The sequence below is a fragment of the Kitasatospora sp. NPDC101157 genome (assembly GCF_044768255.1).
Taxonomy (GTDB): Bacteria; Actinomycetota; Actinomycetes; order Streptomycetales; family Streptomycetaceae; genus Kitasatospora.
Genome location: NZ_JBIWPL010000006.1, coordinates 57001 through 112019, shown reverse-complemented (window position 1 = coordinate 112019; position 55019 = coordinate 57001). Strand labels below are relative to the sequence as shown.

Genomic DNA, 55019 nt, shown 5'->3' with positions numbered 1-55019 from the left:
CCGCTCGTCCCCGACCTCGACGTCCTCGAACAGCCACTGCTCGCCGGCCGCGTTCCCGGGCGATCCCAGGTGGCCATCGGCATAGCGGTAGTTGGTGCGCCAGCGGGTCGGCGACAGGTGGGTGATCCCCTTGCCCATCGACCCGCAGACGGCCTTGACGTAGACGGCCCGGCCGGCGTCCAGCAGGGAGAGGAGCTTGTGCGGGGTCGGGTCCTCGACCCCCGGCGGCACCGGGATCCCGGCCTCCGCCAGCACCTGCCGGGCGAGCGCCTTGTCCCGGGTACGGGCCACCGCGGCGGGGGAGTTGAGGTAGCCGAGACCGGTCGGGGCGGTCCGCTGGAGCCGCCGACCGGTGCTCAGCAGGTAGGCCGTCAGGGACTCGGCGTAGGCCTGGGTGCCGTAGGCGCCGGGTGCCTTGTCCTCGATTCTGGCGTCCCAGAACTGGTGCGGGAAGAACAGGATCGCGGTGACCGGCCCGGCCAGGTCGTGGACTCCCTTGCGGACCTGCGCGTACGTGTGCACGCGCAGCGCCGTGCCGCGGGCCGCCAGCCAGTTCTCGTGCGCGAGGAAGGGGTCGAGCTGCGAGCGCGGCCAGGCGTCGGCCACGGCGAGCAGGGTCCGCTGGGGTGTGCCGCTCATCCGGCGTCCTCCGTTCCGGTCCCGGTGGCGAGCCCCAGCAGCAGGGACTGCACGTGGTCCGCGACCTCCTCGGCGGGCAGCGAGCCGTCGACCGCGACGTGCGGGACGTCGGCGAGCGCCCGGGTGTAGGCGGCGTCGAGCCGTTCCAGGTCCGCCATGAGCCGGTCCTCGCTCCAGTGGTCCACGGTCCAGTCCCCGCGCCGGCGGATCCGCTCGAACGCCACCGGGGGCGGCGTCCGGACGTGGATCAGCAGGTCGGGCCGGGGCAGCGCCGCCTCCAGGCGCGCGTACCACTCGTCGTGGACGCTCCGGCCGGAGCAGTACACCCGGTAGGTGGTCAGCCACCGGTCGAAGAGCAGCCAGTCGTTGGCGTCGTACTCCTCGGCCAGGTAGTGGAACTGGGCGATCGCGTCCACGAGGTAGGCGCCGTGACGGAGGTCCCCGGGGACGACGTCCTGGTACCGCTCCAGCCCGCCGGAGGGCTCGTCGACGAGTTCCCTGAAGACGCCCGCCATCCTGGGGGAGAGCCGTTCGGCCCGCGCGCCCGGCCCGAGGCGCTCGACCAGGGTCGAGATCAGGGTGGACTTGCCGGAGCCGTCGATCCCCTCCACGGCCACCAGGCGGTGGCGACGATCCGCGGTCATGTGAGCACCTCCTTCGCGGCCGTGGCGCCGGCGGGCCTGAGGGACCGTTGGAAGAAGCGGCGCTCGGCGCGGACGAGCGCCGGCGTGGTCTCGTTGACGGACGGCTGTCCCGCGCACGCGCCCAGCGCGAAGACGCCGGGGGTCGACGTGGCGCCGAACTCGTCGACGGCGAGTGCCCCCTTGTCGTCCCGTACCAGCGTGGCCACCAGCTCACCGCCGGGGAACACCGGCTCGTTGCCCGTCGCCCAGACCACCGTGGTCCGGGCGAGGTCACGGGACTCCCGCCAGTCGGCCGGCCCGGAGGGCGTCCGCTCGGCGGCCTGTGCGTGCCGGCACCGGCCCGGCAGCGACCGGGAACCCAGGGGGTTCTGGTTGCGCGACTCGGAGTACGTCCACGAGACGCGGCCGCCCTCGACGTCCAGGCCGTCGTAGACCAGGTGCCGTACGCACGGGGTCCGCCACTTGCGCTCCCCGCACTCCAGTGCGGACTTGCCGACGAGTTCGTAGGTGAGCTGGGAGGGGGCCCGCCAGGCGAAGCGGTCCGGGTTCTCGGTCGGGAACATGCCCACGTAGCGGTTGCCGAGCAGCACGACCTCGGCGGCGTCGGGGGCGACCAGGGCCGCCGCCTGCATGCCGGAGTTCCCCGCGCCCACGACGATCACGCTCCTGCCGGCCCAGCGCTCGGTCCGCCGCTGCGCGATGTCCGCGTGGACGACCTCGTGCGACACCGCGCCGGCCTCGGCCCATCGGCGGGAGGGCTGACGCGGCGCGCTACCGGTGGCGAGCACCACGGACTCGGCGCAGACGTACGAGATCGTGCCGTCCCCGTTGAGCACGTGGATGAGGAAGGCGCCTTCCGTGCCCTCGATCTCCAGGACCCGGCCCTGCTTGAGCACCGCACCCGAGGACATGAGGCTGTCGCGCACATACCCGTCGAACTGGCTGGCGCTGGGCCGCAACTGGCCCGGATCGACCACGGAGCGGAGGCCGCCCGGTGAATCCGAGACCTGCAACTCCTCCACGTAGGACTGGAGGATGAAATTCCCGAGGAACTCCATTCCGGTGCCCCAGCGCGCGCCGATGACAATGGTCTCCTGAGGGGGGACATCGCCTTGTCGTACCTGAACTGCTGCAGCTGATCCGCCGCCGATGACCGCCAGTCGCCAACGTCGGATCTTTTCGTTGAATGAGGGCATCCAGATTCCCCGCCGTCGCTCGCTCTCGCTGATGACCCGGTCAGTCCCAGCCGAGGTCGTCGGCACTCGTCACAACACTGGGAGCTGCGGAAACATGGGCAGGGGCCACGGTGTTCACCGCTGCGGCCAAGAGGCAGAAAAATCCGATAATGCCCAGGAACGCCTTGCGGCCAGTGCATTTAACGGTGTGCATGTTCTCGTTCACGGATCCCCCGCTGCCGGCTTTTCTCATGTTCCGTTGAGACCGCCCGGCGGTCTCGGCTCCAAGGATGCATGACGCCCAGCTCAAGGGGGGCTACCGTCGGGTATCGTACTTGCGCCTGGCAAGGAAATGAGGGGAGAGCAAGAGTGTCGATAGCGGACATATCTCGATGTTTGTCACGAGTCGGACTCGGGCAGACCGCGATTCGGATCTACTCGTTCGCCGCGGCCCGGGCCGCCATCACCCTTGACGAACTGACCGGAAATCCCGATTTCCCCGCCCCCGAAGTGGGGCCGGCGGTGGAGCAACTGCTCTCGTTGCGCCTCATCGTCCGGAACGGTGACGCGTCCGAGGAGTACGCGGCGCTGCCGCCCGATCTCGCGGTGACGCTCCTGCTGGGCAGGCTCGACCGGCAGATCACCCAGGTGACGCTGCAGGCCAGCCAGGTGCGCCGGGACCTCATGCAGCTCACCCAGGTCTACGACGAGGCCAACCTGGCGCGTCTTCAGGGCCAGCGCATCGAGACCGTCCAGGGCCTGCAGCAGGTCAGGGACCTGATCGGGGAACTCTCCGAGGAGTGCCAGACCGAGGTGCTCACCTCACAGCCCGGTGGGGCCCGGTCGGAGGAGGTGCTGGCCGAATCCCTCGACCGGACCGAGCGCCTGCTCGCCCGCGGCATCAAGATGCGGACCCTCTACCAGCACACCGCCCAGTTCGGTCAGGCGACGATCGCCTACGTCGAACGCGTCACCGCTCTCGGCGCGGAAGTGCGCACCCTCGCGGACGGCTTCCCCCGCATGATCGTGTTCGACCGCCGGCTCGCCATCGTGGATTCCCGCCAGCATTCCCACAGCGCACTGTTGATCAGATCCCCGTGCGTCGTGGACTTCATCACCCGGACTTTCAACTGGGCATGGGTCGGCGCCACCAGCTTCCCCACCGAGTACCGGCAGGAACACATCCGAAACGTCTCGGACGAGATCCGCCAGACCATCACCGAACTACTGGTCGTCGGCGAGGACGACAGGGTCATCGCCCGCAGACTCGGCCTCTCCCTCAGGAGCGTCCAGCGCCACATAGCCGAGATCATGCAACAACTCGGTGCCGCCAATCGCCTCCACGCCGGATACCTGCTCGGCCACGCCCACCATCTTGGCCGAGCCGGATGAACGGAACATTGCCGGAAGACGAATTACCCACCGAGCGGGGACAACCGGCCGCCGCCGCGGACACCTCCTCCCGGCAGACCCCGGAGGCCCCGAGCCCCGGCCCCCCGGCCGCAACCCCGCCCTCACCGAGGCCCGGACCGCCCCACAGCGGTCCGGGCCTTCGCGAAGGCGGAGGGCACCGGACTCCTGAAGGCGGGAGGTCTCCCAGCGGGCCGCCGCGACCACCGATTCACGACCCGAGTGTGGTCAGCCGGCCTTGCCGTCGTCGTCCTGCAGGAGTTCGACGATGATCTCGATGCCGAGCGGGTAGGCCGGCGCGCCCGAGGTGATGAGCGCGGTCTCGGCGACTCCGATGAGGTCGGCGATGCCGGCGCCCGCGTGGAGTGCTCCCCGGGCGTGGATCCGGGCCGGTTCTGCCCGTCCGAGAGCCAGCAACTGCCCGAAGTGGACCAACTGTTGCACTCGACCGCCGAGCGGGCTGTCGGCCAGAACTATGTGGCGCAGGGCCGTGAACGCCTCCTCCGTGGGGAGCCGGCCGAAGGCCTCGGCCACCCGCAGACGGTCCTCCACCGCGTCCGGGACGGCTCCGAGCGTCGTGCGGTAGCGAGCAGGTTCTGGGAACGCCACGGTCTGCTGCCTGTGCCCGAACGCCAGAGCGGGCAGCGACGCTATCCGCCGCAGGCCGCAGAGCGGATCGTGCTGCTTCGCAAGTTCCAGCAAGCCGGGCTGAGTCTGGCCGAGGTCAGGGAGTTCCAGCAGGACCAGCCGCGGAGGCAGGCGATGATCCGCGCCAAGGTCGCCGAGATCGAGCAGCGCATGGTCGATCTCGACCACGCCCACCAGCTCCTGACCCATGCCCTCCAGTGCGGCAAGGCGGACATCGTCAGCTGCCCGACCTTCCGGGAACAGATGGCGACGTGGAGCCACTCCGGCTGACGGCAGAAATCCCGGTCTGCGGCCAAGTGGCCGGCTTGCCGTGTGCTGAACGGCGTCGGACGGAGGCGAACGCAACCAGAACCGCGATCACAGGGTGCTGTCAGCTCCTTCCCGACCAGGGCCTTGAACGCCGCGCTCAGGCGGAGGCGTTGCCGGCGTTGTCCCACTCGTCGAGATCGCCGGTGGTGTTCAGGCACGAGGCGACCTCCATGGACTCGGCGGCCTGAACGCCCTGCTTCTGGCCCGAATCCGGGCCGGGCATCAGGGGACCGTTCTGGCGGCGAGCACATGGCTGGCCTTCCGCGTCGATCAGCGCAGTGCGAGGACCTGGCCGGGCAGGATCAGGTCGGGGTCGTCGCCGATTGTCTGCTGGTTGAGTGCGTAGAGGGTCGGCCAGCCCCCGGGGTAGCCGAGCTCCTGTGCGATGCCCCCGAGAGTGTCGCCGGGACGTACGGTCCAGCTGCCCATGTCGGCTCCGAATGCGTCCGTGCCTCCGTCGGTGGCTGCGGGCGCGTCCGCCGGGACGGGGCGCTCGGTAGGCGGGGCGGGCGGGACGGGAGCGTGCGGCCGCGGCTGTGTGGGGCGGTGGTCACGAGCATGGGCGCTGGTATGGCTGTTCGAGCGTTCGCCGCCGTGGCCGGTACGGGCCGCGCAGGCCGGCCACGGGGCGAGGCCGCGGCTCGCGCTGAGGTGCTCGGCCACAGCGATCTGCTGTTCGCGGGTCGCCCCGTCCGGGCGGGGAGCGTAGGCGAGGCCGCCGTTGGCGCGCCAGGTCGCCGTGTTGAACTGCAATCCGCCGTAGTAGCCGTTCCCGGTGTCGGCATGCCAGCGCCCTCCGCTCTCGCAGCGGGCCAATGCCTCCCAGTCCACCCCCTCGGCGCGGACCCCGGCGGGCACCGCAACAGCGGACGACTCCTTGGCGGCGCCGAGGACGGTGGCTAGAGCGAGCAAGGGAAGCAGGAGAGCGACGACCAGGCGACGGACAACGGACAGCGACGGCATGAACACTCCGCACCTCAGGGACAGGGGCCAGGCGCTGAAGCGCCTTCTCCACTCATGCGTCACGCGAGGACGGACGGTTGCCAGGGACACCGCAATCTCGCTCTGTCGGCGGCCCGACACCACTCGAACGCTCTGGACGCCGCCATCCGTCAGGCGATCGCGGCCGGGGAATCCGCGGGAGACAAATCCGCAGCCGCGGAACGCCGAAGGCCAGTCAGAAGCCCGCAGCCTGCAACACGTACTCACAGCCGTCGCCACGAACGCCCGGAACGCCCGACCGACGGGGGTTCGGTCGAGCGTTCCGGGGGGCCGGGGGTGGCCCGGGGAGGGGAGTCGTCAGGACTCCGTGGTCTGGGCTCCGGCATCCGTGGCTCGGGTCAGCCGGTGCAGGCCCACGGCGATGCAGGCGGCGAGCGCGGCGCAGATCCCGACGGCGAGGAAGCCGTTGCCGACGCCGATGGTCATCGCGTCCGGGGCGGCCGTGCCGGACTTCAGCTCGCCGTCCACCGAGGTGGCGAGGACGGTGCCGATCACCGCGATGCCGAGGGCGGCGCCACTCTCGTTGAAGGTGTTCAGCAGGCCTGAGCCGACGCCCGACTCCTCCGGGCGGACGTGCGCGGTGCCGATCCCGTACAGCGGGACGAAGCAGGTGGGCAGACCGGCCCCGATGACGGTCAGCGCGATGATCGCGACCACGGCGCTGGACGGTCCCGTGATCAGGACGGCGGCGCCGGCGATCTGGGTGAGTGCGCCGATCAGGTACGTCCCGCCCGGGCCGACCTTGGCGATCAGGTTGGGCACGACCGTGGCGAAGACCAGCGCAGCCAGGCCCATCGGCAGCATCGACAGACCGGTGGCGAAGGCGCTCATGTCGTGCGCGCCCTGGAAGTAGTTGCTGGCCAGGTAGGAGCTCCCCATCATCACGATCGCGGCGAGCAGCAGGCCCAGGCTGCTGAGCCAGTAGGTCGGGATGCGCAGCAGGTGCAGCGGGAGCAGCGGGTCGGACTTGCCCAGCTCGGTGACGGCGACCACGGCGAGCAGGACCACGGACAGGCCCATGCTGATCCAGGCGGTCGGGGAGGTCATGCCGTCGTGCAGCCGGATGAGGCCGAAGGACAGGCAGGCCAGGCCGAGGGTGGCGAGAAAGGCGGTGGGCAGCCGCAACGGGCGGCGGACGTCGGAGCGCATCGGTGCGAGGCTGCGCACGCCGATGATCCCGGAGGCGAGGCTGATCGGGATGTTGATCAGGAAGGCCCAGCGCCAGCTGGCGGCCGACACGATCAGCCCGCCGAGGACGGCGCCGAGGATGGCGCCGATAACGCCGAGGCCGCTCCAGGTGGCGAGGGCGGCCTTGCGCTGGTCCTCGTTCTGGTAGACCGTCACCACGATCGACAGTGCGGCGGCGGACAGCACCGCCGCGCCCAGCCCCTGGAGCACGCGGCCGGCGACCAGCAGTTCCTGGTTGCCCGCGACCCCGCACAGGATGGACGCGACGGCGAACAGGCCCAGGCCGGACAGGAAGGACCGGCGGCGTCCGATGACATCGGCGACCCGGCCTCCGAACAGCAGCAGACTGCCGTACATCAGGATGTAGGCGCTGATCGTCCACTGGAGGGCGGTCTGGTCGGCCGGGAGGTCCTTCCCGATCGAGGGCAGTGCCACGTTCACGACCGTCGAGTCCAGCATCACCATCAGCTGGGCCACGCCGACCGCCGCCATCGGCAGCCAGGAGGCCTTCGGGGCCTGTGCCGGCCCCTGGTCGGCCTCTGGGTCGTTCTCCTGCTTGGCATCCACGAGTGAGATTGCCTCAGTCATCGGTCTCTCCTTTCCGGGTGACAAGATACATGCGCATGAATCGACATGCCAGTGGGTCGGATCTAGACTGCGAGGCGTGGCGAACACTCCTCTTGCCGACCGCTGGCTGTCCCTGGTGCGCGTCTGCGCGCTGATGAACCAGCGGATCGAGCGCACGCTGTCCGACGAGTTCGATCTCTGCGTGAGCGCCTACGAGATCATGGAGGTGCTCTGGGCGGAGCCGGAATGGATCCGCCCGGGCGAGGTCGCATCCCGCACCTCGCGCAGCCAGCCCCAGGTCTCGCGCCTGGTGACGCAGATGGTGCAGGCGGGGTACGTGGACCGCAAGCCCTCCCCGGGCGACGGCCGCGGCTCCCAGATCCGCCTCACCCCCGAGGGGCGGGAGGTCTTCCAGCGGGCCGCCGCGACCGTCGACGGGGATCTGAAGCAGCTCACCCACGAGCGCCCGGAGGCGCGCGCCTGGCTGAGCTGAGGCGCCGCCCGGCTGACCTGAGGCGCCGGCCGGCTGGTCGAGCCGAGCCGCGCGGCGTCAGGCGCCGGCCGCGCCCGCCAGAACGCGCTCGGTGAGCGGCCTCCCTTGTAGATCCGCGGTCCGTAGGCGTCCCGCAGGACCCGGTCCATGCCGTCGCCGCGGTGGAAGGCCTGGGCGCCGATCAGGGCCACCGCGGCGTCGGCGTTGTCGATGGCGGCGCGGTCGGCGACCAGCATGGCGACGGCCGGCTCGTAGGCCGGGGTCGGCAGGATGTTGTCGGCCTCGGCCACGGCGTCCGGGACCATGACGGACCACCGCAACCACGAGACGACGAAGGCCCGGACCGTGCGAGACGGTCCGGGCCTTCGTGAAGGCGGAGGATACGAGATTCGAACTCGTGAGGGGTTGCCCCCAACACGCTTTCCAATTCTCCCGAAGGCTGTCCGCCAAGGTTCACGCCCGTTCTGACCTGCGGTGGAGCGCACGGCTGGGCGGGAGCTGAACCTGGCCGGACGGGGGTGAATGAGACCAGAACTGAGACCAGGGCGCGCGCCTCTCTGGTGGTCTCGGGCTCTACTTGCCGTAGTGGTAACGGCATGCGATGACGCACAGGGTGTCGGCCTGCTCGTCAAGGATGTACACCAGACGGTGTTCCTGATCGATCCGGCGGGACCAGGCCCCGGCGAGCTCGTGCCGCAAGGGTTCGGGTTTGCCGATGCCCTCGTTGCCGTTCCGGCGGATGTCGTCGATCAGCAGGTTGACGCGCTTGAGGAGGCGGCGATCGTCGGCCTGCCAAGACAGGTAGTCGCTCCAGCCGCGCTCGGTGAACTGGACCTTCACGCGCTCTGCTCGGTGAGGTCTTCGGGGTCGATCAGTTCTCGGGCCACCGCACGGCCCTCCCGGTACTCCTGCAGGGAGCGGCGAAGGTGGTCGGCGTTGGCCGGGGAGCGCAGCAGGTAGTCGGTCTCGCGGAGCGATGCGTACTCGGCCAGCGAGACGACGACCAGCGGCTCGTGGCCGGCGCGTGTGATGACGAGCTCTTCGGCGTCGCTCTCGACGGCATCGAGCGCGGCGGCGAGATTGCCGCGGAACTCGGTGGCACTCATCGTCTTCATGTCGTACAGAATAATGTACGTCGACCGAGCGGGCCAGAGAGTGGACGACGAAGGCCCGGGCCGCGTGATGCGGTCCGGGCCTTCGTGAAGGCGGAGGATACGAGATTCGAACTCGTGAGGGGTTGCCCCCAACACGCTTTCCAAGCGTGCGCCCTAGGCCTCTAGGCGAATCCTCCGTGGGAGAGCTTAGTACATGTTTCGGGGTGCTCGCGACCAGCTATCCCGCAGGCAGGAGGTCGGGGTGGCCTGTGGATCGTCGGGGCCGGGATCCGGTAGTGTGGGGGTCAGCCCCTCGTGTGGCGTCATCTCTCTGAACCCCCCCAGGGCCGGAAGGCAGCAAGGGTAGGAGGGCTCTGGCGGGTGCACGGGGGGTCTTTGCGTTCCCGGGGCGTCCTGGTGGGGGCCGGGGGTGAAGGGGCGACGCGTTTGTCGGTCCGTCCCGATATCGTCGGTGGTGTGTCCCTAGCCCTGTACCGCCGCTACCGCCCCGAGACCTTCGCGGAGGTCATCGGGCAGGAGCACGTGACCGCTCCGCTCCAGCAGGCCCTGCGCAACAACAGGGTCAACCACGCGTACCTGTTCAGCGGGCCGCGCGGCTGTGGCAAGACGACGAGCGCGCGCATCCTGGCCCGTTGTCTGAACTGTGAGCAGGGGCCGACGCCGACGCCCTGCGGGGAGTGCCAGTCCTGTCGGGACCTCGCGACCGGCGGGCCCGGCTCGATCGACGTGATCGAGATCGACGCCGCCTCGCACGGTGGTGTGGACGACGCGCGCGAGCTGCGCGAGCGGGCCTTCTTCGCGCCGGTGCACAGCCGGTACAAGATCTTCATCCTGGACGAGGCGCACATGGTGACCTCGGCCGGCTTCAACGCGCTGCTCAAGGTGGTCGAGGAGCCGCCGGAGCACCTCAAGTTCATCTTCGCGACCACCGAGCCCGAGAAGGTGATCGGGACGATCCGGTCCCGTACCCACCACTACCCGTTCCGGCTGGTCCCGCCCGGCACGCTGCGCGACTACCTGGCGGAGGTCTGCGGCCGCGAGGGCATCCAGGTCGAGGACCCGGTGTTCCCGCTGGTGGTACGGGCCGGCGCGGGCTCGGTGCGTGACTCGATGTCGGTCATGGACCAGCTGCTGGCCGGTGCCGGCGAGGGCGGCGTCACCTACCAGATGGCGACCGCGCTGCTCGGGTACACCGACTCGGCGCTGCTGGACGAGGTGGTGGACGCCTTCGCCGCGCAGGACGGGGCGACGGTGTTCCAGGTGATCGACCGGGTGGTCGAGGGCGGCCACGACCCGCGCCGCTTCGTCACCGACCTGCTGGAGCGGCTGCGCGACCTGGTGATCCTCGCCACCGTGCCGGAGGCGGGGGAGAAGGGGCTGATCGACGCCCCGGCGGACCGGATCGCCGTGATGCAGGCGCAGGCGGACGCGTTCGGCGCGGCCGAGCTGAGCCGGGCGGCCGACATCGTCAACACCGGGCTGACCGAGATGCGCGGCAACGCGGCGCCGCGGCTCCAGCTGGAGCTGATCTGTGCCCGGGTGATGCTGCCGGGTGCGTACAGCGACGAGCTGTCGCTCCAGGCGCGCCTGGACAAGCTGGAGCGCCGGGCGGCCGCTGGCGGCTTCGCCGCGCCGGCCGGGATGGCGCCGATGGCCGGCGCGCCGATGTCCGCCGCGCCGATGCCCGCCGCGCCGATGCCCGCCGCATCGATGGCCGCCCCGTCGGTGGACGTGCCGACGGAGATGCCCGCCCCGGCGGCCGCCCCTGCCGTCGCGCCCGCCATGCCCGCCGCGTCGGCCATGCCCGCCGCGCCCGTCGCCCCGGCACCCGCCCCAGCGCAGGCGGCGACCCCGCCTCCGGCCCCCGCCGGGCCCGCCCCGGGTGCCTGGCCGATCCCCCGCAGCTTCCCGCCCGCAGGCGGCGCACCCGTCCAGCCGCCGCAGCAACCGCAACCGCAGACGGCCCCGCAGGCCGCCCCCACCCCGTCCCCGGCCCCGCCGACCGCCCCCCCGGCCCCCGCAGCCGCCCCCGGCGGCCAGCCGTCCGCGGCCGCCCAGCAGGGCGCGGCGCAGGTCCGGCAGCTGTGGCCGCAGATCCTGGAGGCGGTGAAGAACCGCCGCCGCTTCACCTGGATCCTGCTCAGCCAGAACGGTCAGGTGGCCGGGTTCGACGGCAGCACCCTCCAGGTCTCGTTCATCAACGCGGGCGCCCGGGACAGCTTCGTCGGCAGCAACAGCGACGACGTGCTGCGCCAGGCGCTGTCCGACGCGCTGGGCGTGGACTGGCGGATCGAGTGCATCGTCGACCCGTCCGGTGGCGGAGGTGGCGGAGGCGGCGGCACGGCCCCGACCGCTACCGCCTCGGCCGGTGGTGGCTGGGGAGCCCCGGCCCGTCCGGCGGCCGCCGCGCCGCCGATGGCCGCCCCCGCCCCGGCGCAGCCCCAGCCGCAGGTGCAGGCGCCCGCCCCGGTCCAGTCGCAGCCCAGGCCGTCGACCCCGGCCCCCGCGCCGGTGCAGGCCCCGCCGTCCGCTGCGCCGGTGCCCCCGGCCCGCCCGGTGCAGTCGGTGGCTCCGGAGGACGACATCCCGGAGGAGGACGACCCGGACCTCAACGAGGAGGCGTTCTCCGGCCAGGAGCTGATCATCCGCGAGCTGGGCGCCACGGTGCTGGAGGAGATCCACCACCGGGGCAACTGAGCGGCCCGGGCGGGCGAGCCCCTGCTCGGTCCCCACGGGCGGCCCCGGCCCCGTAGGCTCGGCGGTGACGAGCGAAGTACCGCGTGACAGCAAGGAGTGAGCCGTGTTCCCCGGTGGTGGTCAGCCCAACATGCAGCAGCTGCTCAAGCAGGCGCAGAAGATGCAGCAGGAGCTCGCGAAGGTCCAGCAGGAGCTGGCCGAGGCGAAGGTGAACGGTACGGCCGGCGGTGGCCTGGTCGAGGCGACGGTGACGGGCTCGGGCGAGCTGGTGGCGCTCACCATCGCCCCGGCCGCCGTGGACCCGGAGGACACCGAGACCCTGGCCGACCTGATCCTGGCGGCCGTCCGGGACGCGACCCAGGCGGCCCAGAAGATGCAGGCCGAGCGGATGGGCCCGCTCACCCAGGGCCTGGGCGGCGGCGGCATCCCGGGTCTGCCGTTCTAGAGTCTGTTCCAGGGCCTCCGGGTCCAAGAGGCCCTTCCGGGAGGCCCCTCCGGAGGGCTCTCCGGGACGTCCCTTCCAGGACGTTCCTCATGTGATTTCTGTGGGAGTCGGGCGTCGGCCGGTGTGTCCGGCGCCCGATTCGTTGGATGATGGCACCGGAGCACCTCCGACCAGGAGCACACCGACCATCCGAGGGAAGGCGCGACGTTGTACGAGGGCGTGGTTCAGGACCTGATCGACGAACTGGGCAGGCTGCCCGGCGTCGGGCCCAAGAGCGCCCAGCGGATCGCCTTCCACGTGCTGCAGGCCGACCCGGTCGACGTGCGCCGCCTCGCGCACGCGCTGCTGGAGGTCAAGGACAAGGTCCGCTTCTGCGTGGTCTGCGGCAACGTCGCGGAGGCCGAGCAGTGCCGGGTCTGCCTGGACCCGCGCCGTGACCTCGGTGTCATCTGCGTGGTCGAGGAGCCCAAGGACGTCGTCGCCATCGAGCGCACCCGCGAGTTCCGCGGCCGCTACCACGTGCTGGGCGGCGCGATCAGCCCCATCGAGGGCGTCGGCCCGGACGACCTGCGCATCCGCGAGCTGCTCACGCGCCTCGCGGACGGCACGGTCACCGAGCTGATCCTGGCCACCGACCCCAACCTGGAGGGGGAGGCGACCGCCACCTATCTGGCCCGGCTCTGCAAGCCGATGGGCCTGAAGGTGACCCGGCTGGCGAGCGGCCTGCCCGTCGGCGGGGACCTGGAGTACGCGGACGAGGTCACCCTCGGCCGCGCCTTCGAAGGGAGACGACTGCTCGATGTCTGACCGGACGATCAACCAGCAGCCCCACGGCCCGCAGCCCCAGCCGGGGCCGGAGGCCCGCGCCCCGCACACCCACGGCCCGCACACCCACGGCCACGGCTCCGAGCCCGACGACCTCGCCGTGCAGATCGCCGACTCGGTGGAGAGCTTCGTGCTCGCCGTCACCGAGGTCGCCAAGGGCGACGAACCGGGCAGCGCGGTCTCGCTGCTGCTCCTGGAGGTCTCGCAGCTGCTGCTGGCGGGCGGCCGGCTGGGCGCCATCGAGGACGTCGTCCCGGAGGACCGCTTCGAGCCCGACGCCGGGCCGGAGCCGGACGGTGAGCAGCTGCGCGAGCGTCTCGCCGAGCTGCTCGCGCCGATCGACGTCTACCACGAGGTCTTCGACCCGTACGGTCCGCCGGAGAAGCCGAACGCCTTCCGGATCTCGGACGACCTGGCCGGTGTGGTCAGCGAGCTCCAGCACGGTCTGACCCACTACCGCGAGGGCCGGGTCAGCGAGGCGCTGTGGTGGTGGCAGTTCTCGTACCTCTCCAACTGGGGCACGACCTGCACGGCGGTGCTGCGGGCGCTGCAGTCGCTGATCGCCCACGTCCGGCTGGACAGCCCGATCGGTGCGGCGCCGGACGGCGCGGACACCGACGACGACGGGCTCACCGACGAGCAGCTGGAGCAGCAGGCGGGCGACCTGATGGCGGCGGAACTCGGCCTCGGCCGGTAGGTCCGACGCCCGGCCGGCAGGTCCGACGCCGGCCGGTGGTCCGACGCCCGGCCGGTGGTCCCCAGCGGTCCGAGGCCGATTGTGACGAATGCCTCAGCGATCCGTCCGGAGAAGAAATCCGACCGCGGTGGTGGGCATTCGTCCGAGGATTCTGCGGAACCGCGCCGGATGCCCCGCAGACCTGCCGGTGGGACCCCTCGGGACCCTGCCCACTTGCTGAAACTGCCGTCTCATCATATGGATGGCACCGGGCGGAACACCCCTGCTCGGTAGACTGGCGCGGACCGCACCCCCCTCTCCCCAGGGGGGTACGGGGGCCTGGAGCCCCCGGAAAACGACACTAGTCGAGGAGCGCACGTGGGCCTTGTCGTGCAGAAGTACGGCGGCTCATCCGTTGCGGATGCCGAAGGCATCAAGCGCGTTGCCCGCCGAATCGTTGATGCCAAGAAGGCCGGCCATGAGGTCGTCGTCGTGGTGTCCGCGATGGGCGACACGACGGACGAGCTCATCGAACTCGCGGAGCAGGTGTCACCGCTCCCTGCCGGCCGTGAGTTCGACATGCTGCTGACCGCTGGAGAGCGCATCTCCATGGCGCTGCTGGCCATGGCGATCAAATCCCTCGGTCACGAGGCCCAGTCCTTCACGGGCAGTCAGGCCGGTGTCATCACCGACTCCGTCCACAACAAGGCGCGCATCATCGACGTGACGCCGGGCCGGATCCGCACCGCCCTGGACGAGGGCAACATCGCGATCGTGGCCGGCTTCCAGGGCGTGTCCCAGAGCAGCAAGGACATCACCACCCTGGGCCGCGGCGGCTCGGACACCACCGCCGTCGCGCTGGCCGCCGCGCTCAAGGCCGAGGTCTGCGAGATCTACACCGACGTGGACGGCGTGTTCACCGCCGACCCGCGCGTGGTGAAGAAGGCGCGCAAGATCGACTGGATCGCGTACGAGGACATGCTGGAGCTGGCCTCGTCCGGTTCCAAGGTGCTGCTCGACCGCTGTGTGGAGTACGCCCGCCGCTACAACATCCCGATTCACGTACGCTCGTCCTTCTCGGGTCTTCCCGGGACGATCGTCAGCAACGACAACCCGAACAAGCCCGAAGGGGGCGAGATGGAGCAGGCCATCATCTCCGGAGTCGCCCACGACACCTCCGAGGCCAAGGTCACGGTCGTCGGCGTCCCCGACAAGCCGGGCGAGGCGGCGCGCATCTTCCGCGCCATCGCCGACGCCGAGGTCAACATCGACATGGTGGTGCAGAACGTCTCCGCCGCGTCGACCGGCCTGACCGACATCTCCTTCACCCTGCCGAAGACCGAGGGCCAGAAGGCCATCGACGCGCTCGGCCGGGTCAAGGAGGGCATCGGCTACGAGTCGCTGCGCTACGACGACGCGATCGGCAAGATCTCGCTGGTCGGCGCCGGCATGCGCTCCAACCCGGGCGTCACCGCCACCTTCTTCGAGGCGCTGTCCGCCGCGGGCGTCAACATCGAGCTGATCTCCACCTCGGAGATCCGCATCTCGGTGGTCACCCGGGCCGACGACGTGCCGGAGGCGGTCCGCGCCGTGCACAGCGCCTTCGGCCTGGACAGCGAGAGCGACGAGGCCGTCGTCTACGGCGGCACCGGGCGATGACCCGGCAGCCGGGCAGGGGCCCCCGGAAGTGACCCGGCGGCCCAACCTCGCCGTCGTCGGCGCCACCGGCGCTGTCGGCGAGGTGCTGCTCGGCCTGCTCTCGCTCCGCCAGGACATGTGGGGCGAGGTCCGACCCGTCGCCTCCCCGCGCTCGGCCGGCCGTACGCCGCTGGTGCGCGGGGAGCCGGTCGAGGTCGTCCCGCTGGCCGAGGAGGCCTTCGCGGGGATCGACGTCGCCGTGTTCGCCGTCCCCGACGCGGTCTCCGCCCAGTGGGCGCCGATCGCGGCGGCCAAGGGCGTCGTGGTGGTCGACGACTCGGCCGCCTTCCGCACCGCGGGGGACGTGCCGCTGGTCGTCCCGGAGGTCAACGCGGCCGCGCTGCGGATCCGTCCGCGCGGCATCGTGGCCAGCCCGGCCGGCACCACCCTCGCGCTGGTGGCGGCGGTCGGCGCACTGCACGCCGAGTACGGGCTGGAACAGCTCGTGGTCGCCACCTACCAGGCCGCCAGCGGCGAGGGCCGGGACGGCGTGGCGGCGCTGCGCGAGCAGACCGCCCTGGTGGCCGGCACCGAGGTCGGCCGGCAGACCGGTGACCTGCGCGCGGTGATCACCGACGAGGGGCCGTTCGCCGCCCCGCTCGCCCTCAACGCCGTGCCCTGGACCGGCGGCCTGTGCGAGGGCGGCTGGTCCGCCCAGGAGCTGGGCCTGCGCGACGAGACCCGGAAGGTCCTCGGCCTGCCCGCCCTGCGGGTCTCGGCGACCTGCGTGCGCATCCCGGTCGTCCGCACCCACGCGCTGGCCGTGCACGCCCGCTTCGAGCGCGAGGTCAGCCAGGAGCACGCCCAGGACATCCTGCGCGAGACGCCCGGGGTGGTCCTCTACGACGACCCGGCGGCCGGGGAGTTCCCCACCCCGAACGACGTGGTCGGCACCGACCCGGTTTGGGCCGGGCGGGTGCGCCGGGCGCTGGACGAACCGGACGCGCTCGACCTCTTCCTCTGCGGCGACAACCTGCGCAAGGGCGCCGCGCTCAACCTGCTGCAGATCGCCGAGCTGGTGGCCGGCGAGCTGACGGTCGGCCTGGACTGACGGCCTGCCTGGACGGCGGTCGGCCTGGACTGACGGTCGGCCCGGACCGACGGCCCTCCCGACTGACGGTCGAGGAGCCCGGGGATCCGTCACCGGGCCGGTACCGAGGGCCCTTTGTGCCCGAGGATGTCCGGACCTGTGTCCGCTCCTCGACACAATCCGTCCGGAATCCCGTGGGAATCCCCTGGAGGCCGCTTCGGCCGATGCGGAAGAATGGGCCCCGGGCTGGGCAACCATGACAGGGGATCGAGTGTCCAACGGGCGTGGCGAACGTGATGGTGGGGGCAAGGACGGGCATCCCGGCGAGGGCCGTGGTGACCTTCCCGACGCGCGCCCCGTGGTCGTCGAGTAGGCCGGAAGAAGACCAGATGACGGCGGCCGCACCCGGTGCGGCGGACTCCGGTGCCGGTACCGACGCGGGTACCAGCGAGGACCTGCTCACCGCGACCTACCAGGCGCACTACCGATCCCTGCTGCGGCTCGCCGCGCTGCTCCTGGACGACCTCTCCACCTGCGAGGACGTCGTGCAGGAGGCCTTCATCCGGGTGCACGCCGCCCGGCGCCGGGTGCGCGAGCCCGAGAAGACCCTGGCCTACCTCCGGCAGACGGTGGTCAACCTGTCGCGCTCCACGCTGCGCCGCCGGATCCTCGGTCTGCGGCTGCTGCCGAAGCCCATGCCTGACATGGCCAGTGCAGAAGAAGGTGCCTACGATGCCCTGGAGCGCGACCAGCTGAAGGCTGCGCTGAAGGGTCTGCAACGCCGTCAGCGGGAGGTTCTGGTGCTGCGTTACTTCGTGGACATGACGGAGGCGCAGGTCGCCGAGACCCTGGGCATCTCACTCGGTTCGGTGAAGGCGTACGGCTCGCGCGGACTCGCCGCCCTCCGGATCCAGATGGAGGCCGGACATGGCTGACGGCGCCAGGCAGCGGCCCGAGGACGACGACGTACCCGGCCTGTCCGCCGAGGAACGGGCGTTGCGAGAGCTGATGCGGCACGCGGTGGCCGGGATCCAGCCCGGCGCCGGCGCCCTTCCCCGGATCCGGCAGGCCGTACCCCGGCGCCGGGCCGCCCGGCGCGGGGCCTGGACCGGCGCGGCCGCACTGGCCCTGGCCGTCGCGATCGCCCTGCCCCTACTCCACGAGGGCGACCACCTCGGGCTCTCCGGCGGGCCCGGATCCACGACCGCCGGCGGTGCGACCCTCGCGGCCCCCAGCGGCGCCGCGGTCGGCGGCGGAGCCACCGGCACCGGAGCGCACACCGGCACCGGCGGCGGCACCGCCTCCGTGCCGGGCGCCGGCAACGCCTCTCCCAGCCCCGGCGCGGACGCCACCCGCCCCGGCACAGCCACCCCCACCGCGGCCCCCGGCACCGGCGACAGCGGGATCCTCCCGCTCTGCACCCGGACGGACCTCGGCCAGGGCACCGTGAAGGTCGGTCCGGCGGACGCCCAGGGCCGGATCTACGGTTCCTTCACGGTGTACAACGTCTCCGGGCACAGCTGCCGCCTCGGCGGGCCCGGCGCGGTGACCGTCACCGACGTCAGCGGCACCGACCGCGGCCGGGTCCGCAACGTCGACCACGCCCAGGGCGACCCGGCGGCCGGCCTGCCGGCGATGGACGCCGAACCGCCGGTGCTCGCGCCGCAGGCGGGGTACCGGGTGCCGTTCGCATGGATCCCCGACCAGGGCTGCGGCTCCGGCGGCGCCACCACCGCGCCGAGCACCGGCACCAACCAGGCCTCCCTGACCACCCGGGCCCCCGCCGCCTCCGACGCCGCCCCGGCCTCCGGCGCCTCCGCCGCGCCGAGCGCCAACCCGCAGGCCAGCTCCTCGCCCACCTCCGGCACCACCTCCGCGCCGAGCCCGACGGCCACTCCGAGCGGCAACCCCACCCCCGCGCAGGCCACCGCCACCATCGCCCACACCCCGGCCCCCGGCAGCCCGGCGGCCGCGACGGCCTCGCTGTCGGTCGGGTGCGGCGGGACGCTCTACCGGGGCGGCGTGCAGCCGGTCGGCGGCTCCGCGGCCCAGCCGACCGGGACGCCCGCGGCGGGCTGAGCGGGCGCCCGCCCGGGCCGGCGCGGTGACCGGCGGCGGACCCTGTGGTCGGGAGCCGTGTGAGGAATGGTTACCGTGGGGGGTGTGTACCGGTTCCTCCTGACTCCGCGCTGGCTGGGCGGCACCGCCCTGGCGATGGCGGCCGTGGTGGTGTGCGTCTGGCTGGGCTCCTGGCAGCTCGGCCGGTTCGAGGACCGCGTCTCCACGCACCAGGAGACCAAGGCGTCGCTCACCGCTTCGGGTGACGCCCGGCCGATCGACGCGCTGCTCGGCCCGGCCACCCCGCAGGTGAGTACGGAGACCGTCGGCAAGCCCGTCACGGTGACCGGGACCTTCGACGCGGAACACCAACTCCTCGTCCCCAACCGGTTGCTGGACGGCAAGCAGGGCTACTACGTGCTCACTCCGCTGCGGACCGCCGACGGACACGCCGTCGCCGTGGTGCGGGGCTGGGCGCCCGGTGCCCCGTCCGGCTCCGCCCCCGCGGCCGAGGCCGCGCCCGGCGGACAGGTGACCGTCACCGGGCGGCTGCAGGCCAACGAGTCGGTCGGCAGCAACGGCGCGGTCGCGGGCGGACTGCCCGCCGGGCAGCTCGGCATGATCAACCGGGCCTCGCTGCTGAACGTGCTGGAGTACGACGGCTGGTACGACGGCTGGGTGGCCGCCGACCAGGTACCGGCCGGGCTGACCGCGGTCCCGACCGTGCAGCCCCAGGGCGGGGACGGGCTCACCCTGCGGGCGTTCCAGAACCTGGGCTACACCCTGGAGTGGTTCGTCTTCGGGGGTTTCGTCATCTTCATGTGGTTCCGCCTGATGCGCCGGGAGGCGGAGGCGGAGCAGGACCGGGCCCTGGGTCTGGACCCGGTCCTGGACTGACCGGCCCGCGACCGATCGGCCTGCGGCCGACCGGGTCGGCTGACCGCCTATCTGGACGGCTTGCCGGTCGGAGTGGGCAGCGGCTTGGCCGGGGTCGCGACCGGCGTCGGCACCACGGTCGGCGTCGGCGTCGGCGACTGCGACTGCGACTGTGAGGGGGCCGTGTCGTCGGCGCCCAGCGGGGCCGAGCCGCCACGGCAGTGGCCCTTGCCGACCACGGTGTTCGAGTCGTGGTGGTCGATGTGGTGGTGCGTGGTGCCGCCGCTCTTCGAACCGGACGAGCCCTTGGAACCGGACGAGCCCTTGGAGCCGCTCGAACCGTGCGAGCCGGACCGGCCGCGCTCGGCCGTGTCCTCCTCCCCGCCCGAGGACTCCGTCGGGTCCGCCTCGTACGACGCCCGAACGACGAGCGAACCGTCGACCGAGCGTCCGAGCGAGCCGTCGCCCAGTGCGCTCGCCTTCGTCGCCGAACCCGTCGGAGTGACGGACGGCGCGGCCGTCGCGGTGGCGGCCGCTGTCGGCGAGCCCGCCGTCGGCACGCCCGCCGCAGGGCCCGCCGGCCGCGGGGCGACCGGCGGCGGGCAGTCCGCCTCGTCGCCGTGCGAGCCCGAGCAGCCGCTGAGCACCAGCGCCCCGGCCACCGCCGCCCCCGCGAGCGCCAGCCGACGTCTCACCCGGCCCCTCCGGTGCTCCCGCCCGGAACGCCGAGGTGCCGCCGGACGAAGTCGATCTCCAGCCGCAGCTGCTTGATCCGCTCCTCCACCACCAGCGAGCCGTGCCCGGCGTCGAACCGGTACACCTCGTGCGGCTTGCCGAGCTGTTCCAGCCGCTCGACGTAGTTGTCGATCTGCCGGATCGGGCAGCGCGGGTCGTTGACCCCGGCGCTGATGTAGACCGGCACCCGCACCTGCTCGACGTAGGTCAGCGGCGAGGAGGCGGTGAAGCGCTCCGGGACCTCCTCCGGGGTCCCGCCGAAGAGCGTGCGGTCCAGCGACTTGAGCGCCTCCATCTCATCGGCGTACGCGGCGTGGTAGTCCGCGACCGGTACGGCGGCGACGCCCAGCGACCAGCTGTCGGGCTGCACGCCCAGGCCGAGCAGGGTCAGGTAGCCGCCCCAGCTGCCACCGGTGAGCACCAGCCGCCGCGGGTCGGCCAGGCCGCTGGAGAGCGCCCACTCCCGGACGGCCGCGATGTCCTCCAGCTCGATCAGGCCGACCCGCTCGTGCAGCGCGTCGGTCCAGGCCTGGCCGTAGCCGGTCGAGCCGCGGTAGTTGACCCGGACCACCGCGAAGCCGTGGTCCAGCCAGGCGGCCGGACCGGCCGCGAAGGAGTCGCTGTCGTGGTGGGTCGGGCCGCCGTGGATCTCGAACACGGTCGGGTACGGGCCCGGGCCGGCCGTGCGCGGGCGCTGCACCAGGGCGTGCACCCGCCCGCCGGGCCCGTCCACCCAGACGTCCTCGACCGGGACGGAGCCGGGCGGCACCGGCCCGGGCGCCCGCAGCACGACCGCCCCGGCGGTGGAGCGGACGGCGGACGGCTCGGCGGCGGAGGACCACAGGTACTCCACGGTGCCGTCCGGACGGGCGGTGGCGCCGCCCACGGTGCCGCGCGGGGTCTCCAGCCTGGTCAGCCGGCCGTCCGCGAGGGTGTACGTGAACAGCTCGCTGCGCGCCTCGTACTCGTGCTCGACCAGCAGCTCCGTGGCGCCCGGGCGCCACTGCGCGGAGACGTCGCCGGGCAGCTCGCGGCCCTGCTCGTCGCGCAGCGGGAGGGCGGTCTCGGCGCCGGTGGCGACGTCCCAGATCATCGGCTCCCAGCGGCCGGTGCGCTGGTGGGCGACCAGCAGCCGGGTGTCGCCCTCGACCGGGGCGAAGCCCAGGCAGGCGACGCCGCGCGGCTCGTCCCGGCCGGTGACCTCGTCCAGCTCGGCGACGGTCTCGACCCCGTCACCGGTGAGCCGGACGACCCGGATCGCGGAGTGCATGGCGTCGCCGTGCTCGGTGTGGTCGATGGCGAGCAGGGTGGCGTCGTGGCTGAGGTCGCCGACGCCGCCGTACTCCTCGTGCCGGTAGATCTCGACCGGCTCGGCCGCGCCCGGGCGGCGCAGGTGCAGGGTGGTGCCGTCCTCGTCGGTGGACCGGCCGACGACCACCGTGCCGTCGCGGCCGAGGGCCAGGCCCGCCGAGTAGGAGGGGGCGAGGCCGGGCACGGCCTCCTCGTCCGGGCCGCCCGCGAAGGGCTGACGGCGCCAGACGCCGAACTCGTCGCCGTCGTGGTCGTCGAACCACCAGACCCACTCGCCGTCCGGGGACAGCTCGGCGTCGGTGGTGCCGTTCGGGCGGTCGGTGACCCGGCGGTGGGTGCCGGTGGCCCGGTCCCAGGCGTAGACCTCGTAGGTGCCGGTCGCGTTGGACACGTACAGCGCCCGGTCGGGGGCGTCCTCGGCCCAGTCGGGCAGTGACACGCGTGCCGCCCGGAACCGCTGCTCCCACGCCGGTACGGTGCTCTTCTCCTCGCTCATCCGACCATCCAACCCGATCGGGGGGACGGAACGGAACGGGCGGGTGGGGGTTCACCCCCACCCGCCCCGGCTTCCGCCCCGTTCGCGTGCTGTGTTCACGAACGGCGCGGCAGCAGCCCGACCAGTCCCACCAGCACCAGCTCCAGCACCGCCAGCGCGCTCACGCTGCGGCCGAAGGCGGCGGCCGGGTCGCCGGCGCCGTAGTAGACCAGGCCGATCAGCGCGATCCCGACGGCCCCGCCGACCTGCTGCACGGTGGCCACCACCCCGGCCGCCGCCCCGGCCAGTCGGGGCTCGACGGCCGCCAGGGCGACGGTGGTGACCGGCGCGATCACCAGGCCCATGCCGAAGCCGTCGACGAACAGCCCGGGCGCCAGCCACCAGACGCTCGCGTCCGCCGCGTCGTGGGCGGCGAGGGCGAGCAGGCCCAGCCCCGCGGCCATCAGCAGCCCGCCGACGGTGATCGTGCGGCGCTCGCCGAGGCGGGCGGTGACCAGGTGGGTGGCGTTCGAGGTGAGCAGGTAGCCGAGGCCGATCGCGGTGAACACCACGCCGGAGCCCAGCGCGTCCAGCCCGCGGCCCAGCTGCAGGTGCAGGGCGAGGACCAGGAAGAAGGAGGCCTGGCCGAGCCAGAAGGCGAGCTGGGCGAGCAGCCCGGTGCGGAACGCGCCGCTGCGGAACAGCCGGGTGTCGACCAGGGGGCTGCCGTGGGCGGCGGTCGCGCGGTGCTGGTGGACGGCGAAGGCGGCGAGCAGGATGCCGGCGGCGGCGAGGCAGAGCACCGTCCACAGCGGCCAGTGGAGTCCGGGGCCCTGGATCAGCGGCAGCACCAGGGCGGTCAGCGCGACGGACACCAGCAGCACCCCGGCCGGGTCCAGGCCCGGCCGCTGCGGGGCGCGCGACTCCGGCAGGCAGCGGCGGACCGCGGCCAGGGCGGCCAGGCCGATCGGCAGGTTGATCAGGAAGCAGCTGCGCCAGCCGAGGCCCAGCAGGTCCGCGCGGATCAGCAGCCCGCCGATCAGCTGGCCGAACACCGCGCCGACGCCCATGGTCAGCCCGTACCGGGCGAAGGCCCTGGCCTGCGCTGCGCCGCTGAACGCCGTCCGCAGGATCGCCAGCACCTGCGGGCCCATCAGCGCGGCCGCCAGGCCCTGGGTGACCCGGCCGCCGACCAGCGCGGCGGCGGTCGGGGCGAGGCCACAGCCCGCAGAGGCGAGGGTGAACAGGGCCAGGCCGAGCGCGAACACCCGGCGGCGGCCGTAGCGGTCGCCGAGCCGTCCGGCGGTGACCAGCCCGACGGCGATCGCCAGGCCGAACCCGGCCATCACCCACTGGACGGCCGCCGGGCCGGCACCCAGGTCGGCCTGGACGGAGGGGACGGCGACGTTGACGACGAAGGTGTCGAGGGCGGTCATGAAGGTGGCGGTCAGGACGACCGGCAGCAGGCCCCTGGGGGCGGTGGGCTGCTCCGTCGGGGCGGCGGCCGGGGCTTCTTCCGGGGCCTCCGGGGCTCCCTCGGGCCACCGGGCGTCCAGGGCGGTGCTCATCTCGGGCTTTCCTCCATCGGGCTCTCGTCCAGGGGGCTCGGGGTCATCGGGCTCTCGTCCAGGGGTGGGGCGCCGCCGTGGGGGGTGCGGCGCCCCGGTCGAAGGGTTCGCGGGCCGCTCAGGCGCCCGGCACGCGGTCCAGGAAGCCGTGCACGGTGGCGATCCGCCCCTCCGGAGTGGCCGCCAGCACGTCGAAGCCGATCACCACCGGCTCGGCGCCCGCCGGGCCGAGGTTCCAGGTGAACCGGGCGATGTCGTGGTGGGCGTCCACCGGGCCGAGGGTGAACTCCAGCCCGGGGAACTGGGCCTGGGCCGCGCCGATCAGCGCGTCGATCGCGTCCCGGCCGACCACGGCGGCCAGCGGGTCGGTGTAGCGGCCGTCCTCGGCCCACACCTCGTCGACCAGCTTGCGGCGGGCCGCCGGGTCGGTCTCGTTCCACACCGCGAGGTAGCGCTCGGCGAGCTGCTGGAGGGTGGCGGCGGTGATCTCGGTCATGGTCATCTCCCGTGTCCCGGTGGGTGGTTGGCGGGTCGTTCCCGCTGCTCACAAAGGTAGGGACGGACGGCCGCGGGCGAATCGGTCACGTATCCGTACCCGCCTACGTAGGTATCGCGCCCGGGTGCCGGCGGGCGGCTCGGTAGGGTCGGGGCATGCTGCACGGGAGGGAACACGAACAGGCCGCCGTCGACGGCCTGTTGGCGCGAGCACGGGACGGACGCAGCGGGGCGCTGCTGCTCCGCGGCGAGGCGGGGATCGGCAAGACCGCCCTGCTGGACGACGCCGTCGCACGGGCCGGGCAGGGCTTTCGGGTGATCCGGGTCGCGGGCGTCGAGTACGAGGCCGAACTGCCCTTCGCCGGGCTGAGTCTGCTGCTGGCGTCCGGACTGGACCGACTGGACGTGCTGCCGGGGCCGCAACGGCGGGCCCTGGAGGCGGCGTTCGGCCTCGGCGACGGATCGGCCGGTACAGGGGCGGAACCGCCCGGCGGTCCCGCCGACCGGCTGCTGGTCGGCCTCGCCACCCTCGGCCTGCTCGCCGAACTCGCCGCCGAGCGACCACTGTTGTGCGTGGTCGACGACGTGCAGTGGCTCGACAAGGCCTCCCTGGACGCCCTGCTGCTGGCCGCCCGACGCCTCCAGGCCGAAGGCGTCGCCCTGCTGCTCGCCGCCCGCACCGAGGGCGGCGCCCCCGACGAGCGCCCACTCGGCCTGCCCGAACTGCGGGTGGCCGCCCTGGCCGAGACCGCCGCCACCCGGGTGCTGACCGAGCGGGCCGGCCCCGACCTGCCCGCCGCCGTCCGTGACCGGCTGCTCGCCGAGGCCGCCGGGAACCCGCTCGCCCTCACCGAACTCCCCGTCCCCACCGGTCCGCAGACGAACACCGCGGGCGGTCTGCCGCTCACCAGCCGGCTGCTGATCACCTTCCACGGTCAGGTCACCGGGCTGCCCCCGGCCACCCAGACCCTGCTGCTGGTCGCCGCCGCCGAGGAGAGCGGCGAACTCGACGTCGTACTGCCCGCCGCCTCCGCGCTCGGCGTCGGGGCCGAACACCTCGCCCCCGCCGAGGAATCCGGCCTGGTCACCGTCACCCCGGACCGCCGGATCGCCTTCCGGCACCCGCTGCTGCGCTCCGCCATCCTCCAGCGCGCCCCGCACCACCAGCGGCTGACGGCCCACCGCACCATCGCCGAGGCGCTCCCCGAGGGCGACCGCCGCACCTGGCACCTCGCCCTCGCCGCCACCGCCCCCGACGCCGCCCTCGCCGACGCGCTGGAGCGCACCGCCGTCCGCACCGGGCGGCGCGGCGGCCACGGCGGTGCGGCCGCCTACGAACGGGCCGCCCGGCTCACCCCCGACCGCGACGGCGCCACCCGCCGCCTCGTCCTGGCCGCCGAAGCCGCAACCGAGGAAGGCGAGTTGGCGCGCGCCGAAGCCCTCGCCGAGGAGGCCTCCGCCCGTACCGACAACCCCTTGGCCCACGCCCTGCTGGACCACGTCCGGGCCACCGCGCACTTCTGGCGCGGCTCGTACCCGACGGCCTACCGGCTGCTGCTCGACGCCGCGGTCGCCGTGGACCGCGCCGCCGCGGACGGCACCGCCGTGGACGGCTCCGCCGTCGAGCCCGCCCACGCCGCCCGGATGCTGTTCCAGGCCTTCCACGCCGCCTGGTACGCGGGGGAGGAGTCGGTGGCCGACGTGCTCGACCGGCTCGCCGCCCTCCCGCTGGCCACCGACGACCCCGTCGCGCCCCTCGCCCGCTACCTGCCCGCCGCCGTCCTCCCGGCCCTCGGCCGTCCCGCCGCCGCCCTGCCGGCCGCCCGCGAGGCCGTCGAAGCCGCCCGCCGCGCCGGCGCCGAGAGCCCCGCCGACCTGGTCCAACTCTGCGGCGCCACCCTCGTCCTCGGCCGCGACGAGGAGACCGTCGACCTCGCCGGCGAACTGATCGCCGAGGCCCGCGCCAAGGGCACCCTCGGGGTGATGCCCACCCTGCAGTTCTTCCTCGCCGAGGCCGAGCTCTTCCACGGCCGCCACGCCGACGCCGAACTCACCGCCACCGAGGCGCTCGGCCTCGCCCAGGACACCGGCCAGCACCAGTGGGTCAGCCAACTCAGCGCACTGCTCGCCTACCTGGCCGCCCTCGACGGCCGCGCCGACCGCTGCACCGAACTGGCCACCACCGCCCTCGCCACCACCGGCCCGCAGACCGCCGCCCCCGCCGCCGGCCACCCCTGGGTCCAGTGGGCACTCGCCCTGCTCGACCTCGGCCAGGGCCGCGCGGCCGGCGCCGCCGACCGCCTCCACGCCCTCACCACCGGCCCGCACCGCCACCACGTCAGCGCCACCAGGGCCGTCCCCGACCTGGTCGAGGCCGCCGTCCGCCTCGGCACCCCGGACCGCGCCGCCGAACCCTACGAACGCTTCGCCCGCTGGACCGCCGCCGCCGACCGCCCCTGGGCCGAAGCCCTACGCCTGCGCTGCCAGGCCCTGCTCGGCCCCGACGAACTCGCCGAAGGCGCCTACCTCGCCGCCCTCGACCTCCACGCCACCACTCACCGCCCCTTCGAACACGCCCGCACCTCCCTCCTCTACGGCGAATGGCTCCGCCGCACCCGCCGCCGCACCGACGCCCGCCCCCACCTCACCGCCGCCCTGGAAACCTTCGACCGCCTCGCCGCCCAGCCCTGGTCCACCCGCGCCCGCACCGAACTCTCCGCCACCGGCACCCCCGCCCCCCAGGCCCCCGTCACCCCCCTGAACTCCCTCACCCCTCAGGAACTCCAGATCGCCCGCCTCGCCGCCCAGGGCCTCACCAACCGCGACATCGCCGCCCAGCTCTTCCTCAGCCCCCGCACCGTCGCCCACCACCTCTACAAGGCCTACCCCAAGCTCGGCATCACCTCCCGCACCGCCCTGCCCACCGTGTTCTGACCGCTCAGCCGGGGAGCACCAGCCGGTAGCGGCAGACCAGGAAGCCCGACCGCCCCCTCTCGAACCAGCACTCCTCGACCCGGAACAGTCCCCCGTACCGGTACGCGGGCCTCCGCCCGCCCCCTTCGGCCCGGACGACCCGCACCGGCCTCCCGGTGGTCATGCTGGTCACCAGGGCGGCGTTGCCCCGTTCGAACCTCTGGTGCTCGACCTGCCGGTCCGTGTCGGGGCCACGGCCGCCCTGGCCGGTGAAGACGATCTCGTCGCCGTGGTCCCGGTCGTCCTCGTACCCGCCGGACACGAGGACGGACTCGGCTCCGCGCTCCCGGATGCCGCAGATGCCCGCCTGCAGCGGCCGGTGCACCCGGGCGTCGGCGAGCGCCCGCCGATTCGCGAACGCCTGCCCGACCACCACCCCCGGCACGGCCCCGAAGCCGTCGAAGCCGTTGGACGCGAGGGAAGTGAAGTCGTTCGACAAGGCCCCGGACCTCCCAGGTGGCGGGCGTCACTGCCGGGCGGGTGCTGCCCGGTTCAACGGGGATTCTTCCGGACACGACGTCAGCGGGCCCGTCGGATCTCTCCGACGGGCCCGCTGCACCGGGGGCCGAGGCGGCGGGATTCGAACCCACGGCCTCTTCGTCCCGACTGGCTCGTACCGGTTGCGGTCAGGCGACTCCGACCTGCCGAACCGGCCCGAGACCGTGATCCGGGAGCAGGCGCTCGCCGCCCGCCGGCGGATGTGTCCCCCCTCACCCGCGGCCGTCCTCGACGCCTTGCTGAAGGGGGGTCAGTGGAAGCCGCGCCGGAGCGGCCTTCCATGATCCTTCCGGCTCACTCCCCAGCGGCCCCAAGGGAGTCGAAAAACCAGTCAGGGCCGGTCTCCCTTGCGGGAGACCGGCCCTGAGCTGGTCCTACTGGGTCGGGGTGGCGGGATTTGAACCCACGGCCTCTTCGTCCCGAACGAAGCGCGCTACCAAGCTGCGCCACACCCCGGTCTTTCTGTTTGTCGCTCCGTCTCCTTCGCGACGAGTAGAACTCTACCGGACGCTCGCCGAGACACGAAATCCGGTTTCGGGCGGGCGTCCGGTCGGGTCAGCGGGGGGTGGGGGTGAGGGTGAGGAGGGTGGCCTCCGGGGGGCAGGCGAAGCGGACCGGGGTGTAGCGGTTGGTGCCGCAGCCTGCGGAGACGTGGAGGTAGGAGCGGTGGCCGCCGGCCCGGTGGGTGGAGAGGCCCTTGACCCGGCGGGTGTCGAGGTCGCAGTTGGTGACCAGGGCGCCGTAGAAGGGGATGCAGAGCTGGCCGCCGTGGGTGTGGCCGGCCAGGATCAGCGGGTAGCGGTCGGCGGTGAAGGCGTCGAGGACGCGCAGGTAGGGCGCGTGGACGACGGCGAGGGAGAGGTCGGCGTCGGCGGAGGGGCCGCCGGCGACCTCGGCGTAGCGGTCGCGGCGGATGTGGGGGTCGTCGAGGCCGGTGAACTCCATGTCGAGGCCGTTGACGGTGAGGCGGCCGCGGGTGTTGGTCAGGTCGAGCCAGCCGGCCGCGTCGAAGCCGTCGCGGAGCTTCTCCCAGGGGTTGTGGACGGCGCCGCTGATGCCGCGGTTGCCGGTGCCGTCGGGGTTGTTCATCCCGTGGACGCCGCTGCGCATGGCCTGGAGGTAGCGGGCCGGGTTCTTGCGGGCCGGGCCGTAGTAGTCGTTGGACCCGAAGACGTAGACGCCGGGGAAGTCCATGAGCGGCCCGAGCGCGTCGAGGGTGGCCGGGACGCCGAGCGGGTCGGAGAGGTTGTCGCCGGTGTTGACCACCAGGTCGGGGCGCAGGCCGGCCAGGCTCTTCAGCCAGCGCTGCTTCTTGCCCTGCCCGGTCACCATGTGGATGTCGGACACCTGGAGGATCCGGACGGGCTTGGCGCCGTGCGGCAGGACGGGGACCTCGACCCGGCGGAGCCGGAAGGCACGCACCTCGTACCCGACGGAGTAGGCGAGGCAGGCGGCGCCGGCGGCGGCGACACCGAGGGGAACGGAGTACAGCGGTCGCATCAGTCCATGCTCTCAGACGGTGGATCAGCTGGTGAACGTCCGGTGGCCCGCTGCGGGCACGGCCCCCGCGTCGGGCTCCTCGGACTCCCGCCGGGCGCGCAGGGCCCGGATCTTGTTGCGGTTGCCGCACCGCTCCATCGAGCACCAGCGCCGCCGCCCGGGCCGCGAGGTGTCGACGAAGACCAGCTGGCAGTTGTGCGCCCCGCACTCCCGGATCCGGTCCGCGTACGGGCCGGTGAGCAGGGCGATGGCGTCCCGGGCGAGGGTGGAGACCAGCTGGGCCCCGTCGGCGGGCAGCGGGGCGGCCGCGGTGCCGTCCGGGGCGATCTGCGGGACGAGCGGCGGGTGGGCGGCGGCCCGGTTGAGGGTGGCGTGGTCCGCCGCGGGGCCGGCCGTGCCGTGGGCGCGGGCGGCGGCCAGCCGCCAGAGGGCGTCGCGCAGGGTGCGGGCGTCGGCGAGCTGCTCGGCGGTGATCCGTACGGCTCCGGCGGGCAGCCCCAGCCGGGAGAGGGGGAGCCAGTCGGCGAGGTCGGACGGGTGGTGCAGGGCCTCGTAGCGGGCGAGGTCGCCGGGGCCGCCGGTGGTGAGCAGTTCGAGGCAGAGCGCGCCGGGGTCGAAGAGGAAGCTGCTGCCGCCCGGAGTGCTGAGGACCAGGCCGGGGGCGCGGTCCGGTGCTCCGTCTCGATCAGTCATGTAACCAGGTTAAGTGGTTACTGGTCGGGGCGCGGGCCCCGGCGCTTAATGGCAAGCGACCGAACGGCGCAGGTGGGAGACTCATGGCCATGACGACGCTCAAGGCGCAGCTGCAGGAGGACCTCACGGCTGCCATCAAGGACCGGGACGAGCTGCGCTCGTCCACCATCCGGCTCACGCTGTCCGCCGTCACCAGCGAGGAGGTGGCGGGTGACGAGAAGCGCGAGCTGTCCGACGACGAGGTGCAGCGGGTGATCGCCCGCGAGGCGAAGAAGCGCCGCGAGGCGGCCGAGGCCTTCGACAAGGCCGGCCGGGTCGACCAGGCCGCGCGGGAGCGCGCCGAGGGCGAGGTGCTGGCGGGGTACCTGCCCAAGCAGCTGTCGGACGAGGAGCTGGCCGCGATCGTGGCCGCCGCCGTGGCTGAGAGCGGGGCGAGCGGCCCGCAGGCGATGGGTGCCGTGATGAAGCTGGTCAAGCCGAAGGTGGACGGTCTGGCCGAGGGCGGCCGGGTGGCCGCCGCGGTGAAGGCCGCGCTGGCCTGAGCGGGAAGCGCAGCACGCCGCCGCACCGGCCCGGCGACCCGCCGCCGCACCGACCGGCCGACCCGCCGGCACGCCGAAGGGGCGCCCCCCGGAAAGATCCGGAGGGCGCCCCTTCGCCGTTCGTGCGGGTGAGGAGCGGGGCGGCCCCGGTCAGCCGTTGCCGCCGCCGTGCTTGCCGCCGTTGCCGTTCCCGTTGCCGTTCCCACCGCCGCCGATCATGCCCGGAGGGAGGGTGAACCCTCCTCCTATCACCCCACCGGGCCCGTTCCCAGGACCGGCCGGCGGCGGGTTCTGGGCTCCCGGCTGCTGCGGCGGCTGGGCGTTCGGGTCGGTCGCCGGGGGAGAGGCCGGCGGGGGCGTGGTGGCCTGGGGGTCCGGGATGTTGGTGGTCTGGATGGGCTCCAGGGGCGTGCCCTTGAGCGCCTGGTTCATCGCCATCTGCCAGATCGGACCGGGGCCGTCGGCGCCGAACACCTCGTCGAAGTGCTTGCCGCCGATGTTGATGTTCTTCATCTTGACGCCGCCGGCCGGGCCGCCGAGCCAGACCGCGGTGGCCAGCGACGGGGTGTAGCCGTCGAACCAGGCGGCCTTCTTCTCGTCGGTGGTACCGGTCTTGCCGGCGATCTTGCGGCCGTCGTCGAGGCCGAGGGCGGCCGCGGTGCCCTTCTCGGTCACGTTGAGCAGGACGGTGTTGAGCGAGTCCGCGGTCTGCTCGGAGAAGACCTGGTTGCACTGGGACTGCGGGACCTTGAGGTCCCTGCCGTCGACCGTGGTGATCTTGTTGATCGCGATCGGGGTGCAGTACTTGCCGCGCGCGGCGAAGGTCGCGTAGACGTTCGCCATGGTCAGCGGGGAGAGCTCCAGGGTGCCGAGGACCATCGAGGGCACCTCCTGGAACGGGTCGCCCTTGGCGGACTGGGTGATGCCCAGCTTGTTCGCCATCTGCTTCATCGCGCAGAGGCCGACCTGCTGCTCCATCTCGACGAAGTAGGTGTTGACCGAGAGGGCCATGGCCTGCTTGAGCTCGTACGGCCCGACCTCGCCGGCCGACTCGTTCTTCACCGTGGCCTTGGGCTTGTCGGTGTTCTTCCAGGTGCCGTTGCAGGTCGACACCTGGGGGTAGTCGATCTTGTTCTCGGACGGGAACGACTGGGTGTTCGACATGCCCGCCTCCAGCGCCGCCGCGGCGAGGATCGGCTTGAAGGTCGAACCGGTCTGGAAGCCGTTGCCGCCGCCCATCGAGGCGTCGACGTTGAGGTTGACGACGGTCTGGTTCTTGTTCGGGTCCAGGCCGTACGGGCGGGTCTGGGCCATCGCCAGGATCTTGCCGGTGCCGGGCTCCATCATGGTCGCCGCGGCCGACACCGGGTCGGTCACGTTGACCTTCTTGGTGACGGCGTTCTGGGCGGCGGCCTGCTTGTCCGGGTCCAGCGTGGTGTAGATGTTCAGACCGCCGGTGTCCCACAGCTTCTTGCGGTCGTCGGCGGTCTTGCCGAAGGCCGGGTCCTGCTTGACCACGTGGCGGACGTAGTCGCAGAAGAAGCCCATGCCGGCCTGGGCGGTGATGCAGCCGTTCTGCGGGTCCTTGTACTTCAGACCCAGCGGGGCGGCCTTCGCCTCCTTCGCCTGGTCGGCCGTGATGTGCTTGTTCTCCAGCATCTTGTCGATGACCGTGTTGCGCCGCTTGATGGTGTTGTCCGGGTAGCGCACCGGGTCGTACTGCGACGGGTTCTGGACCAGACCGGCCAGGGTGGCGGCCTCGGCGATGGTCAGGTCCTTGTTGCTCTTGCTGAAGTAGCGCTGGGAGGCGGCCTCGACCCCGTAGGCCTGGTGGCCGTAGAAGGTGATGTTGAGGTAGTTGGTGAGGATCTGGTCCTTGGTCAGGTCCTCCTCCAGCTTGATCGCGACCTTGAGCTCCTGGATCTTGCGGCCCAGGGTCTTGCGCTGGGCCTCCAGGACGGCGGCCTGGTCGTCGCCGGCCTTCTCCACGTTGACGTTCTTCACGTACTGCTGGGTCAGCGTGGAGGCGCCCTGGGAGGCGGTGCCGCTCTCGGCGTTCTTGCCGACCGCGCGCAGGATGCCCTTGAGGTCGACGGCGCCGTGCTCGTAGAACCGGGCGTCCTCGATGTCGACCTGGGCGTGCCGCATGTACGGCGACATCTGGTCGGCGGAGAGGACGGTGCGGTCGCGCTCGTAGACCTTCGCGATCAGGCCGCCCTTAGCGTCGAAGATCTGGGTGGCCTGGGTGAGCGGCGGGGTCTTGAAGTCGTCGGGGATGTTCTGGAAGCTCTCCGCCGTGTCCTTGGCGGTCAGCCCCATGGCGCCGACGGCCGGCAGGGCGAGGCCTGCCAGCAGGACTCCGGAGAGCACGCTGACGCCCAGGAACTTCACGCCGTTGCCGACGTGGTCCATCGGTGATCCGCTGCTCCTGCGGCGCGGAGCTCCGGGGTTGCCTGGGGGCTGGGGGGCCGGTGGGCGCTTCGGTGCCATGGGGAGAACCCTACGTCCCCGAATACCGCACACAGGGGCAGGTGTTCGCCTAGGCTTGTCACAAGCTTGCGACAGCTTCGGTGCGTCAACATCACTCACTCTTGTGAGTGGGGAGACTTGCCCGAATTGCCCGTTGTTGTACGGATTTTGAGGCGACCGGGGCCTGCCGTGTTCGAGTAGGCGGTTGCTCTCCGTGACGGCATCTGTGGTGAGAGTGGGGGCCTCCGGCCTGGCAAGGCCCGCGACCTGCGATCACTCCAACGAGTGAGATGACCGATACCCATAGTCCGATCGGGTCATTCGAGATTGAGCCCGAAGGGGCTGTTGCGCGCTGTCCTTCTTCCGTAACGTCCTCAACTGGCAACGGTGAATATGCCGTTGCCGCCGTGGGGGAGCCTCGAATCATCGGGAGAGGACGGCGCCGGCATGGGCTGGGTTGACGACTGGAGTGCGCAGGCCGCCTGCCGCACGAGTGATCCGGACGAACTGTTCGTCCAGGGGGCGGCACAGAACCGGGCGAAGGCGGTGTGCAGCGGCTGCCCCGTCCGTACGGAGTGCCTCGCGGACGCGCTGGACAACCGGGTGGAGTTCGGGGTGTGGGGCGGGATGACGGAACGCGAGCGCCGTGCGCTGCTGCGCCGCCGCCCGACGGTCATCTCGTGGCGCAGGCTGCTGGAGACGGCCCGTACCGAGTACGAGGAGTCCCTCGCGACCGGCGTGATACTGACGGACTACGCCCAGGCGGGCTGAGCCCGGCGGCAGCACGCCGCCGGCACCGGCCCCCCGGGGTGCTCACGCCGCGCCGCTGAGCCGCTCCCCGATGGCCCGCAGCCCGTCCAGGTCGTGCACGTCGCCCGGCAGCGCGGCGACCTCCACGATCGGCACGTCCGGGTACACCGAGACGAAGCGGTCCCGGGTGCGCCGCTCGCGCCCCATGATCTGCATCCGTTCGGCGTGCAGCCGCAGCAGTCCGGCCGCGAGCACCTCCGCCTGGGGCGAGGAGTGCTCCGAGCCGTTCTCCTCCAGTGCCTCGGCGGCCGCCAGCGCCCGCTCCGCGGTGAGCTGCGGCGCGCCCGTGCTGTGCACCCGGTTGAGCACCAGCCCGGCCAGCGGCATCCGGTCCGCTGCCAGCCGGTCCACGAAGTACGCCGCCTCGCGCAGCGCGTCCCGCTCCGGCGCCGCCACCACCAGGAACGCCGTGCCCGGCGCCTTGAGCAGCTGGTAGGTGCGGTCGGCGCGCTCGCGGAAGCCGCCGAACATCGAGTCCGTCGCGCTGACGAAGGTCTGCACGTCGGTGAGCAGCTGGGCGCCGAAGATCTTGCCCAGGGTGCCGGTGAGCAGGCCCATCCCGGCGTTGAGGAACCGCATCGCGCTGCGCCCGCCGACCTTGGCCGGCGCGGTCAGGATCCGGATCACCCGGCCGTCCAGGAAGGACCCGAGCCGGTTGGGCGCGTCCAGGAAGTCCAGCGCCGAGCGGGACGGCGGGGTGTCCACGACGATCAGGTCCCACTCCTCGGCGGCGCGCAGCTGCCCGAGCTTCTCCATCGCCATGTACTCCTGGGTGCCCGCGAAGCCGGCCGACAGGGACTGGTAGAACGGGTTCTCCATGATGGCCCTGGCCCGTTCGGGCTCGGCGTGGGCCAGCACGACCTCGTCGAAGGTCCGCTTCATGTCGAGCATCATGGCCTGGAGCTCGCCGTCGCCGGTGACGCCCTTGACCACCCGGGGGGTGTTGTCCAGCTCGGTCAGGCCCATCGACTGGGCCAGCCGCCGGGCCGGGTCGATGGTCAGCACCACGACCTTGCGGCCGCGCTCGGCGGCCCGCAGGCCGATCGCCGCGGCGGTGGTGGTCTTGCCGACGCCGCCGGATCCGCAGCAGACGATGATCCTGGTCCTCGGGTCGTCGATCAGCCCGTCCACCGCCAGCCGGCTGTCGGCCGACGCCATGCCGTTGTCCGCCGCGGTCACGCCGCCCCCTGCCGCTTCAGTTCGCCCGCCAGCCGGTACAGCCCGCCGAGGTCCACGCCCTCGCCCAGCAGCGGCAGTTCGTACGTCGGGATCCGCAGCTGCTGCAGGTCGGCGCGCTGCTCGCGCTCCAGCTCGACCCGCTCGGCGTGCTCCCTGGCCTGCTCCAGCAGCGGGTCGATCAACGGCTCCACCGCGGTCCGCACCGCCTCCGCCCTGCGCGAGCGGCCCCCCAGCCCGGCCTCGCCGAGGGCCAGCGCCACCTCCTCGCGGTGGTCCCCGTCCACCGCGGCGACCGCCGCCGCGTCCAGCACCGGCGGCCGGACCATGTTGACCATCACCCCGCCCACCGGGAGCTTCGCCTCGCGCAGCTCCGCGATGCCGTCGACCGTCTCCTGCACCGGCATCTCCTCCAGCAGGGTGACCAGGTGCACGGCGGTCTCCGGCGACCTCAGCACCCGCATCACGGCCTGCGCCTGGGTGTGTATCGGGCCGATCCGGGCCAGCCCGGCGACCTCGGAGTTGACGTTCAGGAACCGGGTGATCCGCCCGGTCGGCGGGGCGTCCATGACCACCGCGTCGTACCGGCGCCGCCCGTCCGGGCCCTTGCGGCGGGCCGCCTCGCAGGCCTTGCCGGTGAGCAGCACGTCCCGCACGCCGGGGGCGATGGTGGTGGCGAAGTCGACGAAGCCGACCTTCTGCAGCGCCTTCCCGGCCCGGCCGAGCTTGTAGAACATCTCCAGGTATTCGAGCAGCGCCTGCTCGGTGTCGATCGCCAGCGCGAGCACCTCGCCGGCGCCCGCCCCGCCGGCGCCCGCCCCGCCCGTCGTCGCCTCCCCGGCCGGCAGCCCCAGCTGGGACCGGGAGACCGAGGCGATCCGGCGCTCCTCGTACGGGAGCGCGGCGATCCCGAACAGCTCGGCGATGCCCTGCCGCCCCTCGACCTCGATCAGCAGCACCCGGCCGCCGTCGGCGGCCAGGGCCAGGGCCAGCGCGGCGGCCAGCGTGGTCTTCCCGGTGCCGCCCTTGCCGCTGACCACGTGCAGCCGGACGCCTTCCCAGTCGGGGTCGCGCCGGGCCGCCTGGCCGGGGGTGCGTGCCACGCTGCGTCTCCGTCCGTCTCCGTCCCTACGGGCTCCCCTCCCGCGCGGCGCCCCTGCCGGGGGCCCGCGCGCGGACGGGGTCCCCCTCCATGAGGGTGCCCTCTCGCGAGGGTAACCAGGCAGCGCCCCCGATGCCTGGAGCACCCGGGGTGCCAGGACTGAATCATGCCCCCTTTGTGCCCCACCTCACACGCCGGTCGGCGGCCGGCGGCGATCGCCGGGACGCCTCGTCTAGAGTCTGGCCATGACCAAGTGGGAATACATGACGGCGCCCCTGCTCGTGCACGCCACCAAGCAGATCCTGGACAACTTCGGCGAGGACGGCTGGGAGCTCGTCCAGGTCGTGCCGGGCCCGAACCCCGAGCAGCTGGTGGCCTACTTCAAGCGGGAGAAGAACGCATGAGCCAGGTCGAGTCGAAGCTCGCCGAGCTGGGTCTGACCCTGCCGCCGGTGGCCGCCCCGGTCGCCGCGTACGTGCCGGCCTTGCAGTCCGGTGAGTTCGTGTTCACCTCCGGCCAGCTGCCGGTCGTCGGCGGCAAGCTGCCGAGCACCGGCAAGGTCGGCGCCGAGGTGTCCGCGGAGGAGGCCAAGGAGCTCGCGCAGACCTGCGCGCTGAACGCCCTGGCCGCCGTGAAGTCCGTGATCGGCGACCTGGACCGGATCGAGCGGGTCGTGAAGGTCGTCGGCTTCGTCGCCTCCGCCCCCGACTTCCACGGCCAGCCCGCCGTGATCAACGGCGCCAGCGAACTGCTCGGCCAGGTGCTGGGCGAGGCCGGCGTGCACGCCCGCAGCGCGGTCGGTGTCACGGTGCTGCCGCTGGACGCCCCGGTCGAGGTCGAGATCCAGGTGCGCGTCAAGAACGCCTGAGTGTGATCGCGGAGGCGGGGTCGGGCCTGTCCAACCCCGCCTCCGTGCGCTTAGCATCCGGGCATGGACCATCGAGCAACGACGCTCCCGATGCCGCCCGGCTGGCCCGCCCGGATCCGGGCGGTCGACTCCGGCCTGCTCACCCCGGCGGTGGCCAGGCCCGCCGCGACGGTCGTGCTGCTGCGCGACTGCCCCGACGGGCCGGAGGCCTACCTGCTGCGCCGTCGCACCTCGATGGCCTTCGCGGCCGGGATGTACGCCTACCCGGGCGGCGGGGTGGACCCGCGGGATGCCGAGGTCGAGCCGGGCTGGGCCGGGCCGTCCCCCGAGGAGTGGGCGCGCCGCCTCGGGGTGGACGCCCGGACGGCGCGGGCCGTGGTGTGCGCGGCCGTGCGCGAGACCTTCGAGGAGGCCGGCGTGCTGCTGGCCGGCCCGGACGCGCACAGTGTCGCCGAGCCGCGTGACTGGACCGCGGAGCGGGCCGCGCTGGAGGCGCACGAGCTGTCCCTCGCCGAGTTCCTGCGGGACCACGGGCTGGTGCTGCGCAGCGACCTGCTGGGCGGCTGGGCCCGCTGGATCACCCCGGAGTTCGAGGAGCGGCGCTACGACACCTGGTTCTTCGTCGCGGCCCTTCCGGCCGGTCAGCGCGCGGCGCTGGAGGTCGGCGAGGCCGACCGGGTCGCCTGGCTGACGCCGACCGAGGCGGTCCGGGGCTACCACGAGGGCCGGTTCGGCATGCTGCCGCCGACCGTGACGGTGCTGCGCGAGCTCTCGTCGGTGCGGACGGCCGCCGAGGCGCTGGCCGCGGCCGCCGGGCGGCGGCTGGAGCCGGTACTGGGCCGGGCCGAGGTGCGCGGTGACCGGATGACGGTCCGCTGGCCCGGGTACGACGAACTGACCATCGACGGGGAGTTCCCCGAGGACTCCTGAGCCGAGGCCGCTGTTCCCGGGACGACTGACCACCAGTGACCCCGGGACCGCTGACCACCGCTGACCACCGCTGACCACCGCTGAAGATGCCGATCAGACGATCAGAAAGGACCGATGACCGATGAACCACAACGACGTGGCTCGCCGGACGGCCCCCGAGCTGCCCGCCCGCCGACTGATCCCCCGTTCCCCGGCCTGCACCACCCAGGTCCCGTTCGTCGAGGTCGCCCAGCGCGCCCTCGTCCGGGCCCTGCCGCTGCGGGCCCTGCATCGCGACGGCGAGGGCGGCCGGTGAGCGAGCGGAGCGAGCGAACCACCGAGGGGTGTGCATGAGCGGCCTCCTCCCGGGTGACCCCGCCGCCGTGGTCGGCGGCGAGGCCACTCCCCGGGCACTGTGCGTGCTGGCGCCGAACCCGTCACCGATGACGCTGGACGGCACCAACACCTGGCTGCTCTCCGAGCCCGGCTCGGACCTCGCGGTGGTGATCGACCCGGGCCCGCTGCACGAGGGCCACCTGCGCCGGGTGGTCGACCTCGCCGAGGAGCGCGGCAAGCGGATCGCGCTCACCCTGCTGACCCACGGCCACGCCGACCACTCCGAGGGCGCGGCCCGCTTCGCCGAGCTCACCGGCACCGAGGTGCGGGCCCTGGACCCCGCGCACCGGCTGGGCTCCGAGGGCCTGGTCGGCGGCCAGCGGCTGGACGTCGGCGGCCTCGACCTGCGGGTGGTCGCCACCCCCGGCCACACCTCGGACTCGCTGACCTTCCACCTGCCGGACGACGGCGCGGTCCTCACCGGGGACACCGTGCTCGGCCGCGGCACCACGATGGTCGCCCACCCCGACGGCCGGCTCGGGGACTACCTGGACTCGCTGCGCCACCTGCACACCATGGCCTCCGCCCACGGCGTCCGCACCGTGCTGCCCGGCCACGGGCCGGTGCTCGCGGACGCGCTCGGCGCCGTCGACTACTACCTGGCGCACCGGGCGACCCGGCTGGCCCAGGTGGAGACCGCGGTCGAGGCGGGCTGCCGGACGGCCGCCGACGTGGTCGCCCGGGTCTACGCCGACGTGGACCGGGCGCTCTGGCCGGCCGCCGAGCTGTCGGTGCGCGCCCAGCTGGAGTACCTGGAGGAACACGGGCTGATCCCGGACCAGGACTGATCCGGGGCCCGGGTGGGCCCGCGCAGGGAACGCCGAAGGGCCCGTCCGGTCGGACGGGCCCTTCACGGTGCTCGGGGTGCTCGGGGCTCGGAGCGGGTCGGATTTGTTCGGACCCGCTCGGCCCCGCTCGGGGCGTCAGCGCGAGCGGCGGGACAGTCGCTCGACGTCCAGCAGGACCACCGCGCGCGCCTCCAGCTTCAGCCAGCCACGGCCGGCGAAGTCGGCGAGTGCCTTGTTGACCGTCTCACGGGAAGCGCCGACCAGCTGGGCCAGCTCCTCCTGGGTGAGGTCGTGGGCGACGTGGATGCCCTCCTCGGACTGGACGCCGAAGCGGCGGGAGAGGTCCAGCAGGGCCTTGGCGACGCGGCCGGGCACGTCGGAGAAGACCAGGTCGGACATCACGTCGTTGGTCCGGCGCAGTCGGCGGGCGATGGCCCGCAGCAGCGCGATCGAGACCTCGGGGCGGGCGTGCAGCCAGGGCTGCAGGTCGCCGTGGCCGAGGCCGAGCAGCTTGACCTCGGTCAGCGCGCTGGCGGTGGCGGTGCGCGGGCCCGGGTCGAACAGCGACAGCTCGCCGATCATCTCGCTGGGGCCGAGCACGGCGAGCATGTTCTCGCGGCCGTCCGGCGAGGCGCGGTGCAGCTTCACCTTGCCCTCGGCGACGACGTACAGCCGGTCGCCCGGATCGCCCTCGTGGAACAGCGACTCACCACGGGCGAGGGTGACCTCGGTCATGGAAGCGCGCAGCTCGCCGGCCTGTTCGTCGTCGAGTGCCGCGAAGAGTGCGGCGCGCCGCAGAACGTCGTCCACGTGCTTCCTCCTTCTCGGCCGTCCGGCGGGTGGGCCGTCCGGCGCAAGTTCCGTTCAGTGTTCTGCATCACCAAGCATGGCGCATGTCGCTCCGATCATATGAGGAGGGGGTGTGTCCCGGGGTGCGGTGCGGGGCCATTCGCACCGGCGGGTCACGGGGCGGGGCGCCCGGCGGACGTCACCGGTCGAATGTCTGTCCGTCGTGATCGAACAGGGAGTCGCCCACCGCCGTGCGGGCGGAGAGGACGGCGTGCCCGGCCCGGTGGGCGCTGGTCAGGCCCGCCGCGCGCAGGGCGGTGAGGTGCTGGGAGACGGCGGCCGGGGACAGTCCGGTCCGGCGGGCGAGCTCGGTGGTCGAGGCCGGGGAGTCCAGCTCGGCCAGCAACTGCGCCCGGGACCGGCCGAGGACGGCGGCCAGCGCGTCGGTGCGCGCCGCCGAGCCGGGCCGCTCCTCCCACAGCGCGGCCGTGCCGCGGGCCGGGTAGACCAGCTGCGGCGGGTCCGGCGGCAGCACCCGGGTGAGCACCCGCGGCCAGGCGAAGGCCGAGGGCACCAGCAGCAGCCCGGCCCCGGCGGTCAGCCGGGTGACGGCGCAGTGCCGCCGCTCCAGCCGCAGCGCGGTGCCGTCCCAGCGGACCGTCTCGTGCAGCTCGTCCAGCATCCGCGCGGGGCCGTGCTCGGCGGCCTGCCGGGAGCGGTGGAAGACGTCCGCCGCCAGCAGCGCCCGGATCCGCGCCCAGTACGGGGCGAGCGCCAGCTCCCAGTACGCCTCGATCTCGGTCGCGAGCCGGGGCAGCTGGCCGGACGGGTCGCGGTGCAGCGGCACCAGCGCGGCGGGCAGCCGGCCGCCGGCCTCGGCGGCCAGGATGTCGAGGTCGGCCCGGACCTGCTCGGCGCGGGTCGCGGTGATCACGGCCAGCTCCTCGGCGAGCGTGGTCGAGCAACCCGCGGGGGCGGGGTTGAGGAAGTCGGGCAGGTGGCCGTCGGGCGGGACCATCGCGGCGAGCCGGCCCCGGTCCAGCCCGGCGGCGGCCAGCCGGGCGCGCACCTGCCCGGCCCAGCGGCGGTGCAGCGCAGGGACGGGGGAGTGGGCGAGCGCGCGCAGGCTGGTCACCACCTCCTGCATGGGGCTGACGGCGAACCGGGTCAGCGCCAAGTCCTGGGTGGAGAACTGGAGTTCCGTCCGCATCCGCGGGCCCCCTTCGGAAGATTCGGCCCCAGCTTAATCACTGGTGCCGGCCTGCGGCCGGGGCGCAGGATGCCTGCGTCCCCACCGATCCGTACGAAAGCCGGTGACCCGATATGTCCACCACCCCCGAGGCCCGCGAGCGGGCGCTGCGGCTGCGCGAGCTGGTCGCGGAGGGCGTCCTCGTCCTGCCCAACGCCTGGGACGCGGGCAGCGCCGCGGTGATCGCCTCGGCCGGCGCCCGGGCGATCGCCACCACCAGCGGTGGCGTCTCCTGGTCGCTCGGCCACGGCGACGGCCAGCGGATGGACCGGGCGGCGGCGGTCGAGGCGGCCCGCCGGGTCGTCGCCGCGGTGGACCTGCCGGTCACCGTCGACGCCGAGGGCGGGTACGGGCCGCTGCCCGCCGACGTGGCGGCGACCGTCACCGAACTGGTCGGCGTCGGCGCGGCGGGGGTCAACCTGGAGGACTCGACGGCCGTCGGCGGGCCGCTGTTCCCGGTGGCCGAGCAGACCGAGCGGCTGCGCGCGGCCCGCACCGCGGCAGCGGCGGCCGGACTGCCCGAACTGCTGGTCAACGCCCGGACCGACGTGTTCCTGTTCGGTCTGGGCGGGCTCGACGACGTGCTGGCCCGGGCCGAGGCCTACGCCGAGGCGGGCGCCGACGGCCTGTTCGTCCCCGGGCTGCTGGACCTCGACGCCCTCACCGAGCTGTGCCGGCGCTCCCCGCTGCCGGTGAACGCGATGGCCGGGGCGGGCGGTCCGAGCGTCGCCGAACTCGCCGCCACGGGGGTGCGGCGAGTCAGCGTCGGCACCGGCCTCGCCCAGGCCGCGTACACCACGGCCCACCGGGCCGCCGTCGAACTGCTCGGCGCCGGGACGCTGACGGAGCTCGACGGGGCGCTCGGCTTCGGGGAGCTGAACGGGCTGTACTGAAGCGTGGGTCCCGGCGGCGTCAGCCGGTGAAGCCCAGTTCGGCCAGGCTCTGCTCGATCCGGGCGTGGTGGGCGGCCTCCCAGTCGTCCAGGGTCTCGGCGGCCTCCTTGGCCAGCTTCGCCCGGGCCGCCTCCAGGGCCCCCGCCCGCTCGGCGGCGGGCACCACCACGACGCCCTCCTCGTCGGCCACCACGATGTCGCCGACGGCCACCAGCACGCCGCCGCAGCGCACCGGGGCGCCGTGGGTGCCCAGCTGCTTCTTCGCCGCGGGGATCGGGATGACGCCCCGGGCGACCACCGGGAAGCCCAACTCCCGTACCTCGCCGAGGTCGCGGATCAGGCCGTCCGCCACGAACGCGGCGACGCCCCGGCGCTGCGCGACGGCGCAGACGTTGCCGCCGGCCAGCGCGTGGTCCAGGTCGCCGGACTCCACCACGATCACCGAGCCGGGCTCGGCCCGGTAGATCGCCGCGTGCAGCATCAGGTTGTCGCCGGGCGGGCACCGCACGGTGAAGGCCGGTCCGGCGAACCGCGGCATGCCCGTCCAGAGCGGGCGCAGGCCGATGTCCATGACCTGGGCGCCGCCCAGGACATCGGCCAGGGTGGTGGTGGGAATGTCCGCGAAGTCCTTGAAGTCCCCGTTCACGCTTCCTCTTTCCTCTTTCCTCGATCTCGTCGATGGCCGGACGGGGGAAGACTAGGACGCGTCGTGGACAGGGGTGCCGGGGGGCCCGGGGCGAGTGCCCGTCAGGTGCGGAACTCCTGTCCGTCAGGCGCGGAACTCCTGCCCGTCAGGCGAAGAACTTCAGCAGCTCCGGCACCAGTACCTCGGCCGCGACCTCGTGGGTCTGGTCGGCCAGCGTCCGGTACTCGGCGCCCGGCACGGCCTCGGCCACCGCTCGGGCGGGGGCCCGCAGCAGCTCCGGGCTGGCGCCGCCGTCCAGGACCAGGGTGGGCACCGCGACGGTGGCCAGCAGCTCGACCGGCACGGCCGCACCGGTCCGGGCGCCGAGTGCCGCCGCGTCGTACGCCAGGGTCGGCGCGACCGCCTCGAAGACCGGCCACACCGGGGCGGAGCGCATCCCGTCCACCATCTCCCCGGGCATCCCCACGAAGGTCATGAAGGCCGCGACGGCATCCCCGCGCCGCCCCTCGGCGAGTGCTCCCTCCAGCTCGGTGACGTACCCGACGAAGCGCTCGGCCTGGCCCTCCTCGGTGCTGAACGGCGGCTCGTAGACGGCGAGTCGGGTCATCCCGACGCCCGCGGCGGCGGCCCGCAGCGCGAGCGCGGCGCCCGAGGAGATGGCGAAGACGGCCGCCGAGCCGCCGGCCGCCGCGACGACGGCGGCCAGGTCCTCGATCTCCCGCTCCACGGCGAACGGCGCGGTGTCCCCGCTGCCGCCGCGGCCGCGCCGGTCGTAGGCCCACACGGTGTGGTGCGCCGAGAGCTGCTCGGCGACCGCGACGCCCGGGTCGAAGGCGCGGTGGCCGATCGCCCCGTCGACCAGCACCACGGCCGGGCCGGAGCCGGTGACGGTGCAGGCGATGGTGGTTCCGTCGGCGGAGATCACGGTGCTCATGGGGTGCTCTTCCCTGTCGTCGTGCGGGTCGGTCATGGGGGTAGACCGGAGCGCACCGCAGAACTCATCGCTCCGGGAAAAATTCTTTCCCGGCCCCGACGAGCAAACATTTCACGGGTAAATTACCTGCTAATCTTCTTCCATGGCCACACCCGCCCAGTTCCGGCAGGCCCTCCGGGTCGGCCCGCCCGGGGACATCTGGCACAAGCCCGCGCTCAGCGCCGTGGTGACCCTCGGCCTCCTCAACCTCACCCTGCTCGCCCTCGGCCGACTCGACCTCGCGCTCTACACCTCGGCCGGCGGCCTCGGCGCGCTGTACGGCCACGGCCTGCCCTACCGCGCCCGGGCCCGCACCCTGGCCGGCGTGCTGCTGGGCACCGTGCTCAGCACCGCCGCCGCGCTCACCGCCTCCGCCCTGACCCGCGACGCCGTGGTGCTGGTCGCGGTGACGGCGGTGCTCGCCGCGCTGCACAAGCCGGGCTGCGACGCCGCCCGGATCGGGCCGCCCGGCAGTCTGATCATCACCTTCACCACCGCCAGCTGCGCCTTCGTCCCGCAGCACCCCGCAGACCTCCCACCGCACCTGGCGCTCACCGCGCTCGGCGCCGCACTGGCCTGGCTGGTCGGCATGACCCCCGCGCTGCTGCGCCCGTACGGGCCCGAGCGGATCGCCACCGCCCGTGCGCTGGAGGCCGCCGCCCGGCTGGTCCGCACCGCGCCCGGCACACCGGACGCGGCCGCCCGCACGGCCCTGGTCGGCGCGGTCGCCGCGGCCCGGCAGAGCCTCGCCCTCTCCTCCCCGACCCGGTGGCGCGCCCTCGGCGACGCGCCCGAGCGGCTGCTCGTCCACGCGGAGCGGGCGCTGGTCGCGCCCGCCGGGCGGGGCGACGGATCCGCTGTCGCCGCCGTCGCCGAGCGGTACCAGGCCTGGGCCCGTGACCTGCGCCGGGGCCGCCCCCTGCCGCTGCTCGACCTCACCGAGGCCGAGGCCGCCGAACTGCGCGCCCACCACTCCGGCCAACGCCCGCCACTGCACCGGGCGCTGCGTCGGGCGCTGCGTCGGGCTCTGGGGCCGGGCTCGGCGCTGCTGCCGATCGGTCTGCGGGTCGCGGTCGGCTGCGCCGCCGCCGGGTGGATCTCGCTGGCGCTCGGCGTCGGCCGCCCGTACTGGGCGGTGGTCACCGCGGCCTCGGTGTTCCAGGCCAACAGCACGCTCTCCTGGCAGCGCGCGCTGCAACGGGTGCTGGGCAACCTGATCGGCCTGGTGCTGTTCACCGCAGTGCTGCCCCTCGCCCACTCGGGGCAGCCGGCGATGATCGGGCTGGGGCTGCTGTGCCAGTTCGGCGCCGAGGCGACGATCGTCCGCAGCTACTGGCTGGCCACGGTCTTCGTCACCCCGATGGCCCTGCTGATGACCGAGTTCGCGGGCCTCCAGCCCGCCCGGACCCTGATCGCCGACCGCTGGCTGGACACCTGCGTGGGCGCGCTCACCGGCCTCGCCGCCTGCCTGCTCGTCACCAACCGCCGCACCGCCACCCGGCTGTCCCGCGCCCTGGCCGCAGCCGAGACCGCCACCCGGGAGGCCCGGGCGGCGGTCGCCACCGCCGCGGCCGTCGGCTCGGGATCCCTGACGGCCCGGACCGGACTGGCCACCGCCCTGCTGGAACTGCGCGAGGCCGCCGACGCCGCCACCGGCGAGTGGCGCCGCCCCGCTCTCCCGCACCGGCGCACCTCCGACGCCGAGCAGCACGCCCACCACCTGCTGGCGGCCCTCCTGGAGCGACGCGGCTCGCCGGACACGCCCTAGGATCGACGGACGGTCGGTCGCAGAACGGGAGCAGCGCACGTGGAGGACGTCGTCGCAGGTGTGCTGCGCCAGTGGGAGCGCGCCTACCCGGGCCTGGACACCGGCCCGATCGCCGTCCTCGGCCGGATCAACCGCTGCGCCGCGCTGCTCCAGCAGACGCCCGACGCGCTCACCCGGGCCGGCCTGACCCGCGCCGAGTTCGACATCCTCGGCGCCCTTCGCCGGGTCGAGGTCGAGCTGACGCCCACCCAGCTGGCCCGCGAGAGCTTCGCCTCCGGTGCCGCCGTCACCAAGCGCCTGCGACTGCTGGAGGAGCGCGGGCTGGTCAGCCGCCGCACCGACGACCGGGACCGCCGGGTCGCCCACCTCTCGCTCACCGACGCCGGGCGGGAGCTGGTCGACGGCCTGATCCAGGATCTCATCGCCTACGACCGGGCGTTGCTCTCCGGCCTGTCCCCCGAGGAGCAGGACCGCCTCGCCGAGGCCCTGGCCGGCCTGCTCAACACCCTTGAGGGCACCATCGGCCGCACACTGCGGTGAACGCCCCGGCCGGACCCGATGACCCGCCTCACCCGGGGCATCGTCCCCCTGGTCGCGGTCGGCTCCTCCGCCGCCTCGGTGCTGGCCAGGGTCCGCAACCGCGACGACAGGGACGATCCGCTCCCCGGCTGCCACGCGCCGGATCGCGGCCGCCAACTCCTCGGCCGGGACGTCCTTCCGAGGAAGCCGAGCACCCCGGCCGCCAGTGCCCGCACAGCTCGGCGGGCCGCACCGGTCCGGTGAGGACGAGCGCGCGGCAGCCCGGGAGCCGCTCGCGCAGCCCGTCCAGCTCGCGCAGCCCGTCCAGCTCGCGCAGCCCGTCCAGCTCGGGAAGTCCGTCCAGCTAAGTCCGTCCAGCCCGGGCAGGTTGGTGTCGATCACCGCGACGTCCGGCCCGGTCCGCAGCGCGGCGGGCAGCACCTCCCTGATCATCCGTTCTCCCCCGGTCTCCCCCGGCCGGACCGGCCCCCAGCGCACAACAGCCGCCCCGGCAGCCACTTCTTCCGTCCTTGATCGGCCCCAAGCGGTCCGCCGCTCGGCGTAGCCTTCGTGCATGGCAGAGAGCAAGGCCCGGAAGACCGCGACCGAGCCGGCCGCGGAGCAGGCCGTGAAGTCGGCCGCGAAGCCAGCCGCGGAGCCGGACGTGAAGCAGGCAGCGAAGCCTCCCGTGAAGCGGGCCGCGAAAGCTGTGAAGGTTGCGAAGGCGGCGAAGTCGGCTGTGAAGCCGAGGAAGCCGGAGTCGCACCTGGCGATGGTGCGGCGGGCCCGGCGGATCAACCGCGAGCTGGCGGAGCTGTACCCGTACGCCCACCCGGAGCTGGACTTCGAGAACCCGTTCCAGCTGCTGGTGGCCACTGTGCTGTCGGCGCAGACCACCGACCTGCGGGTGAACCAGACCACCCCGGCGCTGTTCGCGAAGTACCCGACGCCCGAGGACATGGCGGCCGCGAACCCGGAGGAGCTGGAGGAGGTCATCCGCCCGACCGGCTTCTTCCGGAACAAGGCGAAGGCGCTGATCGGCCTCTCCACCGCGCTGCGCGACGAGTTCGGCGGCGAGGTCCCCGGCCGGCTGGAAGCCCTGGTGACCCTGCCCGGCGTCGGCCGCAAGACCGCCAACGTCGTGCTCGGCAACGCCTTCGGCGTCCCCGGCATCACCGTGGACACCCACTTCGGGCGGCTGGCCCGGCGGTTCGGCTGGACCACCGAGGAGGATCCGGTGAAGGTCGAGCTGGCCGTCGCCGAGATCTTCCCGAAGTCGGAGTGGACGATGCTCTCGCACCGCGTGGTCTTCCACGGCCGCCGGATCTGCCACTCCCAGAAGCCCGCCTGCGGGGCCTGCCCGATCGCCCCGCTCTGCCCCGCCTACGGGGAGGGCGAGCTGGACCCGGAGAAGGCCCGCAAGCTGCTCAAGTACGAGATGGGCGGTCAGCCCGGCCAGCGGCTGAAGCCGCCGGCGGACTTCCCCGGCGAGGCCGCCGCCCGCGCCGACGCGGCCGCCCACCAGGGGCGGGTCGCGGACCTGGGGGTGGACGCGTGATCAGGGGAGCCATCGAGCGGAGCGGCCTGCCGGCCTGGCTGGAGCCGGTCCGGGACGCGGCCGAGCGGGTGCTGCCGGAACAGCTGAGCCGCTTCCTGCCGCCGCGCGAGGGCGGCCGGGCGGCGGCCGTGCTGATGCTGTTCGGCGAGGGCCCGGACGGACCGGACCTGCTGCTGATCGAGCGGGCCCGTTCGCTGCGCTCGCACGCCGGCCAGCCGTCCTTCCCGGGCGGCGCGCTGGACCCGGAGGACGGCGACCCGGACGGTCCCGGCCCGATCGCGGCGGCGCTGCGCGAGGCCTGGGAGGAGACCGGCCTGGACCCGGCCGGGGTGCAGGTCTTCGCCGCGCTGCCCCGGCTGTACATCCCGGTCAGCAGCTTCGTGGTGACCCCGGTGCTGGGCTGGTGGCGCGAGGAGTCGCCGGTGCGCCCGGTGGACCAGGGCGAGACCGGTGCGGTGTTCCGGGTGACGATCGCCGAGCTCGCCGACCCCGCGAACCGGGTCCGGCTGCGGCACCCGTCCGGGCACATCGGGCCGGCCTTCGCGGTCGCCGGGCGGCTGGTCTGGGGGTTCACCGCCGGGGTGATCGACCGGGTGCTGCACCACAGCGGGCTGGAGCTGCCCTGGGACCCGTCCCGGATCGTCGACCTCTCGGACGACGCGCTCGCGCTCGTCCAGGGTGACCTGGAACACTCCCGGGCCCTGCCGGGCGGCGACGCCGCTGGCTCGTGACGGACCGTCGGCGCGGCACGGTCGCGAAGCGTGGGAGGGTGTCCGGGTGAACGTCCTGGATGTGCTGCTGATCCTCGCCGCTGTCGGATTCGCCGTTTCGGGCTACCGGCAGGGCTTCGTGGTGGGCGTCCTCTCCCTCGTCGGCTTCCTCGGCGGCGGCCTGCTGGCCGTCCAGCTGCTGCCGCTGCTGCTCGACCACCTCAGCCCCGGCACCACCGCCTCGGTGGTGGCCGTCGTGGTGGTGATCGTCTGCGCCGCGATCGGCCAGGCGGTCACCGCCCATTTCGGCTGGAAGCTGCGGGGCCACATCGACCGCCGTCCGGCCCGGCTGCTGGACGCCTCCGGCGGCGCGGTGGTCAACGTGATCTCGATGCTGCTGGTGGCCTGGCTGATCGGCTCCGCGCTGGCCGGGACGTCGCTGCCGACGGTCTCCAAGCAGGTCCGGTCCTCGGCGATCCTCGGCGGCGTCCAGGACGCGCTGCCCGGCGACGCGCCGAACTGGTTCTCCGACTTCTCCAAGGTGCTCGCGCGCAACGGCTTCCCGCAGGTCTTCAACCCCTTCGAGCACGAGCCGATCACCCAGGTCGACACCCCCGACCCGGCGCTGGCCAACAGCCCGGCGGTGGCCAAGGCCCGGCAGAGCCTGGTCAAGGTGGTCGGCACCGCGACCTCCTGCGGCAAGACCCTGGAGGGCAGCGGCTTCGTCTTCGCCCCGCACCGGGTGATGACCAACGCCCACGTGGTGGGCGGCGTCGACGAGCCGACCGTGCAGATCGGCGGCGTCGGCCAGCTCTACGACGCCACGGTGGTCCGCTACGACTGGCAGCGCGACATCGCCGTCCTGGACGTGCCCAAGCTGAACGCGCCCCCGCTGACCTTCGCGGGCGAGGCGCGGACCAACGACAGCGCGATCGTCGCGGGCTTCCCCGAGAACGGCGCCTTCAACGTCCAGCCCGCCCGCATCCGCGGCCGGATCCAGGCCAACGGTCCGGACATCTACCACCGCGGCCAGGTGGTGCGCGACGTCTACTCGGTGCGCTCGCTGGTCCGCCAGGGCAACAGCGGCGGCCCGCTGCTCACTCCGGACGGCCAGGTGTACGGCGTGGTGTTCGCGAAGTCCCTGGACAGCGCCGACACCGGGTACGTGCTGACCTCGGCCGAGGTGCGCGAGGACGCGGTGGCGGGCGGCGGCGCGACCACCAGGGTGGAAACCCAGGGCTGCGCGCTCTGACCGCCCCCGTCGTCCCAGGGGCGGCCGGCGTCCAGGCGGGCGCGCGGCTGGTTCCGTGGGTGGCCGGTTCCGTGGGTGGCCGGTCGGCGTGGAAATCCTGCCGGTGCGGGATCCGTCGAACCGTCAGTCCGCCCTGGTAGCCTCGGCCGCGCTCACCCGTTCGGCTCAACCGGGTTGCCGTCCCGGAGTGAGTCAACGGGAGGTCGTGGCAGTCCGATGATGGGTCATTCACACGCGGTGAGCGGGGCGATGCTGTACGCGGCCTCGGCCCCGTTCCTGCCTCCGCTGCTGCTGCACACCACGCTGCAGCCGGCGGACATACTGATGGGCACGGTGCTGTGCGCGGGCGCGGCGCTGCTGCCGGACCTCGACCACCACGACGGCTCGATCGCCAACTTCCTCGGCCCGGTCTCCAAGGCGCTCTGCCGCTTCGTGGCCTGGGCCTCCGGCGGCCACCGGCACGCCACCCACTCGCTGCTGTTCGTCGCGCTGATGGGTGGCGGCACCTGGGCGGGCGTCACCTTCCTGGGCCGCTACTTCACCCTTTCGGTGACGTTCTTCCTCCTGGCGCTGGCGATCCGGGCACTGCGGCTCTGCCCGCCGAGCAACGGACCGGAGGCGTGGATCACCGTCATAGGCCTGGCCGCGCTCGGCACCTTCGGGATGAACACCTGGATGCCCAACTCTCCCGGCTGGCTGCCGTACGCGGTCGGACTGGGCACGCTGGCGCACCTGCTGGGCGACTGCCTGACCAAGAAGGGCGCGCCGCTGTTGTGGCCGCACAAGGAGCGCTACGAGATCGTGCTGATCAAGCGCAGCGGCAACAACGTCGAGACCAAGGTGCTGGTGCCGATCATGTCGGTGGCGACCTTCGTCCTGCTCTGGTTCACCGCGCTGTCGCCGCAGATCGTGAACTGAACGGCTGAACGGCTGACCGGCTGACCGGTCGTCGTCCGGCCAGTGGGAGCGGCGGCGCGAGGCCTCAGGTCTCGCGCCGCAGTCGCGCGCCCACCCACCGGGCGCGCCGGCCGAGGATGCGCCGGATGCCCATCTGCCGTTGCACCCCGCGCTGACGGCGGTCGAGGCCGTCGAAGCCGAGGTCCTCCACCCGGTCCGGGCGGTGTGCGGAGCGCTGGGGACTGTTGTGGCGTCGGCCGCGCGGGGCGTCGTCGCGATCGGGCATCCAGGTCATACCGGAATGGATGCCCCTGGGCCGGTGGGAGTAACCGCCCGGACTTTCCGAACTTGGCCTATGCGCTTGTCATATGAGCACAAGATCAAGGGAGTTGGAACGTTCGGCCCTTCTCCCAGCGGCCCCCTGCCGGGCCTTCCGGCCGTCACTCCTTGTGGCGGCCGATCCAGTCCAGCAGCTCGGCGGTGAACTCCTCCGGTGCCTCCTCGTGCGGGAAGTGCCCCACCCCCGGCATCAGCCGCCAGCGGTACGGCGCCGCCACGTACTCCCCGCCGCCCAGCGCGGTGTGCGACAGCAGCACCGGGTCCGAGGCGCCCTGGACGTGCAGGGTGGGCGCGGTGATCGGCTTCTTCATCCGCCGGGCGAACTGGATGCCGTCCGGACGCGCCATCGAGCGCAGCAGCCAGCGGTACGGCTCGATCGAGCAGTGCGCGGTGCTGGGAATCTGGATGGCCTGCCGGTACGCGTGCACGGCCGCCTCGTCCAGCTTGTTCGGACCGGTCCACTCGTCGAGGTAGCGGCCGACCAGCGCGGCGTCGTCGGCGACCAGGCGGCGTTCCGGTATCCACGGCCGCTGGAAGCCCAGCACGTGGTCGAAGGCGGCCATCTGCTTGCGGTTCGTCAGCAGCGCCCGGCGCAGGTCCCGGGGGTGCGCCGCGGAGACCACGGTGAGGCTCTGGATCACCGACGGGCGCATCACCGCCGCCACCCAGGCCAGGGTGCCGCCGGAGGCGTGCCCGACCAGGTGCGCCCGGCGCTCGCCGAGCGAGCGGATCACGCCGGTGATGTCCAGGGCGAGGTTGCCCGGGTCGTATCCGCGGGGGGTGCGGTCGCTGCCGCCGATGCCCCGCAGGTCGAGCGCCACCGCGCGGTAGCCGGCGGCGGCCAGCGCGGTCAGCTGGTGGCGCCAGGCCCACCAGTACTCGGGCCAGCCGTGCACCAGCAGCACCAGCGGGCCGGAACCCAGCTCGGTGATGTGGAAACGGGCGCCGTTGGCCGCGAGGTCGCGGTGCGTCCACGGGCCCGGCTGCCGGATGCTCCAGGCCTCGGCAGCGCCGCCGCCGGGGCCGGAACCGGTGCCGGCCCCGGAGCCGGAGTCGGGGCCGGAGGTGGCGGACGGCTGCGCGGGCACGGGCGTCTGGTCGAGCGGCATACCGAGAGCGTGTCACATCCGAGAGCTCGACACGTGCCAGGCACTCGCTGTCAGTGGATTGGAGCACCCCTCCGCGGGTTACGGGATGCGGCCCAGACCCCGGTCGATCTCCTCCTGGGTGGCCGGCCGCGGCCGGACGTTCTTCAGCACCTCGGTGGTCTTCTGGACGCCCTCGATGGTGCGTTCCGGCCTGCTCATCTTCTTGAAGATGCGCACGGCCACGAAGCCGACCAACGCCGCGACGATCACGTGGAGGAAGAACGAGATCGCGAACGACCAGCCCAGCGGCACACCCAGCCAGTGGAAGAAGAAGGCGACCGCGATGCTCGCCATCGGAATGCCGGCCAGGCCGATCACCCCGGCCACGACGAAGAAGATGCTTCCGGCGGCGCCGCGCTTGACGTCCGACTTGATCTCGGCCTTGGCGAGCGCGATCTCGTCGTGGACCAGCGAGGACAGGTCGGCGGTGGCCGCCGCGAACAGCTGCCCCACCGAACGCTCGCCCTCGTAGGGCGCCCGGCCGTTGCTGGACGGGTCTGCGGCTCCTGCGGGCATCAGCGGTTCTCCTCTGCGGCTGTTGCGGCGTGACGCCGTCGCGGTGTGCGGTTTCCGGGGCCGGTGGGGGGTCCGGAGGCGTCAGTGGTGTGTCGACAGCTCAGAATCATGCCCCTACCGGTCAGTCGGACACCACTCCGGGGCCCCGGCGGAGGGACGTGTCCTGGCTTCGGAAGGCGCGCGGGACCCCTTCGGGGGCTTCAGGCGTCGGTGCCGTACCCCTCGCCGGGCAGGCGCCGGGCCGGGTCGGTGGTGGGCGCCGAGTCGGTTGCCGGTGCCGGGTCGGTGGTCGGTGCCGGGTCAGTGGTCGGCGTTGCATCGGTGGTCGGCGTTGCATCGGTGGTCGGTGTCGCGCCGGTGGTCGGTGCCGCGCCGGCCGTCGGCCTCGCGTCGGTGACCGGAATCGCGTCGGCGGCCCGGGCCTGCCAGGCTGGGTCGTCCTGCTGGTAGACGTCCGGTACGCCGTCCACGTCCCGGTCCTCCTCCTCGCACAGCGCGCGGTAGCGCCGGTTGCGCAGCTTGAGCAGCACGGTGGCGACCGTCGCGCAGAGCAGCGAGCCGACCAGGACGGCCGTCTTCGAGCGGTCGGCGAGCGCCAGGTCGTGCGGGAACGCCAGTTCGCTGATCAGCAGCGAGACGGTGAAGCCGATCCCGGCGAGCACCGAGACGGCGAACAGGTCGGCCCACTTGAGCTGCGGGTTCAGCTCGGCCCGGGTGAACCGGGCGGCCAGCCAGGTCCCGCCGAATATGCCCACCGTCTTGCCGACCAGCAGCCCGGCCACGATGCCGAGCGGGGTGGCCTGGGTGAACACCTCGCGCAGCGCCGGGACGGAGATCGTCACCCCGGCCGCGAACAGCGCGAACACCGGGACGGCCAGCCCGGCCGAGAGCGGGCGGATCAGGTGCTCGATGTGCTCGCCGGGGGAGTGCTCCTCGTCGCCCTCCCGGTGGCAGCGCAGCATCAGACCCATCGCGACGCCCGCCACCGTGGCGTGGATGCCGCTCTCGTGCATCAGCGCCCAGACCACGACGGCCAGCGGTACGAACAGGTACCAGCCCTTCACCCCGCGCCGGTGCAGGAACCAGAACAGCACCAGGCCCGCGAAGGCCAGGCCGAGCGCCCAGAACTTGATCCCCGAGCTGTAGAAGATCGCGATGATCAGGATCGCGATCAGGTCGTCCACCACGGCCAGGGTGAGCAGGAAGGCGCGCAGCGCCGAGGGCAGGTGGGTGCCGACCACGGCCAGCACGCCGAGCGCGAAGGCGATGTCGGTGGCGGTCGGGATGGCCCAGCCGCCGGGATGGCCGCCGCTGCCGGAGTTCATCAGGGCGAACAGGATCGCGGGCGCGGTGACGCCGCAGACGGCGGCGATCACCGGTAGCAGAGCGGCGCTCGGAGTGCGCAGCTCGCCCGCGACGAACTCGCGCTTGAGCTCGATGCCGGCCACGAAGAAGAAGATCGTCAGCAGGCCGTCCTGGGCCCAGGTGGCCAGGGTGAGGTGGAGGTGGAGCGGGGCCGAAGGGCCGATCCGGTAGTCGAGCACGCTCTCGTACGCGTGCGGCCAGACGTTGGCCCAGATCAGGGCGACCACGGCGGCGGCCAGCAGCAGCATGCCGCCGACCGTTTCGGTGCGCAGCGCGTCGGTGATGAAGGTGCGCTCGGGCAGTGACAGCCGGCCGAGGAACTGCCGGCGGCGGGTCGTCGGCTCGTGGACGGGCGGCTGGTCGGTCACGCGGACCTCCTGGGGCGGGGAGCGGCAACGGATGCACGGGTGGTGCAGTTGCCGACCAGACTTCCCGGCGCGCCCTGTGACGCCCGCGACTCCTGCTCCAGGATCTTGATGCGTCCTTAGCAGTCTAACGAGACTTTCGGGTGACATCGGGATTGTCCTGTTAAAGGACTTAAGCCCTACAGGCCGGTTCTGCACTCCCGAGGAACAGCGGACCGGCGTCCGAACGGCCCAGGCCGAGTGCATTCGGGCGAACGCCTTCCCCCCGCCGGTCGCAGCCCCGGCCCGGTCCGGGCCGGCGCGCGGTGATCCACGGCGACGAGCGGACGGTCGCCCGCCGGGGCACGCCGACCGCCCCGGCCGGTATCCGGTCCGGGCCGACACTCGGTTCGAGCCCGGCTCCGTGATCAGGGCCTTCACGGGACTGCTGCGCGCCGAGACAGCCGCGTGCGGCCGGCCTCGGCACGACGAAACCCGATCGACCGCTCCCTCCCGCGGACGCCGCTCCCGGACACCCCCACGAGCGGCCGATCATCCCGCCCCACCTGGCCACGCCGCCTCGGTCTCGCCCCGGCTGCCGGTCGGCCTGCTGCCGATCGCGGCCCCGCCGGATCAACCGCCCGTACGCCACCTCCGGCCCGGCGCACCTGCTCAGGGCGCTACCGCAGATCCCCGTCCGGGGAACGCCGGGCACCCAGGCGCGCCACTTCCTTCTCGGCTGCGGACCAGCGCGGATCGGCGTGGATCGGCGCGGACCGTCGGCGAAGCGGCGCGGACCGTCGGCGAAGCGGCCGGGCGGCGCTACGACGACCCTGCCGGTGGCCGGGGTCTGCGGGCCGTGCGGCCTGGCGGACACCTCCTGCGGCCCCGGCCGGGAGCGCACCCGAGGGCGCGGGCGCAGCCGCCGAATGCCCTCGTTCCGGCTGCCCGCCCTGCCGGAGCGTCCCCACTGCGCTCCCCAGGGGGCGCCGGGGAGCATTCTTGCTCCGCCTGGGCCGGAACCGGCGGCTGACCTCGGGCGAGGCCGCGTACTGGTGCTCGCGCCGGGTCGGTCCGGGAAGGCGGTGCCTTCGTCGGCCCCAGCCCGAGGGGCCGGCTGGTGGTGCCGGCTGGGGTGCCGCGTCAGGGGCGCGGGCGTCGCGCGGGCGGGGCTTCGGTCCAGGCCGGGTACGAGACCCTGCGCACTCTGGCCGCCGCCGTTGTACGAGCCGTCGACGGACGCTACTGAC

55 protein-coding genes, 2 tRNA genes, 1 other RNA gene and 2 pseudogenes (1 of these 60 running past the window's edge) are annotated in these 55019 nt (G+C 73.3%); 29 read left to right on the top strand and 31 right to left on the bottom strand.

Annotated elements, in window-relative coordinates; genetic code table 11:
- The 4 genes in view from ACIRVF_RS15530 to ACIRVF_RS15515 are tightly spaced (at most 40 nt apart) and all read right to left on the bottom strand, a layout consistent with a single transcriptional unit that may run on beyond the window.
- Positions 1-639, bottom strand: partial view of a hypothetical protein gene (locus ACIRVF_RS15530; RefSeq protein ID WP_402817047.1) — the 5' portion only. Its footprint begins 408 nt before the window's first position; only the first 639 of its 1047 coding nucleotides appear in the window; it begins with the start codon at positions 637-639; its stop codon lies off the left edge, out of view.
- A complete protein-coding gene (locus ACIRVF_RS15525) occupies positions 636-1283 on the bottom strand; it encodes a dTMP kinase (protein WP_402817045.1) in 648 nt (215 codons plus the stop codon). The genes ACIRVF_RS15530 and ACIRVF_RS15525 overlap by 4 nt, the downstream gene beginning before the upstream one ends.
- Positions 1280-2479, bottom strand: coding sequence for an FAD-dependent oxidoreductase (locus ACIRVF_RS15520; protein WP_402817043.1), 1200 nt, complete (start codon positions 2477-2479; stop codon positions 1280-1282). The genes ACIRVF_RS15525 and ACIRVF_RS15520 overlap by 4 nt, the downstream gene beginning before the upstream one ends.
- Before the next feature lie 40 nt (positions 2480-2519).
- The gene (locus ACIRVF_RS15515) at positions 2520-2684 is read right to left on the bottom strand and encodes a hypothetical protein (RefSeq protein WP_402817041.1); all 165 of its coding nucleotides are present in this window, start codon (positions 2682-2684) and stop codon (positions 2520-2522) included.
- A gap of 143 nt (positions 2685-2827) precedes the next feature.
- Between ACIRVF_RS15515 and ACIRVF_RS15510 the strand changes: the two genes are divergently transcribed.
- Positions 2828-3850, top strand: a complete 1023-nt coding sequence (locus ACIRVF_RS15510; RefSeq protein WP_402817039.1) for a LuxR C-terminal-related transcriptional regulator — start codon at positions 2828-2830, stop codon at positions 3848-3850.
- A gap of 246 nt (positions 3851-4096) precedes the next feature.
- Here ACIRVF_RS15510 and ACIRVF_RS15505 read toward each other — a convergent pair whose 3' ends face one another.
- A complete protein-coding gene (locus tag ACIRVF_RS15505; RefSeq protein WP_402817037.1) occupies positions 4097-4402 on the bottom strand; it encodes a carboxymuconolactone decarboxylase family protein in 306 nt (101 codons plus the stop codon).
- On the opposite strand from ACIRVF_RS15505, the pseudogene ACIRVF_RS15500 reads away from it, so the two are divergent.
- A pseudogene (locus ACIRVF_RS15500) lies at positions 4295-4645 on the top strand (MerR family transcriptional regulator); the annotation flags it as partial. The gene ACIRVF_RS15505 and the pseudogene ACIRVF_RS15500 overlap by 108 nt on opposite strands.
- A gap of 277 nt (positions 4646-4922) precedes the next feature.
- Here ACIRVF_RS15500 and ACIRVF_RS15495 read toward each other — a convergent pair.
- The 3 genes from ACIRVF_RS15495 to ACIRVF_RS15485 all read right to left on the bottom strand — a co-directional run bounded on the left by ACIRVF_RS15495 (position 4923) and on the right by ACIRVF_RS15485 (position 7603).
- On the bottom strand, positions 4923-5048 hold the full coding sequence (locus ACIRVF_RS15495) for a hypothetical protein (RefSeq protein WP_402817035.1): 126 nt from the start codon (positions 5046-5048) through the stop codon (positions 4923-4925).
- Positions 5049-5095: 47 nt separating this feature from the next.
- Positions 5096-5737, bottom strand: coding sequence for a transglycosylase family protein (locus tag ACIRVF_RS15490; RefSeq protein WP_402817033.1), 642 nt, complete (start codon positions 5735-5737; stop codon positions 5096-5098).
- 387 nt (positions 5738-6124) lie between these two features.
- Entirely contained in the window at positions 6125-7603 is a 1479-nt protein-coding gene (locus ACIRVF_RS15485; protein ID WP_402817031.1) for an MFS transporter, read from the bottom strand.
- Between the two features lie 76 nt (positions 7604-7679).
- Between ACIRVF_RS15485 and ACIRVF_RS15480 the strand changes: the two genes are divergently transcribed.
- Positions 7680-8075 (top strand): MarR family winged helix-turn-helix transcriptional regulator, encoded by a 396-nt coding sequence (locus ACIRVF_RS15480; RefSeq protein ID WP_402817029.1) that lies wholly within the window; start codon positions 7680-7682, stop codon positions 8073-8075.
- Between the two features lie 113 nt (positions 8076-8188).
- Here the strand turns inward: ACIRVF_RS15480 and ACIRVF_RS15475 are convergent.
- From ACIRVF_RS15475 to ACIRVF_RS15460, 4 genes and pseudogenes are all read right to left on the bottom strand, one after another.
- Positions 8189-8380 (bottom strand): annotated as a pseudogene (locus ACIRVF_RS15475) (acyl-CoA dehydrogenase family protein); the annotation flags it as partial.
- Between the two features lie 268 nt (positions 8381-8648).
- Complete coding sequence (locus tag ACIRVF_RS15470; protein WP_380369816.1) at positions 8649-8915, bottom strand: Txe/YoeB family addiction module toxin; 267 nt, start codon at positions 8913-8915, stop codon at positions 8649-8651.
- Positions 8912-9190, bottom strand: a complete 279-nt coding sequence (locus tag ACIRVF_RS15465) for a type II toxin-antitoxin system Phd/YefM family antitoxin (RefSeq protein ID WP_402817026.1) — start codon at positions 9188-9190, stop codon at positions 8912-8914. The genes ACIRVF_RS15470 and ACIRVF_RS15465 overlap by 4 nt, the downstream gene beginning before the upstream one ends.
- A gap of 91 nt (positions 9191-9281) precedes the next feature.
- Positions 9282-9366: transfer RNA gene (locus tag ACIRVF_RS15460), tRNA-Ser, on the bottom strand.
- A 110-nt stretch (positions 9367-9476) separates the two neighbouring features.
- Between ACIRVF_RS15460 and ffs the strand changes: the two genes are divergently transcribed.
- From ffs to ACIRVF_RS15410, 10 genes are all read left to right on the top strand, one after another.
- Positions 9477-9567, top strand: an RNA gene (gene ffs / locus ACIRVF_RS15455) — signal recognition particle sRNA small type.
- A 79-nt stretch (positions 9568-9646) separates the two neighbouring features.
- Positions 9647-11887 carry a DNA polymerase III subunit gamma and tau gene (locus tag ACIRVF_RS15450; RefSeq protein ID WP_402817024.1) on the top strand — a complete coding sequence of 747 codons (2241 nt, stop codon included), beginning with the start codon at positions 9647-9649 and terminating at the stop codon, positions 11885-11887.
- A 103-nt stretch (positions 11888-11990) separates the two neighbouring features.
- The gene (locus tag ACIRVF_RS15445) at positions 11991-12332 is read left to right on the top strand and encodes a YbaB/EbfC family nucleoid-associated protein (RefSeq protein WP_402817022.1); all 342 of its coding nucleotides are present in this window, start codon (positions 11991-11993) and stop codon (positions 12330-12332) included.
- Between the two features lie 207 nt (positions 12333-12539).
- On the top strand, positions 12540-13139 hold the full coding sequence (gene recR, locus ACIRVF_RS15440) for a recombination mediator RecR (protein ID WP_402817020.1): 600 nt from the start codon (positions 12540-12542) through the stop codon (positions 13137-13139).
- A complete protein-coding gene (locus ACIRVF_RS15435; protein WP_402817018.1) occupies positions 13132-13854 on the top strand; it encodes a DUF5063 domain-containing protein in 723 nt (240 codons plus the stop codon). The genes recR and ACIRVF_RS15435 overlap by 8 nt, the downstream gene beginning before the upstream one ends.
- Before the next feature lie 357 nt (positions 13855-14211).
- A complete protein-coding gene (locus ACIRVF_RS15430) occupies positions 14212-15492 on the top strand; it encodes an aspartate kinase (RefSeq protein WP_030288196.1) in 1281 nt (426 codons plus the stop codon).
- A 28-nt stretch (positions 15493-15520) separates the two neighbouring features.
- The gene (locus ACIRVF_RS15425) at positions 15521-16582 is read left to right on the top strand and encodes an aspartate-semialdehyde dehydrogenase (protein WP_402817016.1); all 1062 of its coding nucleotides are present in this window, start codon (positions 15521-15523) and stop codon (positions 16580-16582) included.
- A gap of 368 nt (positions 16583-16950) precedes the next feature.
- On the top strand, positions 16951-17496 hold the full coding sequence (locus tag ACIRVF_RS15420) for a SigE family RNA polymerase sigma factor (RefSeq protein WP_270145977.1): 546 nt from the start codon (positions 16951-16953) through the stop codon (positions 17494-17496).
- Complete coding sequence (locus tag ACIRVF_RS15415; RefSeq protein WP_402817013.1) at positions 17489-18640, top strand: hypothetical protein; 1152 nt, start codon at positions 17489-17491, stop codon at positions 18638-18640. The genes ACIRVF_RS15420 and ACIRVF_RS15415 overlap by 8 nt, the downstream gene beginning before the upstream one ends.
- 84 nt (positions 18641-18724) lie before the next feature.
- On the top strand, positions 18725-19516 hold the full coding sequence (locus tag ACIRVF_RS15410) for an SURF1 family protein (protein WP_402817010.1): 792 nt from the start codon (positions 18725-18727) through the stop codon (positions 19514-19516).
- A 47-nt stretch (positions 19517-19563) separates the two neighbouring features.
- On the opposite strand, the gene ACIRVF_RS15405 is transcribed toward ACIRVF_RS15410, so the two are convergent.
- The 4 genes from ACIRVF_RS15405 to ACIRVF_RS15390 all read right to left on the bottom strand — a co-directional run bounded on the left by ACIRVF_RS15405 (position 19564) and on the right by ACIRVF_RS15390 (position 24080).
- The gene (locus tag ACIRVF_RS15405) at positions 19564-20190 is read right to left on the bottom strand and encodes a hypothetical protein (protein WP_402817008.1); all 627 of its coding nucleotides are present in this window, start codon (positions 20188-20190) and stop codon (positions 19564-19566) included.
- Positions 20187-22037, bottom strand: a complete 1851-nt coding sequence (locus ACIRVF_RS15400) for a S9 family peptidase (protein WP_402817006.1) — start codon at positions 22035-22037, stop codon at positions 20187-20189. Before ACIRVF_RS15400 ends, ACIRVF_RS15405 begins: the two co-directional genes overlap by 4 nt.
- Before the next feature lie 95 nt (positions 22038-22132).
- On the bottom strand, positions 22133-23584 hold the full coding sequence (locus ACIRVF_RS15395; protein ID WP_402817004.1) for an MFS transporter: 1452 nt from the start codon (positions 23582-23584) through the stop codon (positions 22133-22135).
- Positions 23585-23702: 118 nt separating this feature from the next.
- On the bottom strand, positions 23703-24080 hold the full coding sequence (locus tag ACIRVF_RS15390; protein ID WP_402817002.1) for a nuclear transport factor 2 family protein: 378 nt from the start codon (positions 24078-24080) through the stop codon (positions 23703-23705).
- A 155-nt stretch (positions 24081-24235) separates the two neighbouring features.
- Between ACIRVF_RS15390 and ACIRVF_RS15385 the strand changes: the two genes are divergently transcribed.
- The gene (locus ACIRVF_RS15385) at positions 24236-27013 is read left to right on the top strand and encodes an AAA family ATPase (protein ID WP_402817000.1); all 2778 of its coding nucleotides are present in this window, start codon (positions 24236-24238) and stop codon (positions 27011-27013) included.
- Between the two features lie 4 nt (positions 27014-27017).
- Here ACIRVF_RS15385 and ACIRVF_RS15380 read toward each other — a convergent pair whose 3' ends face one another.
- The 4 genes from ACIRVF_RS15380 to ACIRVF_RS15365 all read right to left on the bottom strand — a co-directional run bounded on the left by ACIRVF_RS15380 (position 27018) and on the right by ACIRVF_RS15365 (position 29743).
- Positions 27018-27491, bottom strand: a complete 474-nt coding sequence (locus tag ACIRVF_RS15380) for a YDG/SRA domain-containing protein (protein WP_402816998.1) — start codon at positions 27489-27491, stop codon at positions 27018-27020.
- Between the two features lie 441 nt (positions 27492-27932).
- Positions 27933-28006 (bottom strand) — tRNA-Pro (locus ACIRVF_RS15375).
- A gap of 99 nt (positions 28007-28105) precedes the next feature.
- A complete protein-coding gene (locus ACIRVF_RS15370) occupies positions 28106-29050 on the bottom strand; it encodes a metallophosphoesterase (RefSeq protein WP_402816996.1) in 945 nt (314 codons plus the stop codon).
- Positions 29051-29074: 24 nt separating this feature from the next.
- Complete coding sequence (locus ACIRVF_RS15365; protein WP_402816994.1) at positions 29075-29743, bottom strand: CGNR zinc finger domain-containing protein; 669 nt, start codon at positions 29741-29743, stop codon at positions 29075-29077.
- 89 nt (positions 29744-29832) lie between these two features.
- On the opposite strand from ACIRVF_RS15365, the gene ACIRVF_RS15360 reads away from it, so the two are divergent.
- Positions 29833-30285 carry a GatB/YqeY domain-containing protein gene (locus ACIRVF_RS15360; protein WP_402816992.1) on the top strand — a complete coding sequence of 151 codons (453 nt, stop codon included), beginning with the start codon at positions 29833-29835 and terminating at the stop codon, positions 30283-30285.
- A 150-nt stretch (positions 30286-30435) separates the two neighbouring features.
- Here the strand turns inward: ACIRVF_RS15360 and ACIRVF_RS15355 are convergent, their stop codons facing one another.
- On the bottom strand, positions 30436-32697 hold the full coding sequence (locus tag ACIRVF_RS15355; protein ID WP_402816990.1) for a transglycosylase domain-containing protein: 2262 nt from the start codon (positions 32695-32697) through the stop codon (positions 30436-30438).
- Positions 32698-33201: 504 nt separating this feature from the next.
- Here ACIRVF_RS15355 and ACIRVF_RS15350 point away from each other — a divergent pair.
- Positions 33202-33525, top strand: coding sequence for a WhiB family transcriptional regulator (locus ACIRVF_RS15350; protein WP_030240986.1), 324 nt, complete (start codon positions 33202-33204; stop codon positions 33523-33525).
- Between the two features lie 42 nt (positions 33526-33567).
- Here ACIRVF_RS15350 and ACIRVF_RS15345 read toward each other — a convergent pair whose 3' ends face one another.
- Together ACIRVF_RS15345 and ACIRVF_RS15340 are read right to left on the bottom strand one after the other, a co-directional pair.
- Positions 33568-34722 carry an ArsA family ATPase gene (locus tag ACIRVF_RS15345; RefSeq protein WP_402817515.1) on the bottom strand — a complete coding sequence of 385 codons (1155 nt, stop codon included), beginning with the start codon at positions 34720-34722 and terminating at the stop codon, positions 33568-33570.
- Positions 34723-34739: 17 nt separating this feature from the next.
- The gene (locus ACIRVF_RS15340; protein ID WP_402816988.1) at positions 34740-35843 is read right to left on the bottom strand and encodes an ArsA-related P-loop ATPase; all 1104 of its coding nucleotides are present in this window, start codon (positions 35841-35843) and stop codon (positions 34740-34742) included.
- Positions 35844-36087: 244 nt separating this feature from the next.
- Between ACIRVF_RS15340 and ACIRVF_RS15335 the strand changes: the two genes are divergently transcribed.
- The 5 genes from ACIRVF_RS15335 (at position 36088) to ACIRVF_RS15315 (ending at position 38803) form a co-directional block, all read left to right on the top strand.
- The gene (locus ACIRVF_RS15335) at positions 36088-36246 is read left to right on the top strand and encodes a DUF4177 domain-containing protein (RefSeq protein ID WP_094743074.1); all 159 of its coding nucleotides are present in this window, start codon (positions 36088-36090) and stop codon (positions 36244-36246) included.
- Positions 36243-36710: a RidA family protein gene (locus ACIRVF_RS15330; protein WP_402816986.1), complete on the top strand. Its 468-nt coding sequence runs from the start codon at positions 36243-36245 to the stop codon at positions 36708-36710. The genes ACIRVF_RS15335 and ACIRVF_RS15330 overlap by 4 nt, the downstream gene beginning before the upstream one ends.
- A gap of 63 nt (positions 36711-36773) precedes the next feature.
- A complete protein-coding gene (locus ACIRVF_RS15325; protein WP_402816984.1) occupies positions 36774-37640 on the top strand; it encodes an NUDIX hydrolase in 867 nt (288 codons plus the stop codon).
- 121 nt (positions 37641-37761) lie between these two features.
- Positions 37762-37935, top strand: coding sequence for a hypothetical protein (locus tag ACIRVF_RS15320; RefSeq protein WP_402816982.1), 174 nt, complete (start codon positions 37762-37764; stop codon positions 37933-37935).
- Between the two features lie 34 nt (positions 37936-37969).
- The gene (locus tag ACIRVF_RS15315; RefSeq protein WP_402816980.1) at positions 37970-38803 is read left to right on the top strand and encodes an MBL fold metallo-hydrolase; all 834 of its coding nucleotides are present in this window, start codon (positions 37970-37972) and stop codon (positions 38801-38803) included.
- Positions 38804-38938: 135 nt separating this feature from the next.
- On the opposite strand, the gene ACIRVF_RS15310 is transcribed toward ACIRVF_RS15315, so the two are convergent.
- Positions 38939-39613: a Crp/Fnr family transcriptional regulator gene (locus ACIRVF_RS15310; protein WP_030288117.1), complete on the bottom strand. Its 675-nt coding sequence runs from the start codon at positions 39611-39613 to the stop codon at positions 38939-38941.
- Between the two features lie 178 nt (positions 39614-39791).
- A complete protein-coding gene (locus ACIRVF_RS15305) occupies positions 39792-40802 on the bottom strand; it encodes a DUF5937 family protein (RefSeq protein ID WP_402816978.1) in 1011 nt (336 codons plus the stop codon).
- A gap of 113 nt (positions 40803-40915) precedes the next feature.
- Here ACIRVF_RS15305 and ACIRVF_RS15300 point away from each other — a divergent pair, with 113 nt between their 5' ends.
- Complete coding sequence (locus ACIRVF_RS15300; RefSeq protein ID WP_402816976.1) at positions 40916-41734, top strand: isocitrate lyase/phosphoenolpyruvate mutase family protein; 819 nt, start codon at positions 40916-40918, stop codon at positions 41732-41734.
- A gap of 19 nt (positions 41735-41753) precedes the next feature.
- On the opposite strand, the gene ACIRVF_RS15295 is transcribed toward ACIRVF_RS15300, so the two are convergent.
- Complete coding sequence (locus ACIRVF_RS15295; protein WP_402816974.1) at positions 41754-42380, bottom strand: RraA family protein; 627 nt, start codon at positions 42378-42380, stop codon at positions 41754-41756.
- A gap of 145 nt (positions 42381-42525) precedes the next feature.
- Positions 42526-43314, bottom strand: coding sequence for an alpha/beta fold hydrolase (locus ACIRVF_RS15290; protein WP_402816972.1), 789 nt, complete (start codon positions 43312-43314; stop codon positions 42526-42528).
- Between the two features lie 142 nt (positions 43315-43456).
- Here ACIRVF_RS15290 and ACIRVF_RS15285 point away from each other — a divergent pair, with 142 nt between their 5' ends.
- From ACIRVF_RS15285 to ACIRVF_RS15255, 7 genes are all read left to right on the top strand, one after another.
- Positions 43457-45121 carry an FUSC family protein gene (locus ACIRVF_RS15285; RefSeq protein ID WP_402816970.1) on the top strand — a complete coding sequence of 555 codons (1665 nt, stop codon included), beginning with the start codon at positions 43457-43459 and terminating at the stop codon, positions 45119-45121.
- Positions 45122-45160: 39 nt separating this feature from the next.
- Positions 45161-45661 (top strand): MarR family winged helix-turn-helix transcriptional regulator, encoded by a 501-nt coding sequence (locus tag ACIRVF_RS15280; RefSeq protein ID WP_402816968.1) that lies wholly within the window; start codon positions 45161-45163, stop codon positions 45659-45661.
- Between the two features lie 18 nt (positions 45662-45679).
- Positions 45680-45904, top strand: a complete 225-nt coding sequence (locus ACIRVF_RS15275) for a hypothetical protein (RefSeq protein ID WP_402816966.1) — start codon at positions 45680-45682, stop codon at positions 45902-45904.
- A 310-nt stretch (positions 45905-46214) separates the two neighbouring features.
- Complete coding sequence (gene nth, locus ACIRVF_RS15270; RefSeq protein ID WP_402816964.1) at positions 46215-47198, top strand: endonuclease III; 984 nt, start codon at positions 46215-46217, stop codon at positions 47196-47198.
- Positions 47198-47929 carry an NUDIX hydrolase gene (locus tag ACIRVF_RS15265; protein ID WP_402817513.1) on the top strand — a complete coding sequence of 244 codons (732 nt, stop codon included), beginning with the start codon at positions 47198-47200 and terminating at the stop codon, positions 47927-47929. Before nth ends, ACIRVF_RS15265 begins: the two co-directional genes overlap by 1 nt.
- 46 nt (positions 47930-47975) lie before the next feature.
- A complete protein-coding gene (locus ACIRVF_RS15260; RefSeq protein ID WP_402816962.1) occupies positions 47976-49160 on the top strand; it encodes a MarP family serine protease in 1185 nt (394 codons plus the stop codon).
- Between the two features lie 216 nt (positions 49161-49376).
- Positions 49377-50078 (top strand): metal-dependent hydrolase, encoded by a 702-nt coding sequence (locus tag ACIRVF_RS15255; protein ID WP_402816960.1) that lies wholly within the window; start codon positions 49377-49379, stop codon positions 50076-50078.
- A 64-nt stretch (positions 50079-50142) separates the two neighbouring features.
- On the opposite strand, the gene ACIRVF_RS15250 is transcribed toward ACIRVF_RS15255, so the two are convergent.
- The 4 genes from ACIRVF_RS15250 to nhaA all read right to left on the bottom strand — a co-directional run bounded on the left by ACIRVF_RS15250 (position 50143) and on the right by nhaA (position 53793).
- The gene (locus ACIRVF_RS15250) at positions 50143-50352 is read right to left on the bottom strand and encodes a hypothetical protein (RefSeq protein WP_402816958.1); all 210 of its coding nucleotides are present in this window, start codon (positions 50350-50352) and stop codon (positions 50143-50145) included.
- A gap of 145 nt (positions 50353-50497) precedes the next feature.
- A complete protein-coding gene (locus ACIRVF_RS15245) occupies positions 50498-51505 on the bottom strand; it encodes an alpha/beta fold hydrolase (protein ID WP_402816956.1) in 1008 nt (335 codons plus the stop codon).
- Positions 51506-51583: 78 nt separating this feature from the next.
- Positions 51584-52060 (bottom strand): phage holin family protein, encoded by a 477-nt coding sequence (locus tag ACIRVF_RS15240; protein ID WP_402816954.1) that lies wholly within the window; start codon positions 52058-52060, stop codon positions 51584-51586.
- 200 nt (positions 52061-52260) lie between these two features.
- Positions 52261-53793: a Na+/H+ antiporter NhaA gene (nhaA, locus tag ACIRVF_RS15235; protein WP_402816952.1), complete on the bottom strand. Its 1533-nt coding sequence runs from the start codon at positions 53791-53793 to the stop codon at positions 52261-52263.
- Positions 53794-55019 lie beyond the last annotated feature (1226 nt).

Excerpts from the sequence above, each read along its gene's own strand:
- ACIRVF_RS15525 (WP_402817045.1), bottom strand. The coding sequence starts at position 1,283 with ATGACCGCGGATCGTCGCCACCGCCTGGTGGCCGTGGAGGGGATCGAC.
- ACIRVF_RS15520 (WP_402817043.1), bottom strand. The coding sequence starts at position 2,479 with ATGCCCTCATTCAACGAAAAGATCCGACGTTGGCGACTGGCGGTCATC.
- ACIRVF_RS15495 (WP_402817035.1), bottom strand. The coding sequence starts at position 5,048 with ATGCCCGGCCCGGATTCGGGCCAGAAGCAGGGCGTTCAGGCCGCCGAG.
- ACIRVF_RS15485 (WP_402817031.1), bottom strand. The coding sequence starts at position 7,603 with ATGACTGAGGCAATCTCACTCGTGGATGCCAAGCAGGAGAACGACCCA.
- ACIRVF_RS15465 (WP_402817026.1), bottom strand. The coding sequence starts at position 9,190 with ATGAAGACGATGAGTGCCACCGAGTTCCGCGGCAATCTCGCCGCCGCG.
- ACIRVF_RS15435 (WP_402817018.1), top strand. The coding sequence starts at position 13,132 with ATGTCTGACCGGACGATCAACCAGCAGCCCCACGGCCCGCAGCCCCAG.
- ACIRVF_RS15420 (WP_270145977.1), top strand. The coding sequence starts at position 16,951 with ATGACGGCGGCCGCACCCGGTGCGGCGGACTCCGGTGCCGGTACCGAC.
- ACIRVF_RS15415 (WP_402817013.1), top strand. The coding sequence starts at position 17,489 with ATGGCTGACGGCGCCAGGCAGCGGCCCGAGGACGACGACGTACCCGGC.
- ACIRVF_RS15400 (WP_402817006.1), bottom strand. The coding sequence starts at position 22,037 with ATGAGCGAGGAGAAGAGCACCGTACCGGCGTGGGAGCAGCGGTTCCGG.
- ACIRVF_RS15395 (WP_402817004.1), bottom strand. The coding sequence starts at position 23,584 with ATGAGCACCGCCCTGGACGCCCGGTGGCCCGAGGGAGCCCCGGAGGCC.
- ACIRVF_RS15390 (WP_402817002.1), bottom strand. The coding sequence starts at position 24,080 with ATGACCGAGATCACCGCCGCCACCCTCCAGCAGCTCGCCGAGCGCTAC.
- ACIRVF_RS15385 (WP_402817000.1), top strand. The coding sequence starts at position 24,236 with ATGCTGCACGGGAGGGAACACGAACAGGCCGCCGTCGACGGCCTGTTG.
- ACIRVF_RS15370 (WP_402816996.1), bottom strand. The coding sequence starts at position 29,050 with ATGCGACCGCTGTACTCCGTTCCCCTCGGTGTCGCCGCCGCCGGCGCC.
- ACIRVF_RS15365 (WP_402816994.1), bottom strand. The coding sequence starts at position 29,743 with ATGACTGATCGAGACGGAGCACCGGACCGCGCCCCCGGCCTGGTCCTC.
- ACIRVF_RS15360 (WP_402816992.1), top strand. The coding sequence starts at position 29,833 with ATGACGACGCTCAAGGCGCAGCTGCAGGAGGACCTCACGGCTGCCATC.
- ACIRVF_RS15355 (WP_402816990.1), bottom strand. The coding sequence starts at position 32,697 with ATGGACCACGTCGGCAACGGCGTGAAGTTCCTGGGCGTCAGCGTGCTC.
- ACIRVF_RS15350 (WP_030240986.1), top strand. The coding sequence starts at position 33,202 with ATGGGCTGGGTTGACGACTGGAGTGCGCAGGCCGCCTGCCGCACGAGT.
- ACIRVF_RS15345 (WP_402817515.1), bottom strand. The coding sequence starts at position 34,722 with ATGGCGTCGGCCGACAGCCGGCTGGCGGTGGACGGGCTGATCGACGAC.
- ACIRVF_RS15335 (WP_094743074.1), top strand. The coding sequence starts at position 36,088 with ATGACCAAGTGGGAATACATGACGGCGCCCCTGCTCGTGCACGCCACC.
- ACIRVF_RS15330 (WP_402816986.1), top strand. The coding sequence starts at position 36,243 with ATGAGCCAGGTCGAGTCGAAGCTCGCCGAGCTGGGTCTGACCCTGCCG.
- ACIRVF_RS15325 (WP_402816984.1), top strand. The coding sequence starts at position 36,774 with ATGGACCATCGAGCAACGACGCTCCCGATGCCGCCCGGCTGGCCCGCC.
- ACIRVF_RS15320 (WP_402816982.1), top strand. The coding sequence starts at position 37,762 with ATGAACCACAACGACGTGGCTCGCCGGACGGCCCCCGAGCTGCCCGCC.
- ACIRVF_RS15315 (WP_402816980.1), top strand. The coding sequence starts at position 37,970 with ATGAGCGGCCTCCTCCCGGGTGACCCCGCCGCCGTGGTCGGCGGCGAG.
- ACIRVF_RS15305 (WP_402816978.1), bottom strand. The coding sequence starts at position 40,802 with ATGCGGACGGAACTCCAGTTCTCCACCCAGGACTTGGCGCTGACCCGG.
- ACIRVF_RS15300 (WP_402816976.1), top strand. The coding sequence starts at position 40,916 with ATGTCCACCACCCCCGAGGCCCGCGAGCGGGCGCTGCGGCTGCGCGAG.
- ACIRVF_RS15290 (WP_402816972.1), bottom strand. The coding sequence starts at position 43,314 with ATGAGCACCGTGATCTCCGCCGACGGAACCACCATCGCCTGCACCGTC.
- ACIRVF_RS15285 (WP_402816970.1), top strand. The coding sequence starts at position 43,457 with ATGGCCACACCCGCCCAGTTCCGGCAGGCCCTCCGGGTCGGCCCGCCC.
- ACIRVF_RS15275 (WP_402816966.1), top strand. The coding sequence starts at position 45,680 with ATGACCCGCCTCACCCGGGGCATCGTCCCCCTGGTCGCGGTCGGCTCC.
- nth (WP_402816964.1), top strand. The coding sequence starts at position 46,215 with ATGGCAGAGAGCAAGGCCCGGAAGACCGCGACCGAGCCGGCCGCGGAG.
- ACIRVF_RS15255 (WP_402816960.1), top strand. The coding sequence starts at position 49,377 with ATGATGGGTCATTCACACGCGGTGAGCGGGGCGATGCTGTACGCGGCC.
- ACIRVF_RS15250 (WP_402816958.1), bottom strand. The coding sequence starts at position 50,352 with ATGACCTGGATGCCCGATCGCGACGACGCCCCGCGCGGCCGACGCCAC.
- ACIRVF_RS15245 (WP_402816956.1), bottom strand. The coding sequence starts at position 51,505 with ATGCCGCTCGACCAGACGCCCGTGCCCGCGCAGCCGTCCGCCACCTCC.
- ACIRVF_RS15240 (WP_402816954.1), bottom strand. The coding sequence starts at position 52,060 with ATGCCCGCAGGAGCCGCAGACCCGTCCAGCAACGGCCGGGCGCCCTAC.